Here is a 57250-nt window from a genome sequence, read left to right as displayed (position 1 = left end):
CTGGTACCTCGGTTTGTGAAGGGAGATTCTCCTAGGTAAACGGATTTCTGCCCTATATCGGAATGGGGCCTTGGCCCGACTTGATGCACCCGAGCAACCGGGGCATGAGTTGCCGGCGGCTGCAGATCGGCGCTCTCCCGCAGGTCCTCATCCCACGACACACCAGATCGTGCGTTTCAGCCTCGCGGCGGTCTTTGGCCGCACTGCAGCCGCGGTGGTATCGGCCGCCCGCCATCGTCCCGCACCCGCTGACGGCCCACGCAACCGGCCATCCACCTGCTCGATGCGACCGGATCTGCCGTCGTCTGCCCATCCGACTCGATCAAGGGTGTCGCCCAAATCGGACAGGCCGCCCGGGCCACTGTCGCCGCTACCCGACACTTTCGGGGAGCTTTCTCCCCCCAGTCCGTCATGTGGCACCTGGAAACCCTGGGAAACAGGCGGATCTTGTTTTCTGGTACGACTCGTGCTTGACCTCAGTCACATCAACTCGCTGCTTCAAGGTTGAAGCCGAAAGAGCCAAGAGCGAAACACAAAGCGGCAGGGCATCCGCCCCAATCGCGCGCAGTGAGTTCTAACGGGCCCGGCAGAGCCGTTAGGTAAATCCGAGAACATTATTGCCGCTGGATAAAGTCATCCGCGGCCACTTGGCCAATAACTCGGCTAATAACCCAGACTCCTCTGATAGAAAGGTAAGACCATGATGCGACGCACTGCCTCCCTCGCCATCGGTATGACACTCGCGACACTGTTTGCCGACGCCGGACATACGGCCCCACAGGACATCCTACATCACCACATACACAACTGGAGCCGGAATTATTCGCCCCGTCAGCTTTCCAGCCCGACTTGGGCGCGCGCCGAAAGACATGCGGTGGCTATGGGTTACAGCACGGTAAACCGAGGGCGGGCGGAGGATCCAGCATTCGACCATCTGGGCGTTTCGAAAGACTTTAACGGTGCCTTCTACCCGGTTATATTCGACTTCTCCACCAACCGGCTCCGCTATCGGCCGGAAGCCGAGAATGGTTACGGTGGTAATTTCATACGGCCGGGAGCCACGGTCGGCAATTTCATCTCTATGAGTCGGGCCGACATGGAGCTCTTGTCGGTCTTTGGCTGCAGCCGTCGTGCGGGCAGTGTGGTACTGTCACCTACTGCAACGAGGGCGCAGTTCGAAACTGCCTTTTATGCCTTGGAAAGCGCGCCCGGCGGAATCTGGGCCTTCGCCAACCTGCAGAATCGCTGGGTCGTCGAGCAATTGGCCCAAGGCTACACGAATGCGATCATCAACGGCGACTTCTCGGGCACCACCTTCGACGACATTGCCCGGACCCCGCCCGACAACAGCTGCGCCAACAGGGACGTGCGGCAGGATGGGCGCTATTACAATACCTGGAAGGAAGGCCAGAAAGCGCTGCTCCAGCGGATCACGGCCGCGTTGCACAGCGCGACATCGCCCCTGGGCTATCCCTACTTCGTCGCGGCCAATATGTACCAGATCAATAACAGTAATTCCGGCAACACGTACGGCGCCTGGTATGCGGACCGCAGCCTGCGGCTCGATGCTTACTATCTCGAGCGCGGTACCCAGGGCGGGCATGACCAGCGAGCGAACAGCACGGATCCGGAGACCGGTAGACCGGCGTTTTCGTATCAGGCCAATGGGGCGCCCCGCAACTTCATCCCGGCCGATCGCATTCATGTGAGCACGGCTCACCAGGAATTCCCCCCGTTCAGTGATTTCTTGCGCGAACACCTGGAGGTTGCGGGTATCGCAGGCAGGCAGGGCTCCTGGTTCAGTTATATCGTTGGAATGGGGGTCGATAAGACTTACTCGAATGGGACCTTCGTCTTCAATAACACGCTGCAGCTGCTACGAGCCATACCGAACTTCGACAACCTCGCTGAGGTTCCGCTCACCGCCCGATTCTTCAACGCGGCGTCCCTGACCTACACGAGCCCCAACAGTTATGCCTCACCCAGCGTGGTCTACTCGCGAAACCCGATCAACGGAGAAATGTATGCCGTCTTCCTGAGAACGACGGGTGCGATCACGCTCAGGTCCAACGAATACGTCGCAAGCGCCGTCTACACCAACCCGGTGTTTGATAACACGACGAGCAACGCCATCGGCTGCCTCCGTCGGGGCAGTGGTACGGTTTCGCTGATCTGTTCCTCCCGCGTCGGCCAAGGGATCCGGCTCAAGCTGGCGAGACGCTAAGAGACCTATTCAGACACCGCGCTCCTCAGCGCCGCCTCACGCGGAGCGGCGCTGAGGAGCCATGTCCGGAGTCTACTGCCGCCAAGGCCGTGTTTCGGCTGCTCGGGGGCGGATGATTGGGCTCAAGCCAAGAGGCTGACACAAAGGCCGGCGTCGCTTCCAGGCGTCAGTCTCCGACGCATCCCCTTGTGCACCGCGAAATGCGACCGCGGCAGCGACGGCGCGTCACCTTCCTAAGACCCCCGGACCTGTGGCACAGACACCCATTGTTCGTCCGGTTCCTTTTGCTGTCTAATGGGGCGGGCTGCGCGGGCTCCACAGCGTCGCCGGCGGGCGTCCGTACGCCCCGGCCCGCTCATCCCCTTCATCTCATTCAGGCGCCCATGATGATTACCGGTGGAGCTGAATCACGGAGCGCACGGACCGCGGCCATCATCCGGTTCGTGGATCGCATTATCGGCCGGCACGTGCCGCCGCTACCCATCACAGCGTGCGGCACGTTGGGCTCCGCCAACCAGGAGCACTGGCGGTCGCAGTCAGGTGCTCCGCTTGGGCTGGCACTGCTGTGGGCCGCACTGTCGTTCGATCCGGCAATCGCGGCAGGCGAGACCCGAACGCGTCTGGCGCGCAGCCAGCTGCTTTATGTGCCGATTTATTCGGAGATTGCCTATGGCGATCGGCGGCATACGCTGAACCTGTCGGCAACAGTCACCGTCCGCAACACCGACCGCAGAAATCCGGTAAAAATCACTCGCGTCGACTATTTCGATACGGCTGGGCGATTCGTCCGTTCCTACCTGGACGAACCGCGGTTGCTGGCGCCGATGGCTTCGACCGACTATGTGATCAGCGGCGCAGACCGCTCGGGGGGAACGGCGGCCAGCTTTTTGATTGCCTGGGAAAGTGCGGAGGCCGTATCGTCGCCGCACATCGAGGCCGTCATGATCGGCGCCGCGGCGACAACCGGCATCTCATTCTCCAGCACCGCCGAGATTCTTGAGGAACGCCCCTAAGCGACCAAGGCAACTTTCGCGAGGCGTCATCCTGGCTTATCTTCCCTGTATCGCAGCAAGCCGTGATACGAGCCGTAGCTTCCCCATAGTGACTCGTAACCATTCACCCACCCTCTGCTGGGAAGTGGGAGCGGGCCGGGAGGGCGACATCGTCTGCGGGCGGGAACCCGCAGGCTAGCCTCCAGGGACGGATTCACGGCGTGTCTCGGCTTCCCCGCCCGCTCCCGCGAGGGGGAGGCGTGAACCGTTACTGGTGATCGACAGACATTTTCCGGGAACGGGCGAGCCGCGGCTGACCGGGCCGTTCGCCCCCTTTGCGCAGCGCTGGCCGCCTCCGTTATGATCCCGCGAGCGGTTGGATCCCTCGGAGGACAAGGCCATGCATCATCGCGTGAACGCACTGCTGGCAGGCGTCGGTTTGCTGATCCTGTCCTGCGCGCAGAAGTCGATTGCACCGACGAGTTTCTCCCCGGCCTACAAGTCGATGCTCGACCCGTCGGAAGTTTCGCTCGTCAAAAGCTGCGCGGTGGCCTCGTCGGTCGTCGCGAAGAACGGGCTGCCGGGATCCGTGGTGGGAAAACGGACACTGGAGGGCGGAGCGGTGGCACCGCAGCCGATCAGCCTGACCGGCGACCCGACAGGCTGGGTTCGGTCCGCAGCACGGGAGATATTCCGGCAGGCGGGGGTCCGGACCACCACGGCTGGAGCCCCGGTCGTCACGCTGAGCCTGTATCAGGTCCTCATCAACGAAAACGTGCACGTCAACGCTGGCTACGATGCGCGAGTCGTCATCGACGCCACCGTCGTCGATGGCCGGGGACGCACCTGCTGGTCCGAGCGGAAGACCGGCACCGCGCAGAATTACGGGCATCACGGCAGCGCGGAGGCGTACCGCGAAACCGTCGATCACGCGCTCGACCGCGCGCTGATGTCGGTGGCGACGGATGACGGTTTTCAGGAGGCGCTGTGCACGCGATGCTCGAAGTGACGCCCAGCTGGGCACGGGAAGGGTTCGTGGACACGCGGCGTCTTGAGCGCCGCGGATGCCGTTCGATGCAGCCATAATCCGAGGGCGCTCATGTTCACTGAAGATCATGGTCCCGCTCCCGCCGGACGCCCGGCCGAGGCGGCAGCACCGCATCTGCCGAATTTCGACGTCGCCGTAATCGGCGGAGGACCAGCCGGTTCGGCGGTCGCTACGCGCCTCGCCGACAAAGGCTGGACCGTCGTCCAATTCGAGAAGGACCGCCACCCGCGCTTCCACATAGGGGAGTCGCTGTTGCCGAGAACGCTACCCCTGCTGGAACAGCTGGGCGTGCTCGACGACGTGGCCCGAATCGGTGTCACCAAACACGCCGCCGAGTTCTGGTCGAGCGAACACGGCCGTTTTGTCGAGTTCCCGTTTGCCGAAGCCCTTGACCCGAACCCACCCTACGCCTTCCAGGTCCGGCGCTCGGAATTCGACGAGCTGCTGCTGCGCAACTCGGCCGCGCATGGTGTGGCCGTCAAGGAGGGATGGCGCGTCGAATCGGTCGAGCTGGATGCTCCCGACAGCTGCCGGCTGGTTGCGCGTGATCCATCGGGCCAGGCCACCCAGTGGCAATCCCGCTTTCTCGTCGACGCCACCGGACGCGACACGTTTCTGGCAACCCGTCTGGCCACCAAGACCCGTAACAGACAGCACAACAGCGCGGCGATCTTTGGGCACTTCCGGGGCGCCCAGCGGCGCGAGGGCCGGGCCGAGGGGAACATCAGCATTTACTGGTTCGAGCACGGCTGGTTCTGGATGATCCCGTTGCGCGACGACATCATGAGCGTCGGCGCGGTCTGCTGGCCCTACTACCTGAAAAGCCGACGGGTGCCGGTCGATGAATTCTTCATGGCTACCATCGCCCTGCAACCCCAGGTTCAGGAGCGGCTGGCGAAGGCCGAACTGGTTTCCGACGTGACTGCCACCGGCAATTATTCCTACCAGTCCACCGGTATGTACGGCCGAAACTATCTGATGGTCGGCGACGCCTTTGCCTTCATCGATCCGGTATTTTCGACCGGCGTCCATTTCGCCCTGAGCGGGGCCTTTGCCGGCGCCGACGCGGTGGACGCTGCGCTGCGCGAGCCCTCGCGCGCGGCGGCCCACCTGGCCGCGCATCAGCGCCGTCTGAAAAGAGGCCTGAAGACCTTCTCCTGGTTCATCTACCGGATCACGACACCGGCGATGCGGCATCTGGTCACGAATCCCCGGAACATGTTCCGGATCCGCGATGCCATGGTGTCCCTGCTGGCGGGGGATCTGTTCGGGAAAACCTCGATTCACGCGAGACTGGGTCTCTTCAGGGTCATTTATTACCTCCACGTACTTGCCGCACCCCGCGTCAATCTGGCGGCCTACCGTCAGCGTCGCCGAAACGTGGACGGACCTGAACTCCGCGCGGAATCCACCACCCATGCCGGAGACTCCCGCTAGCCCGCGCCGCAAACCGCTGCTCGTCTCGGCATCGAACGATGCACGCACCTGGCGTCTGCTGGCCGATCGCGATCTGGAACGCCTCGCCGCCGGAGAACGCGATCGCATCCTCGGCGTGTTGCGCTATGCCGATGTTCGAAACCCCGCGGCGCCCGCTCCATGGCCCATCTGCGACGTACCGCTAAGCCCACTGACCCGTGATCCGGCTTGCGTCGTGCTGTTGGGCCGAGCGCCGACCGAAGCCCTCCACATTGGTGACCTCACGTGTCGAAACGACGGCGAGAGCCTGTTCGGCGTTCTGGCCGACCCTACGGCAACGGCGCCAGACATCGGCGCAGCCACTTACCACGCTTATCAGACTCTGCTTCGCGCGTCGGCCGAGCTGGGTTTCCCGCATCTCAGCCGCGTCTGGCATTATCTGCCCGACATCAATGCCGCGCCGAACGGCCTCGAGGTCTATCAGGCGTTCTCGATCGGCCGCAGGGAGGCGCTGGATGCTTGGGGGCGGATCCCCGATGCGGCGCTACCCGCCGCCTGCGCGATCGGCACCCGACACCCGGGGCTGAGGGTCGCCTTCCTGACGACCCGCAGCCCCGGATCGACACTGTCCAACATCCGCCAGGACGAGGCCTATCGCTACCCGCCCGAGTATGGCCCCAGGAGTCCGGCGTTCTCCCGCGCCCGTATGATTACCGACGCTGCCGGCCCATGCCTGCATGTCTCCGGGACCGCCAGCATCCGGGGGCACCGCAGCCTGCACGCAGGACGGCTGGAGCAGCAGGTCCAGGAGACCTTGCGCAACCTCGACGCGCTGCTCCAGCCGCTGGGCCTGAGTTTGCAGGACGCCGGCTCAGGCGCACTTTTGACGGTCTACCTCCGGCACGAGACCGATCTGGCAGCGGCCTCAGCGCTGCTGAGCGGCGCGGTGAGGCCGGATGTCCAGCGGCTGTTCCTGCAGGGCGAGATCTGCCGCCGCTCGCTCCTGGTCGAAATCGAAGGTATCATCGACCTGCTGGCTTGAGCGGTTCGTCCGTGGCGGGATGTCCCGGACCGCATGCCGTAATTTTCGTCTTGCTATGACCTTATGAGTCCTCTCGAACTCGAACTCGCCCGGTTGATCGTTGCGACGCTGGGCCTCGAAGTCGACGCGGAATCGATAGACCCGAAGGCGCCACTGTACGGTGAAGGCCTTGGTCTCGACTCGATCGACATGCTCGAACTTTCGGTCGCCATCAAGAAGTCCTATGGCTTTCAGATCCGATCCGAAGACCCCGAAACCGTGCGCACCTTTGCCTCCTTGCGCAATCTGGCGGAAACGGTGGAGCAACGCCGCATCGCGGCCTGAGGCCCTGCGCGGGAGCCTAGCCCGGCGTTTGCAGCTGTCCGCTGCGTGCTTGATTCCGGCCCCACCCCTGGCATGCCCATGACGGAGTCGTCCCTACCCCTTGCCCTGACCCGGTTCTCCGTGGCTCCGGACCACCCGGCACTTCCCGGTCATTTCCCGGGCGACCCGATCCTGCCCGGGGTAACCCTGCTGGAACGGGTCTTCCAGTTGCTGGAGGAAAGTGAGGGCATGTCTGCACCGATGGGTCTTGCGAACGTGAAGTTTCTGGCGCCGCTGCGGCCTGGGGACAGCTGCTCGATAGAGATCGAAGCGCGTGGACCCGGGCACTATCGCTTCGTATGCCGCGTCGGGTCGCGGGTTGCCGCCCACGGCGACATCACGTCCGCGTCGAGTGTCTGAGCCGGTCGCGGGGGCGGGAATGACACCGATGACCGCACCGCACTGGCTGCGGCAGCGCGAGCGTAGCAACACGTTCTGGATCAACACGATCGTCTGGATCGCACTGCATGTCGGACGCCCGGTCGCCCGCGCGTTGCTGTACCCGATCACGGCCTACTTCCTAGTGTTCTCAGACACTGCGCGCGCCGCATCCCGGCAGTACCTGGCACGCGTCCTGACCCGCCCGCCGCAGACGCGCGATCTGTTCCGGCACTACCACACGTTCGCGCAGACCATCCTCGACCGGCTGTTCGTTTACGCGGGACGCGCGTCCTTGTTCCGCCTTGATGTCCGCGGCTTCGAACTGCTCGAAGGCTTCATCGCGACCGGCCAGCCCTGTCTGTTGGTGGGCGCCCATTACGGCAGTGTCGACCTGCTGCGTACCCTGGCCGTCGTCGACAAGGGGCTGTCGATCCGTGCGCTGATGTATCCCGATAACGCCAGCCGGATCATGAGCCTCTTTCGCCGCATCAATCCGTCGCTGAGCGATGGCATCATCGCGCTGGGCCGGCCCGACACCTTCATCGACGTCGCCGCATTCCTGGAGGCGGGCGGCTGCGTGGCGCTGCTCGGCGACCGCAGCATGCGCGATGAGAAGCGTGTCGCCTGCGAATTTCTTGGCAGTCCGGCCTGGTTTCCGGAAGCGCCGGCGAGACTGGCCCGACTGTTTCGGGTACCTCTGCTGTTATTCGCCTGCACGCACAGCGGCGATGCCGAATATACCGTGCATTTCGAGTTGCTCGCGGACTTCCGCACCGAGCCGTTGCCCGTGAATGCCGAGGTCGTCCAGCAGTACGCCCGGCGCCTCGAGGATTTGTGCCGCGGATCGCCTTACAACTGGTTCAACTTCTATGACTTCTGGGATGGCTAGACCTAGCCGACGCCTGCCTCTGGCCCTGACGTTGCTCAGCGCCGCATCCTGGGCAGCCGACCCCGCTCCACCCCGGACGTGGGATCTCGACGCCCTGCTCGGCACGCTCGCAACTCGCACCGAAGGCACTGCGCGGTTCAGCGAGATCCGTACCCTGAAGATCGTCGCGGCGCCGCTCAGGTCGTCGGGGCGTCTGTCTTTCCGACGACCTGATATCCTCGAGAAGCAGCTATTGGCACCGCGCAAGGAAACGCTGCGGATCGATGGCGACCGACTGACCATAGAGGATGGCTCCGCCGACTCACCGCGCACGGTTCATCTGTCGGATCATCCGCCACTGCTGGCGGCAATCGAGAGCATCCGGGCCCCCCTGACCGGCAATGCCGAAACCCTCAGGCGCCTCTTCATCGCGACGCTCGGTGGGTCGGAGCGGCGCTGGGTACTGACCCTGGTCCCTCGCGACGCCGCTTACGCGGAGATCGTCCGGGTCGTCTATGTGCATGGCAGCGGCCCGCGTATCGAATCGATCCGGATCGAGGAAGCGAACGGTGACCGGTCCGAGATCCGCATCGAACCGGAGCACTGACCCGACAGGCTGAAAGCGCGGGGCCGGCTGCGGGCCGAGACGACCGGCGGGGACAAATGCCCCGGGTTTCGGCATAATCGCCAGCAATGGATGCCCGCGCCAGACCCCGCCCGGCGCAGCCCGACTGGTTTCACAGCGGGCGCGTCGCATTAACCATTCACCCCCCTTGCTTGGCGGCGGGAGTGGGCCGGGAGGGAGACACCGTCTGCGGGAGGGAAACCGCAGTCGAGCCTCCAGGGACGGATTCACGGCGTGTCTCGCCCCCCCGGCCCGCTCCCGCGAGTCGCAGGCGTGAACACTTACGCGTCTCATGACCCCCCTCCGTATCAGCGCCTACTCGCTGGTTTCCGCAATCGGATCCCAGGCCGAAACTACCTTGGCCGCGCTACGTTCGCGGCAGGGAGGTTTGCGTCCCTGCGACTTCCCCGAGATCGAACTGGACACCTGGATCGGTCGCGTCCCCGGCATCGAAGACCGGCCGCTACCGGCCCCGCTGAGCGCCTATGACTGCCGCAACAATCGCCTCGCCGCGATGGCTCTGGAGGGCGACGACTTTTCCGAACACGTCGCCGCGGCCGCCGCGCGCTATGGTCGCGACCGCATCGCCGTGATCGTTGGCACCAGCACATCCGGCATCCTCGAATCGGAATCCGCGTATCGCCGCCGCGACGCGGCCTCGGGGGCGCTGCCGCCGGACTTTCGCTATCGAACGGTGCACAACACCTTCTCCGTCGCTGACTTCACGCGGCGCTGCCTGGGCCTGGACGGGCCCGCGACAGCGATCTCGACCGCCTGTTCGTCCAGCGCCAAGGCGTTCGCGAGCGCCAGCCGCCTGATGGACGCCGGCTTCTGCGACGCGGCCGTGGTCGGCGGCGTCGACTCCCTCTGCGGAACGACGCTGCACGGCTTCCACGCGCTGCAATTGACCTCGGCCAGGCCTTGCCGGCCCGCTGACAGCGGTCGCGACGGGATTTCAATCGGTGAGGCGGCCGGTTTCGTGCTTTTGGAAAAGGCAAGGGGCGCAGGCCAGGGCGTCCAGCTCATCGGATACGGCGAGAGCGCCGATGCCTACCACATGTCATCTCCGCATCCGGAAGGCGCGGGCGCGCGACTGGCCATGAAGGATGCACTGCAGCGGGCGGGAGTGTGTCCCGAGGCGGTCGACCACGTGCTCCTGCACGGTACCGGAACACTGGCCAACGATGCCGCCGAAGACTGCGCCATCGCCTCGTTGTTGGGAGAGCGCGTCGGGTGCAGCTCGATCAAGGGTTGGACTGGCCACACGCTCGGTGCCGCCGGCGTGGTCAATGCAATCATTGCCGCGCTGAGCCTGGATGCCGGCTTGCTGCCGGGCACGCTGCAGACGCAGGAAGTCGACCCTCGTCTGCAATGCCAAATCCTGCTCGACAACCGTGAGTCAGCGGCACGCTACATGCTCTGCAATTCCTTTGGCTTTGGCGGCAGCAACGCCTCGCTGCTGTTCCGCCGATGAGGCTTCAGGTGGCCGGCATCGGCATCAGCGCGCCCGGCCTGACCGACTGGCAGCAAGCCAGCGCGGTGTTGCGCGGCGAACAGCGCTACGTTCCCGCCGAGTACCAGCCAAGTGGTCGCAGCCCGCTCAGCGGCCCGGAGCGACGACGCGCGACCGCCGTGACCCGCCTGGCGCTGGAAGCGGCCATGGAGGCTGCCGGCCCGGACCGCTCGCGGTGGGACATCCCCAGCGTTTTCACGTCCTCGGGCGGCGAGGTCGATGTCTGCGATCTCATCTTCACCCAACTCGCGGAACCCGAGCGCACGGTATCACCGACGCAGTTCCACAACTCGGTCCACAACGCCGCATCCGGCTACTGGAGCATCGCCTCCGGCTCGCACCGGCCGACGACCAGTCTGGCCTGCTACGACGATAGCTTCGCCGCGGGTCTGATCGAGGCGGCCGCGCTGCTGGCCGAAAGCCCGGGCGAGGTGCTGTTGGTGGCGTTCGATCAGCCACCCCCGTTCCCGATCGCGCCCTTTCGGCCCCTATCGTGTCCCTTCGCGGTGGCGCTGCGGCTGGCCTCCGGCAAGGGTCCGGTCTCGCTGAGCATCGGCTTCGACGACTCGGACGGGTGCGGTCCGACCGTGATGTCCGACCGGGTACTCGAGCAGATGCGCGCCGGCAATCCGGCGGCGCGCGCACTGCCCTTGCTCGCGGCCATCGCGCGGCAGGAGCCATCGGCCTTGCTTCATCTGCCCTGTAGCGGACCGGGTGTGCTCCGCGTCGTCGTCTCGTGTGCCCAATGAAGTGCAGTGCGTTCGCGCAGCTGCTGCCGCACGCCGGCCCGATGTGCCTGCTTGACCAAGTCCTCGAATGGGATACCGGGCACATCCGCTGCCGCGCGACCTCGCACCGCGACCCGGCCAACCCGCTGGCCGTAGCGGGTCGCCTGCATGCGGTCTGCGGTGTCGAGTATGCGGCGCAGGCCATCGCGCTGCATGCCGCATTGGGGGCGAGTGTACAGGGCGCTGCTGCGGTACCCGGCTACCTGGGCGGGATCAGGCGACTACAGCTGGCACGCACGCGGCTAGACGATGTCCCGGAGGAGCTGATCATCCAGGCCGAGCGCCAACTCGCCGACCACGGTGGGCTGGTTTACGATTTCTCCATCGCTGCGGCGGGGGCAGCCTTGCTCGATGGCCGCCTGTCCATCCTCTTTCCCAAACGACCGGCACACCATGAATAGCCCGACACGACATGCGCTGGTGACCGGCGCCAGCGGTGCGATCGGCGAGGCGATCTGCCGCGAACTGGCCGCCGCGGGTTGGCATGTCTTCGCCCAGGCTCATCGCAACCGTGCGGCGCTCGACCATCTCATCGATGGCATTCGTGCCGCCGGAGGACGAGCGGACGGACTGCTGTTCGATGTGACGGATGCGGTCCGGACCGCGACGCTGCTGGGTGCGCTCGCGGAGGAAACACCCATCCAGGTGCTGGTCAACAGTGCCGGGATTCACGACGACGCGCCACTGGCAGGGATGACACAGCGGCAGTGGCACGCCGTCGTCGACGTGTCGCTGGACGGGTTTTTCAATGTGACCCAGCCGCTGCTGCTGCCGATGATGGCCACGCGCTGGGGACGCATCATCAGCATCGCCTCGGTCGCCGCCTTGGCCGGCAACCGCGGTCAGGCGAATTACGCGGCCGCAAAAGCGGGCTTGATCGGGGCCAGCAAGTCGCTGTCGCTGGAGGTCGCTTCCCGCGGCATCACCGTCAACGTCGTCGCCCCGGGGATCATCCGTAGCCCGATGACTGAAGGGCTGTTCCCCGCGGAAACGCTCAAGCAGCGCGTGCCGATGGGCCGCGCCGGCGAACCGGAGGAAGTCGCCGGTCTGGTCGGGTTCCTGGCTTCAAACAGGGCGGCCTATATCAGCGGCCAGGTCATTTCGATCAACGGCGGGATGCTCTGAGTCCCTTCAGCGCCGACGGCGACAGGATTCCGCGAGGGCCTCCAGCGCCTCGCGGGATAGCTTCCCGTTCTCCTGCCGCGGCAAGCCCTCGACCAGGAACAAGGGTCGTGGCAGAAATGCGGGATCGAGATGTTGGCGGAGTTCCGCCATCAGTTCCGAGCGGGTTCGTCGCGGCGCGACGGCGAACGCGATCAGCCGTGCGGTCGACGCCGCCTCGTCGCCTGCGGACGATGGCACGAAGAAGGCGCCGTCCTCGACGCCCGGAAGGCCCTGCAGCGTTGCGTTCAGCGCGGTGAGGGAGGCGCGCTTTCCGGCCACGTTGATGTGGTCCGAAAGGCGCCCCAGCCATCGGAATTGGTTGCCGCCGGTCGACTCCAGGCGGTCCTGCAGCGGCACCGGACCCTTCAAGTAGGGGGCGAGCAAACGTAACCCGCCATCGACGCCATCCAGTTCGAGGCCCCGAAACAGCGTCCAACGATCGTCGCGGCTGGTCCGGCGGGTAGCGACCGATCCGGCCTCGGTGAAACCGTAGATCTCCCTCAGCACCCCGCCGAACCGCTCCTCGGCGGTCCGCGCCAGTTCCACCGGCAGGGGCGCGGTGGCCGAGACGATCAGGTCGACCCGCGGCAGCGCGATGCCGGACGCCAGACAGGCTCGCAAGTGAATCGGGGTCGTGACCAGCATGCGCGGGGCCGGCAGCGCCGCCAGGGCCGACTGGACATCGGCCGGGTAAAACGCCGGCCGGTCGGTCAGGACGCACCGGGAGCGCAGCGGCAGCAGGATGGTGGTCTCAAGCCCGTACATGTGCTGCGCGGGCACCGTGGCGACGGTGGCATGGCCCTCCCTCGAAGCGACGCCCAGATGCTCGGCGATCAGATCGACGCTGCGGCGGAAAATGTCCCACGTCTTCTCGTGCGGCTCGGGCTTGCCGGTGCTGCCGGACGTGAAGACCAGGGCGACCGGCCGGCTCCCGTCCAACAGCGGATTCGGCGCCTCGCGAGGCCATCGGACGGGCCGGCCGACGAAGAACGTCACGGCACCGGCATCCGGCGGCGCCTCATCACAGGCTACATAAGCGTCCGGGTACTCGTCGACCAGCGCGCGGACGGCCGCCGCCGTGCGGTTATGCGGCAGCAGGCTGACTTGTCCGCGCAGTAATGCAGCGACGAACATCAACAAAAAATGGTAGCGGTTCGCACAAAGGTTGATGACCCACGAACGCGTCGGCAGACGCTCGGCGAGCGCGACCGCTTCGCCAAGGAAGCGTTCGGCCCCGAGGGTTTCACCATGACAAACCGCAATAGGGCAGTCGAGGCGACTGTCGGGTAGCAGGGCAGACGGCCCTTCGACGAGGCTCATACTGCTTTCAGGATATGACCGTCGAGCCAGACGCGGTCGGCAGGACAGCCCCTTGGCGCGCATTCCGGCTGGCGAAACGCGGTCCGTCAGTTCTCACTTCCAGGTGACCACACGAACAAATCAGGGAAATACCACAGCACGCTGCGGCATTTGCCGCAGCGAGTCGCGGGCAAATCCCCCTTCGACCCGCGCGGACGTTAGGAAATACTTATGGCGCGATAGTTGCTTTGTATGTGCCCGGGGGTCTGGCGCGACGATCGGCCGAATAAAGCTCGGCGCGATCACGGGCGCTGCGGGTCTTTCCGTGGTGAAGGACCGCGTTGCCATGCGGCAGCGGGAATATTCAGACATCAAACGAAAGTAGAGGTATGAACATGAAAAAGATGAACAGCGGACTACGCCACGCGATCACGACTCTGATGGCCGGCTCAGCGCTTGCAGTTGCCTCGGGAGCGGCGATGGCCATCCCCGGGAGCCAGGTGATCGTGGATCTGGGTACTCTGAAAGGCCAGCCGACGGCCATTCAGTTCGAGGGCACTGCGCCGAACTACGCCTGGGACGGCTGGAACGGCCTGACGCCGAATTGCGGCTGGGCCCACAACACCCGTTGGTACACGGTGACGGTACCATACTACGCCACGGTGCAGGTAACGTTGATCTCGGGCGATGAGAGGCTGAAGCCCGCGTTCTCAATGTGGAAGACCAACGGCAGCTTCGTGGGCGCCAATCATCTTTCGCACAAATACAACCAGCTCAGCCTCGAAGGATCGAGCAGCTTTCTGAAGCCACAGACGCCGGGCGGGGATGGCGCGATCGCCTTCGTCGGCTACGCCAATGCCGGCGACCAGCCGTTCATCAACTGTGACGGCCAGACGGTGAAGAAGGGCACCCCGACGCTGTCCTACGTGATGCCGGGCACCGCCGCGTTCTCCAAGACGCTGACCAAAGGACAGTATCTGCTGGCCGTGGGCGGAAGCTGCAACAGCCAGGATTGTGGACCGGCCGGGCCTGCGGGGGTGTTCCCGTTCAAGCTCGACATCCGTAAAGGCCCGATCCTTCCGCTGCCGGCTCCGCCTGCCCCGTAAGACCGAAATTGCCTGATTCAGGGAAGCTAACGACATCAGCCGGGACCTGGGCCGCGGGAAAGCGGAATGCCCAGGTTCCTCCCCGCCTCCCGCCGACGTCGTCGATGACCCGGTTGGGACGCCCGGAGCCCGCCGCTGACCCCAACTTGCGACACCCACCGCCCGTTACGGCAGCCCACGGCAGATCAAGCCCAGGGCGTGTTGCCGTAGTCCTCATGGCACCGCTTTTGGTGCCGACATCGCTTTATCCCCGCTCCCGCAGGGCACGGCGCCCAGTGCCTTGAGCCCGCCAAGGGTGCCTAGCGCGTAAAAAAAGGGGTACTCTTTTGCTGCCCCGGGGTGCCACTTTGCACTGGCTCTCGCAGTCCCGCAGAAACGCATGCGCATCAGTCACTCCGTTCGAACCTTGCCGAAACTGCTGAGATCCGCTTACGAACAGGCCGTGCTGTACGGTGCGCTACTCGTGTTCGGCACCGGCGGACTGATCTACACCGCCATCAGCCCACTGGTTGGCGCGGTCCTGCCGCGCGACCTGGCGAACCGCGTCGGGCAATGGGTCATGATGGCCCTGTTCCGCTTCTTCGTCGGACTGCTGCAGCTGAGCCGGATCGTGCACTGCGATCTGTCCGCACTGGACCGGCTGCGCGGCCAGCCGCTGATCATCGTCGCGAACCACCCGTCACTGCTCGATGCCGTACTGATCGTTTCCCGCCTGCCGCGTGTCGTCTGCATCATGAAGGCGCAAATCCTGGACAACCCATTCCTCGGGGGCGGCGCCCGCCTGGCCGGCTACATTCGCGCAGACCATCCGATGGAGATGATGAAGCGGGCGCGGGAAGCCCTGGCCTCCGGCCGGCAGTTGCTGGTGTTCCCGGAGGGGACAAGAACGAAGACACCGCCGCTCAACGAGTTCAAGGGCAATTTCGCGCTGATGGCGAAGCAGGCTCGGGTGCCGGTGCAGACAGCGTTCATCCGGTCGGACAGCGCCTATCTGTGCCGCGGCTGGCCGCTGTTTCGCAAACCTGAATTCCCGATCCACTATCGCGTCGACCTCGGTATGCAATTTCCCCACGATGACGATTCCGGGCGCCTGCGCACCCGCGTCGAGGACTATATGCGCTCGGTCCTGGAGAACCGATTCGAACGGGCGCGGTCGCCATGACGCCGTCGGCGACGCATGTCGTGGTCATCCCCAGCTTCAACACCGGCGACCTGCTGCTCGACACCGTCCGGCGCGCCCGCGCCGAATGGAGCCCAGTGTGGATCGTCATCGATGGCAGCACCGACGGGAGTGCCCGGCGCCTTGCCGCACAGGCTGCGAATGATCCGGGCGTCCGCGTGCTCGCCCTCCCCGAGAACCGCGGCAAGGGTGCTGCGATCCATCACGCGCTTGGGCTGGCCGCGGCGGAGAGCTATACCCACGTGCTGACGATGGATGCCGACGGGCAGCATCCGGCGTCGAAGATCCGGGAATTCATGGACCGTTCATCAGCCGCGCCGCGGGCGCTCATCGCCGGCGTTCCGGTCTTCGGCGCCGAAGCACCCGCGTTGCGTGTGCGTGGTCGCCGGATCTCGAATGCCTGGGTGCGGCTCGAAACACTCGGCGCCGGCGCGGCGGACTCCCTGTTCGGCTTTCGCGTCTATCCCATTGCGCCGCTGCTCGCGATCATGGACCGGACCGTCTGGATGCGCCGCTTCGATTTCGACCCGGAAGCCGCGGTTCGCCTGAGCTGGGCCGGCGTGCCGACCGTCAACCTTCCGGCACCGGTCCGCTACCTGTCGGCGGCGGAGGGTGGTGTCTCGCATTTCCGTTACGGCCGGGACAATACGCTGCTCACGCTGATGCACATCCGTTTGATGCTGGAATGGCTGGTGCGGTGGCCGATGCTGGTCGCGCGCCGCTTCCTTCGGACGGGATCCTGACCGGCCTACAACCGTCCCGCGCGGGTCCTGGCGCGCATTGACGCCACTGCTGCACAGCTGGCAGGGTTTTTTGGGACAATGACGGGTGTGGTAAACACCCACAAGGCCGCGTAACCGAGCCGGAGGCTCCGCCATGAAAAAGCTGATCGATCGCCCTGAATCCCTGCTCGACGACAGTCTGCGCGGCTTCGCGCTGGCCCATCGGGATCTGGTGGTCCTCAACGATCACCCGCATTTCCTGCGGCGCAAGGTGCCCGGCCGCACTGGCAAGGTCGCGGTGATCTCGGGCGGCGGCTCCGGGCATGAACCGCTACACAGCGGGTTCGTCGGTCTCGGCATGCTCGACGCGGCCTGCCCGGGACAGATTTTCACATCCCCAACGCCCGATCAAATGGTCGCCGCGGCGGACGCGGTCGAATCGGGCGGCGGCGTGCTGTTCGTCGTCAAGAACTACGCCGGCGACATCATGAATTTCGAAATGGCGTCAGAGATGCTCGATTGCCCGTTTGCGACCGTCGTGGTCGACGACGACGTCGCGCTGCCGGCCAATCACAGCACCGGTCGGCGTGGTGTCGCCGGCACGACGATCGTCGAGAAGATCATTGGCGCAGCGGCCGAGGAAGGCGCCGACCTGGCAACCTGCAAGGCACTGGGCGATCGGGTGGTGCAAGCCACCGCGTCCATGGGTGTCGCGTTGACGAGCTGCACGGTACCCGCCCTCGGCAAACCCATGTTCGCGCTGGCCGACTACGAAATGGAACTCGGCGTCGGTATCCATGGCGAGGCCGGCCGCGAGCGCCGTGCGCTCGGCACCGCCTCGGAGATCGTCGCCCTACTCGCCGAGGCCATCCATCACGAACTGCGGCCCGCGGCTGGCCAGACCGCTTTGCTGCACGTCAACGGACTGGGCGCGACCCCCCTGCTGGAACTCTACCTGGTCTACGAACAGGCTTGCCGGTACTGGACCGGGCGCGGCGTGGCGGTCGTTCGCAGTTTGGTGGGCAATTACACCACGTCACTGGACATGGCCGGCTGTTCGATCACGCTGACGATGCTCGATGACGAACTGCTCCGCCTGTGGGATGCGCCCGTCCACACCGCATCGCTCCGTTGGGGCTGCTGACACTGATACGCCTCCACCCCGTGCGACCCGCAAGGCCACCGGCCCACATCGCCTTCAATCCGACCCGAGCCGGCAGGCCTGTCGATGCTTGCACCGCAGCCTAAGCCGCCCGCCCCCGGACATCGGCGGCTCACCCGGCTGGCAGGCCTGAGCTATGGCCTGATCGGCCTGCTGGTCACTGCGGGTTTCTGCGCCTGGAACAGCTGGACCAACCGGACCATCTACCTCGAGGAGTTCGCCGCGAACGCGAAGGAGCGGGCGGAACAGGTCAAGACGCTCTATCTCGTCGAGCTGACCCGACAGCAAGGCGTCGGAGCGCTGTTCGCGGCGTCGGGAACTATCGATGCCGAGGAGTTTCGGAACTTCGTGCGACAGACCGAGGCGGGCACCGCCACCGCCCGCTTGTCGATGTCACTCCTGCAGCGCGTATCGCCGGCGGAGCGCCAGAACTTCGAGCGCGCCTTGCGGAAAGACTACGGCGCAGCCAATACGCATTTCTCCGCGTCGACGGAACCGGCGCGCAGGGCGCAGAATGCCGCACTACCATTCCAGCTGGCTATCCGCTACGTGGAACCGGTACGCACCGAACTGAGCGCGCCGGGCTTGGACCTGTCGAGCGATCCATCTGCCGCCGCGGCCGCTCAGAAAGCGGCAGCCTCGGGCCGAACGACCTTGGCCGACGTACCGCACGAAGCCGGGGGCCATGCGTTCCGATTGCTGACTCCGATCTACCGGAGCGGCCTCCCTCCGGTGACGCCCGACGCCCGCGTCGGCCTGCTCGCCGGGTTCATCTGCGGCACCTATCGCTACCGTGACCTGTTCGAGGCGGTATTCTCGCGATCATCCCACCTGGGCCAGCATGTCTATGTCTTCGATACCGTTCGGGCCGACGCGCGGGCGGTGTACGTTCACGAGTCCAGGAAAGCGAGCGAGGTGCGGGTAGAGCCCCGCCTGCTGCGGGCAGAGCTGGCGCAGTACCCGCATCGGGTCGAGGAGCAGATCACACTGGCGGACCGTTCGATCACGCTGACCTTCGTTCCCATTCGGGCCATGACGCTGTTCGATTTTCTCGACCACCGGGGGAAGATGATCGCACTCGGTGGATTGCTGGTGTCGGGCCTGCTGGCCTTCATGGGGTTTCGCATCGCCACGGCCCGGGCGCAACGCGAGACCTCGGAGGAGCGGCTCCGTCTGGCCGCGACGGTCTTTCACGATGCGCAGGAAGCCATCGTGATCACGGATGCCTCCGGCAACATCATCGACGTCAACGGAACCTTCTCGCAGATCACCGGCTACCCGCGCGAGGAGGTGCTAGGGAAAAATCCCCGGATGCTCAAATCCGGGGTGCATGATGCCGCGTTCTACCGCGAGTTCTGGCAAACCTTGGTCAAAGAGGGCGTCTGGCGCGGGGAAATCTGGAACCGGCACCGCGGTGGCGATCTGGTCGCGGTGCAGGCCACGGTCAGCGCGGTCAGGGACGAAAACGGCCGGATCAGCCATTTCATCGATCTGTTCTCCGATGTCACCGATCGCAAGACCCAGCAGGAACGCATCGAGCACCTCGCCTACTTCGATGCGTTGACGGATCTGCCCAATCGCGCGCTGCTGCTGGACCGTCTCGAGCAGGCGCTGGCCAGGGGGCGACGGGACGACTCGCTGGTCTCGGTCGCCTATCTCGATCTGGATGACTTCAAGCCGGTCAACGACACGCACGGCCACAAAGCCGGGGATCTGCTGTTGTGCGAAGTCGCCCGCCGGCTGAAGGCCTCGGTGCGCGAACACGACACCGTCTGCCGTCTGGGCGGCGACGAGTTCGTGATCATCCTGGCTGGACTGCGGGGGTGGGAGGAGTGCGAGAAGATCCTCTCGCGGACACTGGAAAGCGTATCGCGGCCCTACGCGCTGCCCAATGGGCAAACCGTCCTCGTGTCGGGCAGCATCGGCGTCACACTGAGCCCGCCTGACCGAAGCACCGCGGACATATTGTTGCGTCACGCCGATCAGGCCATGTACATCGCCAAACGGACGGGCCGCAACCGGATGCACCGCTTCGCGGCCCCCACCCCGCCGACGCCGATATCCGCCGCCGGCGGCTCGGGCTAATCGCGTTCAGGGCGACAGCAGAACACCGCAGACCGCGCAGATCATCAATTGGGCGGTCTTGGCGCCGGGATCGAGATGCCCCCGCGCCCGCTCGCCGAGAAACGAGGCCCGGCCTTTCGTTGCCAGCATGTCCCGGGTCGTCTCGAGTCCCGCATCGGCCGCGGCGCAAACCTCGCGCAGCACCTCGTCGATGGGCGCCGACGAGGTGGCTCCCTCTGACAGTACCCGAGACACGGGCACCAGCACATCGAGCATGGTCTTTTCGCCGACATCGGCTTTGCCGCGCGCCTTGACGGCTTCGACGCCGCTGCGAAACGCCTCGGCGACACCGCGGATATCCGGCTCGTGCCCCTGCAGCGACTTGGCCATGCCCAGGAAGAGCGTCGCGTAGAGCGAGCCCGAGGCACCACCGATCGTGCTCATGACCGTCATGCCGATCGTCTTGAACGCGGCGTGCCAGGCACTCCCGGCAAGCTCATCGCACAGCGGAAGCAGGGCTTCGATACCGCGTTGCAGATTGAAGACATGGTCACCGTCACCGATGGCCTGATCGAGCTGGGTGACGTTGTCCCCGTTGGCCCGAATCGCGCCATCGATGGCCCGGATCATCGCCGGGAGCGCTTTCGCCTGATTTTCCATCGACCTACACCCTCGCTGCCGTTGGCCCGCCGACCCCGGACTTCCCGACTCGTGTCCGGCATGAGCGCTCAGGCAATCCGGCGGGGTGGGAACCCCCGCCGTCGCGCGTTCGGACGCTAGTGCACGTCCTTCCAGTATTCCTTCTTGACCCGATACAGCAGATAGGTCAGCAGGACCATGAAACCGAGCACGTACTTGCCCAGCGGGAGGCGCTGCAGCATGGACGGCTCGGACACGTAGACCAGGAAGTTCATCAGGTCGGTCAAGGCTTCGTCGAAATGATCGGGCGACATGGTGCCCGGCTTGACCAGTTCGAGGCGCTCCACGAATTCCATCCCGCCCTCGTGCGAAATCACGGGCTTCTGCAGACCCTGCAACCCACCCAGGACGTTCGGCATCGCGACATTCGGCAGGTAAAGATTGTTGACGCCGGTCGGACGCGAAGGATCGAGGTAGAAGCCTCGCAGATAGCTGTAAATCCAGTCCGCGCCCCGCGCCCGCGCGGCGAGCGACAAATCCGGCGCGGGTGCGCCGAACCACTTCTCGGAGTCCTCCGGCTTCATGGCGCTCTGCAGGGTTTCATGCATCTTGCGCTCGCCGAGAAGGAAGTTCGACTTCATGATCTCGTCGCTGATGTCGTAATCCGCGGCGAGGCGTGAGTAACGAATGTGCTTGAGCGAGTGGCAGCCCTGGCAATAGTTCACGTAGAACTCGGCACCGCGCCGCACGGAATCGCGATCGAACACGTCGATGTCCACGCTCTGAATCGGGGGTAGCCCTTCGCTTGCCCCCACCGTTAGGGATACTGCGGCCAGCGTGACCGCCAGGAGCCTTTTCATGAGTTGCTGTTCCCTAAAAGGTTGCCTAGTGTGACTTCCGAGTTCATCACTCTGGGGTCAGAAGTAGAAGAGGAAATCGAGCAGGACGAAGAAAACGATGAATCCGACGACGACCCGGAGGATCATGCTCTGGAAAATCGCAGAATTCTGAATCGCAGCCAATCCCTGTCGAACGATGTCCCAGTGGCGACCGCGGCGCTTCGCCAGCGGCACGACGGCTTCGCCCAGGCGCATCGGCTCCGGGAAGGTCTTCTCCTTTGCTGAGTACCACGGCATCAGCAGGAAGAAGCCGAAATACATCACCGCGAAGACCCGCGCCAGGATCGTGTTCAGCGGGCTCACCGGTTTCGTCCCGAGCACGCCGAGCCCGAAGAAGGCGAGTACGAAAAGGCCCAGCAGAATGCCGTAGACCGGACTGCGGTAGCGTATCGACTTCACGCGGCAACGATCGAGCCAGGGCAGCAGGAACAGCACGACGATCGATGCCCCCATCGCAACGACGCCGCCGAATTTGCTAGGAACGGCGCGCAGGATGGAATAGAACGGCGTGAAGTACCAGACCGGCGCGATGTGCTCCGGTGTCTTCAGCGGATCGGCCGGCTCGAAGTTCGGGCCTTCCAGGAAGAATCCGCCGCCCTCCGGCAGGTAAAAGACGACCAGCACGAACAGGATGATGAACACCCCGGCGCCGAACAGATCCTTGACTGTGTAGTACGGGTGGAACGGAATGCCGTCCAACGGGATGTCGTCCATCCCCTTCAGCTTCTTGATCTCGACGCCGTCCGGATTATTGGAGCCAGTCGTGTGCAGCGCCGCCAGGTGGAATACCACCAGCGCCAGCAGCATGATCGGAATCGCCACGACGTGCAGCGCGAAAAAACGGTTCAGGGTCGCATCCGCCACCACGTAGTCGCCGCGGATCCAGAGCGCGAGATCCTCGCCGATCACCGGAATCGCACCGAACAGCGAGATGATCACCTGCGCACCCCAGTAGGACATCTGCCCCCAAGGCAGCAGATAGCCCATGAAGGCCTCGGCCATCAACAGCACGAAGATCACCATGCCGAACAGCCAGATCAGTTCGCGCGGCTTCTTGTACGAGCCGTACAACAGCGCGCGGAACATATGCAGGTAAATCACGATGAAGAAGGCCGACGCGCCGGTCGAGTGCATGTAACGCAACAGCCAGCCCCAGCTGATGTCGCGCATGATCATCTCGACCGAGTCGAACGCGAGCGTTGCGTCCGGCTTGTAGGCCATCGCCAGGAAGATGCCGGTCACGAGCTGGTTGACCAGCACCAGAAGCGCCAGCGAACCGAAGAAATAGAAGAAATTGAAATTCTTCGGCGCGTAGTACTTGGCGGCGTGATCGTTCCAGAACTTCGTTACCGGAAGCCGCTCGTCGACCCAGGCCATGAATGCGCTTGCTCGTTCGCTCCACATCACGCGGACTCCTCCTCGTTGGCGCCGCCAATGAACAGCAGGCTCTCAGTCAGGTAGCGATAAGGGGGAATTTCGAGGTTCTTCGGGGCGGGAACGCCCTTGTAGACCCGACCGGCGATGTCGAACAGCGAGCCGTGGCAGGGACAGAAGAAACCACCGAGCCAGTCCGGACCCAGATCTGCCGGCCGTTGGTCGGGCCGATACGTCGGCGAACACCCCAGGTGGGTGCAGACGCCAACCGCGACAAAGATCTCGGGCTTCAGCGAGCGGGCTTCGTTCGCAGCGTACTCGGGCTGCTCGGACTCCTCGGAATCCGGGTCGAGCAGCTTGTCCCGAACCTCTGCCAGCGTCGCCAGGGCTTCGGGCGTGCGCCGCAGGACCCAGACCGGTTTGCCGCGCCACATCACGCGGATCAACTGCCCCGGCTCAAGTCGGCTGATGTCCACCTCGACCGGCGCGCCGGAGGCACGCGCTTTGGCACTGGGCTGCATCGAGGCGATAAACGGCGTGACGGCGAACCCTGCGCCTATGGCTCCTACGACAGCGGCGCTCTGCGTCAGGAAGCGTCGTTTCCTGTTATCGATATCGTCGGTCATGCATCAACTCCGCTGAATTTCACGCCGCTCTCTATGTTGTTTCCCGGGCTCTCGGGCCCGAATTCCGTGACGGATTGTGTTGGAGATTGCCGGATGGGTCAAGGCAGAGAATTCGGGGCAAAAGCCGTGTGACGCAACGGGAGCGGGCATGCGGCACCGGTCCTTTCGGCAGAAGCCGACATTACAGGCGCTTATGCCAAACCACGACCTGCCGACGGGGCAGGAGATCAATCGCCCCGTTATCGTCACACTGAGACCCGCCGAGATGCCTCGCGTTCCGCCGTGTGCAGAGCGGGCGGGCACAGACCCGGCCGCGGCTTGACACTGCCCGGACACTGCCGCAACGTGGGAGCCCGCCGAAGGCCTCGGCGCTTTCCGAACTCGCGAGACCGCAATCCCATGGTAAACCTCAGCCCGGACGAATGGCAGCTACGCCTGGATCTCGCTGCCGCCTTCCATCTCGCGGTCGAGTACGATCTGCACGAGGGCATCGCCAACCACTTCTCGGCCGTCCTGCCGGACGATCGCCACTTCCTGGTCAATCCTTTCGGGCTGCATTTCTCCGAGATCACCGCGTCGAACCTCATCGTCTGCGATTTCGAGGGCCGAGTCGTCCGCGGTGAGGGCGAACCCGCCGCATCCGCTCACCATATTCACGCGCCGATCCACCGCCGCGTGCCTCGCGCCCGTGTACTGATGCACACCCACCAGCCGCATGCGACCGCACTGACGATGCTCCGCGACGGCCGCCTCGAATGGGCGCTGCACACCAGTTGCCGATTCCACGGCCGGGTCGCCTACGACACCGACTACGATGGGGTGGCCCTGAGCGACTCGGTCGGGGAGCGCATGGCCAGTATCCTCGGACAAGCGGAATTGCTGTTTCTCGGCAATCATGGGGTCATGACGGCGGCGCCCTCCGTGGCACAGGCCTGGGACGACCTGTACTTCGTCGAGCGCGCAGCGCAGACGCAACTCCTCGCCATGAGCAGCGGGCAGCCGCTGGCCATCCTCGACCCGGCGTTGATCGAGCAGGTGGCGGCCCAGACACGCTACGAACGCTTCGAACTGGGCTATATCGAACGCCACTTCGCGGCACAGAAGCGGCGCCTGGACGCGGCCGGAGGAGCGTACCGGCGCTGATCGTCCTCGTGCCGGCTGCCTGGCCGTTTCGATAGCGAACAGTGCGGGTGAATTGTCGCCGGCGGTTCGGGTCTAACACATGGCAACGTTCACCTGCCGTTCCCGACCGGAACAGGAGGCTGCCATGTCTCTGCAATCGCTGATCCAATCCGGCACCAAACTCTGGCTCGATTCGATCGACCCGGACCTCGTCGAGCGCAACCGGACGCTCGGAGCGACCGGGGCCACCTCGAACCCCATCATCATCGCCGACATCATCAACACCGGCCGCTTCGATGCGCACATGCGGGCCTTGATCGACGAGCGGATGGACGATGCGGCCATCCTGTGGGAGATGACCGACTACCTGGTCCGCCGCGCGCAGGACGTGTTCCTGCCGGTCTGGGAAGAGACGCACGGCAACGATGGCTATGTCAGTTTCGAACTCGACCCGCTGCTGGAAGACCGGGAACTCGGACCACCTCACGAGCGACGGGTCCGCGAATACGTCGAACTCGGCAAGCACTGGGGGCGCGGTCACGTCAACCGGCTGATCAAGATCCCCGCGACGGCGGCGGGGCTCGATTCACTGGAGGAGCTCGCTGCAGCCGGAATCAACCTTAACGTCACGCTGATTTTCTCGGAGCGGCAGTACCGTATCGCGCGGGATGCGATCTGGCGCGGCGCTCAGCGCCGCGGTGACTTCCGCCATTTCAAGAGCGTCTACAGCATCTTCGTATCGCGGGTCGACGTGTACACGGAGAAACACGTGCCCGAGCTCAGCCCGGCGGCGCAAGGACTGGTGGGTATCGTCAACGTCAAGCGCCTGTGGCGGCTCAATGAGGAATTCTGGCGAGACAAGCAGCTGCCGCTACAGCAGGAAATCGTCTTCGCGAGCACCGGCACCAAGCGCCCGCAGGATCCTCCCGACAAGTACGTGGAGGCGCTGGCCGGCAGCGACATCCAGACCAATCCGCCGGCCACCAACGAGGCCGTCGATAGACTCGGCAAGGCCTACACACGGCTCGTGGATCGGTTGCCGGAGCAGTCGGTTCTGGACGAGATCGACGCCAGGGTCGACGCAGCAAGGCTGGAAGCAGTGCTGATGGACGAGGGCACGGCGAAATTCGCCGAGCCGCACAAGGCGCTGTTGCGGCTGATCGCCCAGAAACATAAGAGCCTCGAAACGGAAGCCGTCTGATCCATTGCCTATCCGGATGCGGGCACGGCACGGCCTAGAGCCGTTCGTCGCCCGCCGCCTGACGATTCCTGGGAGCCCTGGGCGAGACGCCCAGGGCAACGCTTGACAAGGCGCGAGGGGCAGCGCATCGTCCCCCGAAGGCTCTTCCAAGGCATTTGAATTCCCTTATTTTTATGAGCGATAAAGAACTCGTCGCCCGTCACGCCGCGGCACAGGTTGAAGCGGGCATGCTCATCGGGCTGGGCACCGGCTCGACCGCCAATTGTTTCATCGCGGAACTGGCGCGCCGACAGCGCGATGAAGGTCTCTCGGTCATGACCGTCGCCAGTTCGGTGATCAGTGGCATCAAGGCACGGCAACACGGCCTGCCGCTGACGGCCATCGAAAATGTCGGCCGGCTGGACCTGTATGTGGACGGCGCCGATGAAGTCGCCCCGGACCTGACGGTGTTGAAGGGTCGCGGCTCGGATCTGGTGCGGGAGAAACTGTTGGCCCGCGGCAGCGATCGCTTCCTGGTCCTGGTCGACCGCAGCAAGCTGGTCGCCCGAATCGGCGAGCGGTTCCCGATCCCGGTGGAGGTGATGCCGTTTGCCTGGCAACTGGTCAAACAGCGCCTCGAGGCCCTGGGCGGCAGCGGCGATCTGCGGCCCAATGCAGCCGGTGACGGCCTGGCGGTCACGTCGCACGGCAGCCTGGTCCTCGACATGCACTTTGCCCCGGACCTGAACTGCACCGAGCTCGATACGGCCCTGAACGACACACCGGGCGTCGTCGAACATGGCATCTTCCGCGGGCTGACCAGTGCAGTCCTTATTGCGGCCGACGGACAGATCGAGGAGCGGTACCCATAGAATCGCTCCGGCGTCGCGCTCAATCGCGCGGAGTATCGCGGGACAGGGCAGAGTATTTTTCCAGGCGGGCCAGGGCGAGATCGTTGATCGCAGGTGCGGGTTTGCCGGTCAGGAGTTCCAGCGCCTCATCCACGGTCCGCACCGGATACACGCCGAACAGCCCGGCGCGCGCGGCCCGGACCACGTCATCGCGCAATACCAGATTGTCGCGATTGGCCCACGGGATCAGGACCCCCTGAACTCCGTTAAGTGAGCGCGCCGCGCAGAGTTCGAAGAAACCTTCGATTTTCTCATTGACACCGCCGACCGCCTGAACCTCGCCGTACTGGTTGATCGACGCGGTGACGGCAAAAGACTGCCGCAGCGGGATGCCCGTCAGGGCGGAGATCAGCGCACACAACTCCGCGAGCGCGGCCGAATCGCCATCCACGTAGCCGTAGGACTGCTCCAGCGCGAGATTGGCGGAGATCGCCAGCGGAAAGCGCCGCGCATACTTCTGCCCGAGATACCCCGCCAGGATCATGACGCCCTTCGAATGGATGGCCTGGCCCAGCTCTGCTTCACGCTCGATATCGACCACCCCGCGCGCGCCGGGACAGACGGTCGCGCTGACGCGCGCCGGCATTCCGATCCGGGCATCGCCGATCTCGGCCAGTGTCAGTGCGTTGGCCCGACCGACGGCCACACCCTCAGTATCGATCAGCACGATGCCGTCGAGGATATCGCGGAGCAGGTATTCGGCGGCGCGCCCCGCACGCTCGCGCTGTGCCGCCAGGGCGTCATGCACGTGGGCGGCCTCAATCTGGAGGGCGCCTGCGCGGAGACGCATGAAGTCCGCCTCCAGCGCGACCTGGACCATTGGCGCGATATGCGGCGAGAGCCGGCGACGATGCGCGACCACGCGGCTGCTGAAGTCGCACAGGGCCACCATGGCCGGCGCGGTCAGCGGCGGCAGCCCCTGCGCCTCGGTCAAGGTCTTCAGCAGCCTGGCGTAGTTGCAGGTAAAGCCTGTATCACGCGGGAAGTACCCATCGAACTCGGCCAGCACGCGGAACAATTCGGGGAATTCCGCATCCAGCGAACGGAGCTCGTAGTAAAGGTCGTGTGGTCCCAGGAGTGCGATCTTGACCCGTAGCGGCAGCGGGGCGGGGCTCAGCGTCGCAACGGCCGGTCCGCCCTGCTCGGCGGAGGACGATTCGATCCGCAACCAACCGCTTTTGACGGCTCGCTTCAGTGCGGACCACACCGCGGGATCCTCGAGCACCTTCGCTGCCTCGAGTATCAGGAATCCGCCGTTGGCGTGATGGAGGGCGCCCGGGAAGATCAGGTGATGGTCGGCGATCAGCGAGCCCTGCTCGCTGGCGAACTCGATCCGCCCGAACAGATTCGACAGACTCGGATTCGGCTCGTAAATCACTGGCGCGCCACAGTCCGGTGCGTGGCTGACCAGCACGCGGGGCGTGTAACGCCGACGCAGCCAATCCGCGCCGGGGGCTTCGCGGTCCGGCTCGCTCTCGTCGTCCAGGCGGGGCGCCAGCACGCGGCACAGATCCCGCTCGATGGCCTGCAGGTGGCGGGTGACACCGTCGAATGCGCGGTACTTCTCCACGAGCACGCCCAGCGGTGAGCGAATGGCATTGGCCATCGCTTCGGACGCCAACGCGCGCAGCTGCTCGTCGCGCTCCTGGCGCCACCGGGGCAGGTCGACCAGTGCATCGCCCAGTGTGGTCTCGACCTGGCAGGACGCGGCCTGGAACCGCTCGCGCTCGGCAGCCGTGAGGGCGGCATCCTCGATCACGCGACCGTCCCGTAGCGGCGCGAACGACAAGGCCTCGCCATCGCGCAGTACGGCCACCCCGATGGCCTTCGCCCCTGCTGCAACCCGCTCCAGCACGGCGTCACAGCGAAGTTGCAGGGCGCGCATCGCGCGGCTGCGGCGCCGCTGGTAGGCCGGATTGCCGGCGACCGCGGCGAGGTTCGCGGTAACGGCATCGATCAGGCCCTCGATATCGGTTGCCAGCACACTGCCCTGACGCGGGGGCAAGCGGAGCGGAGCCGGCTCGCGCGGCTCGTCGAAACGGTTCAGGTACAGCCAGTCACCCGGAGACGGCTGACCCTGCGCCGCAGCCCTGAGCTGCTGCCGGAGCAGCGACAGCCGTCCCGTCCCCGGCTCGCCCATGACGAACACGTTGTAGCCCTCACCCGGCATCGCGACCGCCAGGCTGATCGCATCGATGGCGCGGCGATGCCCCAACGGACCCTCCCAAGCCTCGAGCTCCGCTGTCGTTGCGAATGGCAGGCGGCGGGTTGCGGCCGGCGGTATCAGATCATCCGGGGGCAGCGGCGATAAGGGCATGAGGCTCCCCGTAGCGGGTTGAGTTAAAAGGACGACGGCAGGGGACGCGGCCCTCGCGGCGACGATACACGTTGCAATCGCAATTGGCTGCCGCCCCTCCGGATTCCCGTCAAGGCGTTCTCGGATACGCTATCGCCGGACCCGGGGCATCGCAAGAACTGGACGCCGGACCCGCCGGCTTGCTACCATTCGCGTCCTAAATTCGGGTTTTCTGGCGCATTTTGAGAGTCGGTCGGTCAACGCTTTCGGTAGGGGAATCCTCAGTCCTGGGCTTCACGTCCGGGCCTTCCCTGTCCTGGTCCGTTTTCCGTTGCCCGGCTCACTCCCTCCTCCACGCGCCGGCTTTCTTCTTCTAAGGCACTGATTCACTCAACCGGGAGACGCGTATGTCGATCAAGGTGGCTATCAATGGGTACGGCCGTATCGGGCGAAACATTCTTCGCGCTCTGTACGAGAACAAGCGCACCAGCGAGATCCAGATCGTCGCGATCAACGATCTGGGCGATGCCAACACCAACGCGCATCTGACCAAGTACGACACCGTACACGGCCGGTTCAGCGGCGAGGTATCGGTCGATGGCGATTACATGATCGTCAACGGCGACCGGATCCGGGTGCTGGCCGAACGTGACCCGGCCAAGTTGCCGTGGGCCGAACTGGGCATCGACGTCGTGCACGAATGCACCGGTATTTTCACGTCGAAGGCAAAGTGCTCCGCGCATATCAGCGCCGGTGCCAAGAAAGTCATCCTGTCGGCGCCGGGCGGCGAAGACGTGGATGCGACCATCGTCTACGGCGTCAACCACGGAACGCTGAAGAGCACCGACACGGTGATCTCGAATGCGTCATGCACGACGAACTGCCTCGCGCCGCTGGTCAAGCCGCTGCACGAGAAGATCGGTCTCGTGAACGGTCTGATGACCACGATTCATTCGTATACCAACGATCAGGTGCTGACCGACGTCTTCCACAAGGATTTGCGCCGCGCCCGTTCGGCGACCATGTCGATGATCCCAACCAAGACCGGTGCAGCCGCTGCGGTCGGCCTGGTGCTGCCGGAGCTGAACGGCAAACTCGACGGCTTCGCGGTCCGCGTGCCGACCATCAACGTTTCGCTGGTCGACTTGTCATTCGTCGCGGCGAAGCCAACGAGCAAGGACGAAGTGAACGGCATCCTGAAGGCCGCGTCGGAAGGCGAACTTAAAGGCGTCCTGGAATACAACGCCCTGCCGCTGGTATCGATGGACTATAACCATTCGACCGCCTCGTCCGTGTTCGATTCCACGCTGACCAAGGTCAGCAAGGACGGCACGCTGGTCAAGGTGCTGTCCTGGTACGACAACGAGTGGGGTTTCTCGAACCGGATGCTCGACACCACCATCGCGCTGATGAAGGCCTGAGAAAGCCGATGATCACCAATACCTCGATGAACTGGATGCGACGCACCAAGATCATTGCGACCCTTGGACCCGCGACTGATGAACCGGCGGCTTTGCGTTCCGTTCTCGAGGCCGGTGTCGACGTAGTTCGCCTGAATTTTTCTCACGGCACACCGGAACAGCATCTGCGCCGGGCCAATCTGGTTAGGCAGTTTGCGGAGGAACTCGGACGCCACATCGGCATTCTGGTCGATCTGCAAGGCCCGAAGATTCGCATCGCCCGATTCAGCGGAGATCGCAAGATCCAGCTCGAACCGGGCGCTCCGTTCGCGATCGACCCGGCCCTGCCCGCCGATGCCGGTGACGATACCCAGGTGGGCTGCTGCTACCAGGAGTTGCCGGCGGATGTCAAAGCCGGCGACAGCCTGTTGTTGAACGACGGCCTGATCGAACTCGAGGTCGAATCCGTCCAGGGCAGCCGAGTGGCCTGCCGGGTCGTGATCGGCGGCGAACTCTCCAATCACAAAGGTATCAACAAGAAGGGCGGCGGCCTTTCCGCCAGCGCCCTGACCGACAAGGACCGCGCCGACATCCTCACCGCGGTCGAGATCGGGGCCGACTATCTCGCCATTTCGTTTCCGCGCACCGCGGATGATGTCCGCGAAGCACGATCCTTGCTGCGCAAGGCCGGCGGCGATGCCGCCATCGTCTCGAAAATCGAGCGCGCCGAGGCCCTGCATCCTGGCGTCATCGAGGAAATCGTCGATGTCTCCGACGCCATCATGGTGGCCCGCGGCGATCTTGGCGTCGAAATCGGCGACGCTCAACTGCCGTGGGTTCAGAAGCAGCTCATCGGCATGGCACGCGCCCGCAATCGCGTCGTGATCACGGCGACGCAGATGATGGAATCGATGATCCAGAATCCGCAGCCGACCCGTGCCGAAGTGTTCGACGTCGCGAATGCCGTGATCGACGGCACCGACGCCGTGATGCTGTCGGCGGAGACCGCCAGCGGGCGCTTTCCGGATCGGGCCGTCGCCGCGATGGACCGGGTATGCCTCGAAGCCGAGAAACACCCGCGCGCCCGGCAGTCGGATCACCGGATCGACGAACATTTCGACCGGATCGACGAAGCGATCGCGATGTCGGCCATGTATGCCGCCAACCATACCAAGGTTTGCGCCATCGGCGCCCTGACCGAGACCGGCTCCACGCCGCTGTGGATGTCGCGCATCAGCTCGGGGATTCCGATCTTCGCATTGACGCCGCACGAACGGACCTGCCGCAAGGTCGCCTTGTTCCGTGGCGTTTACCCCATCTCCTTCCACCACGATACCTCGGATCACGCCGAGCTGAACCGCGCCATCGTCGAGCAGTTGATGGCGCTGGGCGTCGCCAAGCCGGATGATCTGGTCATCCTGACGAAGGGCGACCTAACCGGCGTCAAGGGTGGCACCAACGCCATGAAAATCGCCCGGATCTCGGAAGTGCTGGCCGCTGCCCCGCAGCGTTCCGCGGCCGGCTGACCCGGCACGACGGGACAGGCCCAGGATGCGCGGGGAGTCGCTGACGCAGTTCCTGATCCACGAACAGCGCAAGACACCGGCCGCGAGTGGCGAGTTCACGCTGCTGCTGAACGACATCGCGGCCGCCTGCAAGGCCATTGCCCATGAGGTCAATCGGGGGGCACTGGCCGGCAATCTGGGCTTGGCCGGTTCGAGCAATGTCCAGGGCGAGGCGCAGAAAAAACTCGATCTGATCGCCAATGAACTGTTCCTGCGCTCGCTGGAATGGACCGGCCACTTCGCGGCAATGGCCTCGGAGGAAAATGACGAGATCGTTCCGATTCCTGCGGCGCTACCGCGCGGCAAATATCTCGTCTGCTTCGATCCCCTTGATGGATCGTCCAATATCGATCTGAATCTCTCGGTCGGTACGATCTTCTCGGTGTTGCGCTGCCCGGACCACTGTGAAGCCGCCACTGAAAGCGCCTTCCTGCAACCGGGCACGAAACAGGTCAGCGCCGGTTTCTGCATTTACGGACCGACGACGATCATGGTGCTGACCACCGGGAATGGCGTCAACGGTTTCACGCTCGATCGCGATGTCGGGGAGTTCATACTGACTCACCCGAACATCCGGATTCCCGAGGACACGCGAGAATTCGCGATCAACATGTCGAACCAGCGCTTCTGGGAAGCGCCGGTTCAACGCTACGTGGACGAATGCGTGCGCGGTGAAACCGGCATGCGCGACAAGAATTTCAACATGCGCTGGATCGCCTCGCTGGTAGCCGAGGTTTACCGCATCCTGACGCGTGGCGGAATCTTCCTGTACCCGTCCGACAGCCGCCCCGGGGGACAGTCCGGCCATCTGCGGCTGATGTACGAAGCCAACCCCATGAGCTTCATCGTCGAACAGGCCGGGGGCGCGAGTTCGAACGGGCGCGAGCGCATCATGGAACTGCAGCCCACCGCGATTCATCAGCGCGTCCCGTTGATACTGGGGTCAAAGAACGAGGTCGAACGGGTCGTCGGCTATCACCGTTAAGGGACGCGACATGCGCCTGGGTTCGCGATCCGCGCGTCAACTTGACCGCTGGTGCAACGGACTTCGCCTAGGGAAGTGGGCCCGCAGAAATTCCATCTGGTCCGACAGTACCCGCCGACCCTGCAAATACACGTATTCGGCATGCGTCGGCGCGAAAGGGATTGCCAGCAACTCCATGCCCGCCTGCTCCGGCGTCCTGCCCGCCTTGTGGTTATTGCAGCGCTTGCAGGCCGTAACCACATTGTTCCAATGATCTGTGCCACCGCGGCTGATCGGCCGGACATGGTCCCGCGACAATTCGGAATGGCGGAAGCGCTGCCCGCAGTAGAGGCACAGATAGCCATCCCGCCGAAACAGGGCCGGATTATTCAGTGGGGGGACATAGCCGGAGTTCACCTTGTATCCGGTGTGCGGATGTCCATGGGTTGCGATAATCGAGTTGACCGTTATCACGCTCCGGCACCCGGTGCGCGCGTTGATCCCGCCGCGTAATTGATAAAGCACCGAGCCGCAAGCATACGCAACCTGTTCCAGATGGTAGAGTTTCGCAGCCTCCTGGTAACCGATCCATTCGAGAGGCATCCCCGAACTATCGGTGCGAAGTACCTGGAACTGACAGACCAACATATTCCCTCCGGAAAATCGCAAGGTGTTGAGCTACGGACTCGTCAAGGCTTTGACAACGTCGACAACGAGTTATTCACAAGCGCTGTTGCGCGCTTGTCAAGTCCGCGGGGTTGGCGTATTAAGCAGGCTTCAGTGGCTTCGCGCCAGCTCAAGTGTTTGATTTCTCGTTTTGCCGTTATTGTTGTCGAAATTTTTTACAGTAATAAGAAGGTACATGCGCGACAACGGTTCCCGGCGATTTCTAAACCCCAACTCACAGACTTATCCACAGAATCTGTGGATAACGCCATCCAGCGTCCGGAAACCGGCATGACTGTCAGCATTGCGGGGCGTCGACCCGAACCGGTTAGCCATTGACAACCATCTGGCGCGTGGCGGTCCCCGTCCCGCTCTACCGAATATTCGACTACCTGCCGATTCCCGGGTCACCGACGCCGCAACCGGGCTGCCGCATCAGGGTACCGTTCGGTGTGCAATCCCTTGTCGGGTGTCTGCTCGACATCGTCGACGGCTCGGATGTGGAGCCCGCTCGACTTAGAACCGCGGCCGCAGTCCTCGACGAATCACCGCTGCTTCGTACGGAGGACCTGGGATTGTTGACGTGGGCGGCGCGTTATTACCACCATCCCCTGGGTGAAGTGCTGCTGACCGCCTTCCCGGTCTTACTCCGGAAGGGCCGTTCACCCATGCTCGCATCCCGCAAATACCTCGCGCTCACCGAGACTGGCATAAGATCTCCATTGGATACGCTAAGCCGCGCGCCGCGTCAAGCCCTGCTGTTACGGGCCTTGCAGGAGGCCAATGGCCATCGGCTCGCGGAGTCGGTTCTTGCGGCGGCGTTGCCCGGCTGGCGCCGAGCGGTCCCGGCCCTTATTGCGAAAGGCCTCGCCTCCCACTGCGAACAGACGGACGATGACCGGTGGGCTTCGTCTCCGGACGACGTAAGTAGCCACCACGATCCGAAGCTCAACCCGGCCCAAGTCGCCGCAGTCAATGCCGTTGCGGAAACCTTCGGGCGATCGGCCACCTTCCTCCTCGAGGGCGTGACGGGGAGCGGCAAGACCGAGGTTTATCTGAGTCTCGTGCGACGGGTGATGGCGCGGGGCGAGCAGTGTTTGCTGCTGCTGCCGGAGATCAGCCTGACACCCCAGATCGAACAGCGGTTCGTCAACGGGCTCGGCCGCAGCGTCCCGGTCTTCCATTCCCGCCTGTCCGAACTCGAGCGCCTGCAGTCATGGATCGCGCTGCAGAGCGGCGCCGCACCGATACTGCTCGGCACACGATCCGCGGTGTTCTGTCCGATGCAGCGACCAGGGCTGATCATCGTCGATGAGGAACATGAGGCATCGTACAAGCAGCAGGACGGGTTTCGCTTCTCGGCACGCGACGTCGCGATCAAGCGCGCCCGCGACCTCGGAATTCCGATCGTGCTCGGCTCGGCCACCCCAAGCCTGGAGAGCCTGTGGAACGCGGAGCGGCAGCGCTATTGCCGGTTGCACCTTCCGGAGCGCGCCGGCGGGGCTGCCGCCCCGCCGCTGCGCTTGGTGGATGTGCGGCGACAACGCCTGATCGAAGGTCTCTCGCGCCGCTTGATAGAGGCAATAGAAGGCACGCTGTCCGAAGGGCATCAGGCCTTGCTGTTCATCAATCGGCGGGGCTATGCCCCGACCCTGATCTGCAACGACTGCGGTTGGGTCGCCGAGTGTCGCGCCTGTGACGCCCGACTGGTGATCCACCAGCGGGAAAACCGCCTGCGCTGTCACCACTGCGCCTACGAGCAGGCGGTACCGCGGGGATGTCCATCCTGCGGGGGGCGCGACCTGCGTCCCCTGGGGATGGGCACCGAACGGATCGAGCAGGCTCTGGAGGAACTATTCCCGGCCGCCCGGCTCACGCGGATCGATCGGGACAGCACCGCCACCAGCGGAAGTCTTCAGGAAAAGCTCGCCGACGTGCATTCCGGGGATGTCGACATCCTGATCGGAACGCAGATGCTGGCCAAGGGCCACCATTTCCCTCGCGTCACGTTGGTGGGAATCGTCGATGCCGACTCAATGCTGTTCGCGACTGATTTCCGCGCCAGCGAGCGTATGGCCCAACTCATTGTGCAGGTGGCAGGCCGCGCCGGACGCGCAGAACAACCCGGCACGGTTCTGCTGCAAACACGGAACCCCGAGCATCCGCTGCTGCAGACGCTGATCGACAAGGGATACCCCGGTTTTGCAGCGCTGGCGCTGGAAGACCGCAGAGCGGCGGGCCTGCCACCCTTCGGCCACCTTGCAGTGTGGCGCGCCGAAGCAATCGACGGCGAAGCACCGCAGCGCTTTCTGACGCGTCTGCGGGAGCACGCCCTCGCTTGCTGCGGCGACGGGATCGAGGTGCTCGGCCCGGCGCCTGCGCCGATGCTGCGGCAGTCAGGCCGGCACCGCTATCAACTGTTGCTGCAAAGTCGGGAGCGGCCCGCACTGCACGCAGTGCTCGATCAACTGCAGCCGCAGTTGACCGGCCTGGCGCGCGCGTGCCAAGTGCGCTGGTCGCTGGATGTCGATCCCACCGACTGCTACTGAATGGACCCCCGCGCCTCTACAGTCGAGCGATGATCGCATCGGTCATCGCTGTAGTACCGTCCTTGGATCCCTTCTTCAGATCCGGCGTCAGGGTCTTGCCTTCCTTGATCACCGCCCGGACAGCCTGTTCGATCCGGTCGGCAGCCTCCGGCTCTCCCAGATGCCGCAACATCATCGCACCCGCGATGATCGTCGCGGTCGGGTTGGCGATGCCCAGTTCGGCTATGTCCGGGGCGCTGCCATGCACCGCCTCGAACAGCGCAGCGTCGGTCCCGATGTTCGCGCCAGCCGTCAGGCCCAGGCCTCCCACCAAGCCCGCCGCCAGATCCGACAGAATGTCCCCGAACAGATTCGTCGTCACGATGACGTCGAAGATCTCCGGCTTCATGACGAGTTGCATACAGCAGGCATCCACGATGCGGTCGTCGAACTCGATGTCCGGATAGTCCTTGGCTACCTCGCGCCCGATCTCCAGGAACAGCCCCGAGGAACATTTGAGGATGTTCGCCTTGTGGACGAGCGTTACCTTTTTGCGGCGTGCCTGACGTGCAAAGTCGAACGCGTAACGGATGATCCGTTCCGAGCCTTTGCGGGTGATAACCGCGATGCTCTCTGCCGCGATTTTCTCCTGATCGACCTTGATGAAGTGCTCGATGCCGGCGTAGAGCCCTTCGGTGTTCTCGCGGATCGTGACCAGATCCACATGCGGAAACGGCAGGTCGTCCATGCCCTCGAAGGACAGGGCTGGCCGCACATTGGCGTAGAGATTGAAGGCCTGACGCAAGGTCACGTTGACGCTGCGATACCCGCCGCCGACCGGGGTCGTCAGCGGTCCCTTGAGACACACGCGGTGGCGCCGTATCGACTCCAGCGTTTCATCCGGGAGGGGCGTCGCATGCTTTTCGACCGCCGCCATGCCGGCCAGTTGCGGATCCCAGTCGATCCGGACGCCAGCGGCTTCGATGACCCGAACAGTCGCATCCACGATAGCGGGGCCGATGCCATCGCCGGGTATGAGTGTCACATGATGCATAGGTGCTTTCCAGAATGAACGAGGAGAGTGAGGTATAAAGTGCCGGGGCGTGAGTCGTTCTCGAGTCGCGCTTCCGTCAGGGCGCAGCCGCAAACGCCGCCCAGACCGGTGCATGGTCCGATGGGCGTTCCAGCCTCCGCGGTTCGGTATCGATCGCGCACGACTGAATGCGCTCCTTCAACGCGTCGCTGAGCAGGATCAGATCGATTCGCAAGCCCTGGTTGCGTCGGAAAGCCCCGGTGCGGTAGTCCCACCACGAATAGCTCGCCTCCGGCTGCTCAAACAGACGGAAGGCGTCGGACAGTGGCAGGGCACTCAAGCGGCGGAGGGCTTCGCGCTCCGGCGTGCTGCACAGAATGCGCTCGCGCCATGCCTCCGGATCGTAGACATCGGAATCTTCCGGCGCGATGTTGAAGTCGCCGACGACCGCCAGTGACGGACAGCGAGACAACTCGTGCTCCAGGAACGACCGCATCTTCATCAGCCAGTCCAGCTTGTACGCATATTTCTCGGAACCGACCTCGCTACCGTTCGGTACATAGAGATTCACGATGCGCACACCGTCGACGGTCACGGCCAGAACACGCCGCTGGGGATCCTCGGCGAGTTGAGGAGGGTCCGTCACGCAGTCGAGCGCGGGACTGCGACTGAGCACCGCCACGCCGTTATAGGTACGCTGACCGCTGAAGACCGCGCGATAACCGATATCCTCAAACGCCGCTACTGGGAACTCCGGGTCCGTGACCTTCGTTTCCTGCAAGGCCAACGCGTCGGGTTGATGCCGTTCCAGCCACGCGAGGACATGCGGCAAGCGCACGCGCAGCGAGTTTACGTTCCAGGTCGCAATCTTCACGTTCGCCGCTGTGCTCCGATCAGCGCCGTGTCTGCACTAAATTGGAACAAGTCCCCGCCATCGCACCAGCCACATTCAGAGATCGAGATCGATGCGCAGGGACAAATCCACGGCACGAACATTCTTGGTCAACGCACCGACCGAAAGGTAGTCGACGCCCGTTTCAGCCAATGGCCGGATGGTCTCCAGCGACAGATTGCCCGAGACTTCCAGCGCCGCTCTGCCCGCCGTACGCTGCACGGCTTGGCGGATCCGGTCAATTTCAAAATTATCCAGCAATATCCGTTCCACACCTACCGCGAGCGCCTGATCAAGCTCATCCAGCGTTTCGACCTCGATTTCCACGGTCAGGTCCGGAGCGACCTCCCGAGCCGCCCGCACGGCCAGCGCAATCGAGCCGCAAGCCAGGATATGGTTTTCCTTGATCAAAATGGCGTCGAACAGGCCGAGCCGGTGATTGTGGCAACCGCCACAGCGCACCGCATACTTCTGCGCCAGCCGCAGTCCGGGGACGGTCTTGCGGGTATCGAGGACCTTGACACCGGTACCGGCCACGGCACGCGCGTAGGAACGCGCCAGCGTGGCGGTGCCACTCAGGGTCTGCAACAGGTTCAACGCGGTGCGCTCGCCGGTCAGCAAGGCCCGCGCACTACCGGACAGGCGACACAACACCCGATCCGCGGCGAGCTCGTCGCCGTCCTCGGCCTGCCACACCAGCGAGACCTCGGGATCCAAGTGCCGAAATACCGCATCGAACCAGGGACGGCCGCAGAGAACCATCGCCTCGCGGGTGGTCAGGGTCGCCGACGCGGTTGCCGTCGCCGGCACGATCAATGCGGTCACGTCGCCCGTGCCCACGTCTTCGGCCAGTAGCGAGGCGATTTGCCCGGGATCGACGGCGAGGGGTTCGATTCGGGTATTCACGGTAGCGTAACGCCTCGTCAGCGCGCTTTGAACGAAGCGTTGAACCGTTCGCGCAACCGCTCCACACGGCGACCATTGACACCGAAGTCCCAATAGCCGACGCGCGATGCGGAGCGCACTGCGATCATTTTGGTGGCCGGCAGCAATTGGAACTCGACATCGTCGACGAAGCGAAACACCCGGCTGGTCGCCTCCAGGCGCAGATAGCGATCAACTGAACTGTCCTCGACCACCGCCATGCCCTGCTCCCGCTGCGCAGCCTGCTTCAGCTTGGCCCAGGCGGCATCCGGGTCACCCTCGAAGGAAAAAGCCCGGACATACTGGCTGTCTGACCGACTGCTGCTCGACACACAATTCGGTGTCGGCGGACAAGCCTGGATGCGACCCGTTTCAGCGGCAACCACCGCGACCGAGGCGAGGCCGAGTCCCAGTGCCAAGACCACCCACGGCAGGTGAGGCGGAGGGCAAAACCCGCCCGTCGATAGCCGCAAGCCCCCGCCACGCCGTGCCTTCACCGCGTCACTCCGTTGGCGCAGTCATCATCGGTGCGAAGGTCTTGGCGATGTCGGTCGAGACCTTGCGATCCACCTGCGCCAGAGGAATCAGCCCGTTTTTCACGACAAGGTAACCCTTGTCGCCAAAAGCGCGCTCGCTGGTGAACTCCTGAATGAAACGCGCCAAGCCCGGGATATAGTCCAGATGCGACTTCTTGACGTAGATGTACAGCTCGCCGGAGAGAGGATACAGCTCGGACGTGATCGTATCCGATTTAGGCGCCACGCCGTCGATTTCGAGGGCTGACAGCTTGTCCTTGTTGCGCAGATAGAGGCTGTACGATACCAGTCCGAGCGCATGGTCGTTGCCTACCAGCTCGCGCACGACCAGGTCGTCATTCACCGTCACCTGGATGTAGGCCTGATCCGTGCGGACGTCCTGGCAGGCCTTTTTGTAGTCCTGGGTCATCGTGGCGCGCTGTGCCGACAGCCAGGGAAAACCGTCGCATCCCGGTTCCAGCACCATATCCTGAAAGATCTCGCGAAAGCCGGAATTCGCGGGGGGACCGATGACCTCGATCTTGCGGTCCGGCAGCGCTGCGTTGATCTGCTTCCACGTTTTGCTGGTATTCAAACGCAGTTTCCGGTCGGTGCTCGGGATCATCCGACTCAGCGCGTTGTACAAGTCACGCCGCGTCAGATTCATCGCGGGGCTCTTCGCCGACTGGGCAAAAACCATTGCGTCGCGGCCAATCGCGATTTCCACGATCTCGTTGACGCCGTTGTTGCGACACTGCTCGTATTCCCGCTTGGTCATGCGGCGAACCGCATTGACGATATCCACCGAGTCCTCGTTGTTGCTCTCACAGAACAACTGAATGCCACCCTTGGTTCCTGTGGACTCGAGCCAGGGGGATTTCAACCCGGCAACCGCCTTCTTCGCGCCCTTCTTGCCCACCCTTTCGGTGCCGCCCTGGCCCAGTTGCTCCGCGACCGCCTTGGAAAAAGGCGCCACGGTGGAGGAACCCACGATGTGGATATAGTCGCGAGCCATGGCGCCTTGAGTGCACAGAGCCAGTGCCGCGCCGAGCGCAGCCGCGATCTTCAGTATTCCGGCGTTGTTCATTACGTCCTCTAGTCAGTCTGAATTCAGTCGCTGCACGAAGCCAGTCAGGCGAAGTAGTCGCCGAGGCCTCCCGGCAGGAATGCAAACACAAGTCCCCACAAAAGACAAACCCGCCAAGCGGCGGGTTTGCCCGGGCCCTTCCGTGGGCCTGAGTCTGTCCTGACCCCTCAGGCGTTATTCGCCCATCCAGACCAGTTCCACGCGACGGTTAACCGAACGCTCTTCCTCGGTGCGATCCGGCGATACCTTCGGGTACATCTCGCCGTAGCCCTTCGGATACAGGTTGTTCGGCACGCCCTTCATCTTCAGGTAGTCGACCACCGAGGCCGCGCGACGCTGCGACAGCTTCATGTTGTACTGGTCGGTGCCCTCGGTGCTGGTGTGGCCCTGCACTTCGATGTCCTTGGTCTCGCCCGAGGCGATCAGACCGGTCGACACTTCGTCCAGGATGCCCTTCGCCGTCTCGGTCAGCTCGGCCGAGTCGTAATGGAAGTTCACACCGCGCAACTCGATGCGGACCAAGCAGCCGTACTCGTCGACCTTGGCGCCCTTCATCGTGCCCGGGCACTTGTCGTCGCAGTCGTTGACGCCGTCACCGTCGGAATCCTTCGTCGAGCAGTCGTCAACCGCCGCCGGCGCTGCCGCCGCCACCGGCATCGGCTTCTCGCCCAGCGGAATCACGAAACCGGCGTTCACGACCAGGTCGTTGAAGACGTCGTTACCGAAGGTACGGCCGTTGCCCGTCAACGGGTTCGTTACAGTCCGGCTGTTCGCCGTCTGCAATTGGTAGCGCACATCAGCGCGCAGCAGGAAGTTGTCGGCCAGTTCCACCGTCGCACCCAGACCCGTCTGGAACAGGAACTGGGAAGACTGGTTGCCATACCCATGAGCCGAACGCCAGCTTTCGTTCACGCCGCCAACGGCCGCCACCCAGTACGGGGAGAACACATCGCGATCGAAGAAGAACAGCGCGTCGACCGTACCGCCCGTCAGATCAGTTTGGCCACCGACATCTTGGATGTTGTTCGAATAGTTCATCCACAGGCCACGGACTTCGAGGTTCAACCATTCGTTGATCATCTTGCCGATGCCCATGCCACCGCCCCAGCCGCCGAAGGCCTTGCGGTCACCGCCGGGCTGCATGAACGTGCCGAACGGCGACAAATACCAGCGATCGTCGACGCAGCGCGAATCGGCCGACGGAACGGAGGTACCGTCCGGGCAGGTGTAGGTCGAGGTCATCGCCGCTGCCGCCGTATCGGCTTCCGCCGGGGCTGCTTCGGTCGCGGTCGCCATAGGATCAGCCACCGCCGGATCAGTGGCCGCCGTCATCGTGGTGTCGGGCGCAGCCGCTTCGGTGCCGCTTCCCATCGCCATCGTATCCTGTCCGTACTCCGCGGCCTGAACCCCGGAGGCGGCTAGACCTATTAGCGCAAATGCGCACAGATTCTTCTTAATCATTACCGTCTCCTTCCACCAAAAAACAACAACAAGGACGAATTGAGCAACACCATACTATTCTCGGGGCAGCGAGAAATCAAGTGGGCTCCACACCCTTTTTTTTCGTTGTCAACGAAATTTCATCATCAGGCCAAGGGATACCGGTCGTGGGGTTCAAGCTCGGATGGGCTCTGCTGAGCCTGGATCCTCGCCGGTGGCCGCGTCGTCCGGAGCGTCGCAAGCGTCCGACGAGGACCGTACCGCTTCATGACCGGGCAGGGCAACGATACGTTTACCTGGAAAGCAACAAATGAAGCGGCTTCCCTTCCCTACAACACTCTCGACCTGCAAGGCCGCCTCATGCCGGTTCAGCACGTGCTTTGCGATCGCCAAGCCGAGCCCACTGCCATTCCGGCTACGACCGCCGGACACTTCGACGCGATAGAATCGTTCGGTCAAGCGGGGCAGGTGTTCCGGCGCGATGCCTGGTCCGGTATCGCTGACTTCGAGTCGGGCACCGTGCTGATCGCCCCTCCAGATCACGGTGACGGCACCGTCCTCGGGCGTGTATTTCATGGCATTGATGACGAGGTTCGAGAACGCGCTGCGCAGCTCGTTGGCATCGCCCAGCACACCCCAGGCAGGATCGATATCAGTCGACAGCTTGGGATTGAACCCGAATAGAACTTCGGCTTCCTGACAGATTCCGACCAGCAGTTCGGCTACATCGATCGGCTCCGGTGTGGCCCGCTGGGTACCCGACTGGAGCCGCGTCAAGGCGAGGAGGCTCTCGATCAGCTCGTGCATCCGGTTGGTCTGCTCCTCGACGCGGCGGAAGATCATCCGTTCACGTTCGGGCAGTGCCGAATCGGAGTCGCACAACGCTTCGATGTAGCCGCGCATCACGGTGATGGGCGTACGCAACTCGTGCGAGACATTGGCGATGAAATCGCTGCGGACCCTTTCGGCGAGCTTGAGCTCGGTCACGTCACGAGCGACCAGCAGACGGAAGTCCTCATCGCCATAGGGCACGACTCGAACTTCCAGCTCACGGGTATCATCGATGGGTGACGGTATGGCGATGGTCCCGCCGGCGTTCTCGTCGCTCAGGTAGCTGACGAAGCGGGTGTTACGCACGAGATTGCCGATTTGCTGGCCGACATCGGGGCGTCGCAACCCCAGGAACTGACTGGCGGAATCGTTGAACCAGTCGATCTCATTGCGCGGCCCGAGCACGACGGTCGCATCGGGCAGCGCAGCCGTCGCCGTGCGGAAACGGTCGAGCATCCGTAGTAACTGTTTCTTGCGGCGCTTGTTCCGGCGGCGGACTCGAAATACGAGATAGAAGACTTCCTCCCAGATGCCATCCGCCTGGGGCAAGTCACCGCTCTTGCCGCCGCGCAACCAGTGCAGCAGACGGTTGATAAAGAAAAGGTGCCGGAACAGATAAATCAGTGCGCAGACACTCGTCGCGAAAAACCAGTTCCCGCTGAGCCTAACCAGGAAGGCCAGGGCCAGGACGAGCAGAACAACCCAGAATAGCTCGGCCCGCCAGGCAGAAGACATAGGCCGATCAGTAAGCCGCCGAGAACCGGTAGCCGAAACCGCGGACCGTCTGAATCATCTCCTCGCGTTGATGCTCGGCAAGGATCTTCCTCAGCCGACGGATGTGGACGTCGACGGTCCGCTCCTCGATATACGTGCTGCGACCCCAGACTTGGTCGAGCAGCTGATTGCGGCTGTAAACCTTGTCGGGGTGCGTCAGGAAAAACTCGAGCAAGCGATATTCGGTTGGGCTCAGGTTGACGGCAGCCTGTTCGATGGCGACTCGATGTTCATCGGTATCGATCACGATACCGCCGACATCGATGCGTCCGGATTTCCCGATCCGGCCGCTGCGCCGAAGCACCGCCTTGATTCGCGCGACCAGTTCACGGGTGGAAAACGGCTTCGTGACGTAATCGTCAGCACCGACCTCGAAGCCCCGCACCCGGTCTTCCTCCTCGCCGCGGGCCGTCAACAGAATCACCGGTATGTCACCGAAGCTTTCGTCCTTCTTGAGTCGCCGGGCCCATTCAACGCCGCTGAGACCCGGCAGCATCCAGTCGAGCAGGATCAGGTCGGGCGTCTGTTCCAGCATCAGCGCCAGACCCTGATGCGCATCCGGCGCCGCCCGCACGGCAAAGTCCGACTGCTCCAGTACCATCACCAGCATTTCACGAATGGCGTCATCGTCTTCAACCACCAGCACGTTGATTTCGGACATCCTCAAAAGCTCCGGATCTACGAAAAAGCCCCGATCGTAAGTGCTGCATATTAAGGATCGATGACAGCGCAGACCCCGAAGGTCGGCGGCGACCGCGTTCCGCAACGGACGCCGCCACTCATCAGGCCGCCTTGCTCAGCGTGAACTCGTCTCCCGACACGCCGACCGAGATTACATCACCGTCGGCGAAGTTCCCAGCGAGAATGGCCAGCGCAATCGGATTTTCCAGTTTCTGCTGGATGGCTCGCTTCAGCGGCCGAGCACCGTAAACGGGGTCGAAGCCCGCCGCGCCGAGCTGTTCGAGCGCCGCGTCGGTGACGGCCAAACCGAAGCCCTTGCCCTCCAGACGCTTCCGCAAATGATCCACCTGGATCGCGGCGATCGCCCGGATCTGCTCCTTCGCGAGCGGATGAAACACGACGACTTCGTCGACGCGATTGATGAATTCGGGCCGGAAATACTGTGTCACGATTTCCATGACCTCGGCCTTCATCTGCGCGTAGTTCGCCTCTCCGGCCAGTTCCTGGATGCGCGACGAACCCAGATTCGAGGTCATCACGATCACGGTGTTCCGAAAATCCACCGTCCGCCCATGGCCATCGGTCAGCCGCCCGTCGTCCAGCACCTGCAACAGTACATTGAACACATCCGGATGCGCCTTCTCGACCTCATCGAGGAGGATCACCGAGTACGGCTTGCGGCGCACCAGTTCGGTCAGGTAACCACCTTCCTCATAGCCGACGTAACCCGGAGGCGCCCCGATCAACCGAGCCACCGAGTGCTTCTCCATGAACTCCGACATGTCGATGCGGACCATCGCGTCCTCGGTGTCGAACAGGAAGGCCGCCAGGGCTTTGCACAACTCGGTCTTGCCGACGCCGGTCGGGCCGAGGAACAGGAACGAGCCGCTCGGACGGTTCGGATCGGCCAGTCCGGCGCGCGCCCGGCGGATCGCATCGCTGACCGCCTTGATCGCCTCGTTCTGTCCGACGACGCGCCGGGCCAGATTGGCTTCCATCGTCAGCAGTTTCTCGCGCTCGCCCTCCAGCATCTTCGCCACCGGAATGCCGGTCCATTTCGACACGACTTCGGCGATCTCCTCGTCGGTGACCTTGTCGCGCAGCAGCCGGTTGTCCGCGTGTTCGGCCTTCTCGGCCCGTTCCAGCTCGGCCTGCAAAGCCGGAATCTGCCCGTACTGCAGTTCCGACATCTTGGCGAGATCGCCGGAGCGGCGGGCCGTTTCCAGGTCGAGCCTGACCTTTTCGAGCTTTTCCTTGATCGAGGCAGTCCCCTGCAGCGCCGCCTTCTCCGCGGTCCACACTTCTTCGAGGTCGGCGAACTCCTTCTCGGCCTCGGCGATGTTCTCCTCCAGAGCCTCACGGCGCTTGCGCGACGCTTCGTCGTGCTCCTTTTTCAGGGCTTCGCGCTCGATCTTCAGCTGGATCAGGCGGCGTTCGAGGCGATCCATCTCCTCGGGCTTCGAATCGATCTCCATCCGGATCCGGCTGGCCGCCTCGTCGATCAGGTCGATGGCCTTGTCGGGCAAGTTACGGTCCGTGATATAGCGATGCGACAGCAGGGCTGCCGCGACGATGGCCGGATCGGTGATCGTCACGCCATGGTGAACCTCATAGCGTTCCTTCAAGCCGCGCAGGATCGCCACCGAGTCCTCGACCGACGGCTCATCGACCAGCACCTTCTGGAAACGGCGCTCCAGTGCCGCGTCCTTTTCGATGTATTTCCGGTACTCGTCCAGCGTCGTCGCCCCGATGCAATGGAGCTCACCGCGCGCCAGGGCCGGCTTCAGCATGTTGCCGGCATCGATCGCACCCTCAGCCTTGCCTGCGCCGACCATCGTGTGCAACTCGTCGATGAACAGGATGATCTTGCCTTCCTGTTTGGCGACATCGTTCAGCACCGCCTTCATGCGTTCCTCGAACTCACCGCGGAATTTCGCGCCTGCGATCAAGGCAGCCATATCCAGTGCCAGCAGTCGCTTGCCCTTGACGCCTTCCGGCACCTCGCCATTCACGATGCGCTGGGCGAGACCTTCGACGATGGCCGTCTTGCCGACACCGGGCTCACCGATCAGCACCGGATTGTTCTTGGTGCGCCGCTGCAGTACCTGGATCGTGCGTCGAATCTCGTCGTCGCGCCCGATCACCGGATCGAGCTTGCCGGACTCGGCACGCTCGGTCAGATCGATGGTGTACTTCTTCAGCGCCTGTCGCTGTTCCTCGACGTTCGGATCGTCGGCCTTCTGTCCGCCTCGCACCGCTTCGATAGCCATCTCGAGCGGACCACGCTCAACGCGGTTCTTGCGCAACAGCTCACCGAGCTGGCCGCGGTCGTCCAGACAGGCGAGCAGGAACACCTCGCTGCTGATGTAGCTGTCGCCACGCTTCTGAGCGAGCTTGTCCGACAGATTCAACAGCTTGGCCAGATCGCTGGAGACCTGCACGTCTCCGCCCACGCCCTGGACGCTGGGCATGCGCTCCAGCGCGGCGCCGAGCGCACTGCGCAACTGGTTGACGTTGACACCGGCCTGGGCCAGCAGCGGCTTGACCGTGCCACCCTCCTGGTCGATCAGCGCGATGACCACGTGCAGCGGCTCAATGAATTGATGATCGTTGCCCAGCGCAAGACTTTGCGCATCAGCCAGGGCTGTCTGAAATTTGCTGGTCAGCTTGTCCATTCTCATGGTGGGAATCTCTTGATTGGCGAAAACACAATGCTTTCAGTTCTGAGGCTGGTGCCGATGCTTTTCAAGCAGCGCCGACCGAGGCGGGCTTCGATCCGTAAAGGAAACTGTGTAACATCGCAAAGCTCAGGGTTGCCTAGGGAGTAACCATTCACCCTGCTGCCTTGTTGGGTAGTGGGAGCGGGCCGGGAGGGCGAGACCGGCTGCGGGCGGGAACCCGCAGCCGAGCCTCCAGGGACGGATTCACGGCGTGTCTCGCCTTCCCGTACCGCTCCCGCGAGGGGGCGTGAACGGTTACGCCTAGGGAAAGGGTGGGCGCAACTTTCGAGTTTGCAACGGTCTAACGCAGGCCGGATTACAAAAACGCTGCCCGTCATCGGAGATCTTTCATTTCATCTGTCGAGGAAAAAGCATGCAGAACAAGTTCAACAAGTCGCCGCTCGCAAGCGTGCTGGGCACCGCAATCGTCACGTCCCTGACGACGGCCGCCGTCGCCGAGGAGCGCGATCCGTTTGCCCTCAAGGATCTGTCGTCGGGCTACCTGCTGCAGGTCGCAGAGGAAACGAAAGCCAAGGAAATGACCTGCGGCGAAGGCAAGTGTGGTGCCCAGATGATGAAGGCGCCCGAAATGAAGTGCGGAGCCGGGATGCAGGAGATGATGAAGCAGCAGGAAGCGCAGCAGAAGAAGGCGATGGAAGGCAAGTGCGCCGGCATGGCCCCGGCGACAGCAGCCCCCGAAACGAAGACTAACTGATCCGTCAGTCGGCCGATTGCGGCGCCGCCTTAGGCGCCGCGAACCGCATTCTGCCGGTGCGGCATCAAGGCGTCGCTTGACGCACCCCCTCTTCCCTCCGAACGTCCCCATCCAGCGCCGCCACGCGCAGCATCACGCCGTCGGCTCCGATAATGCGGATCCGTGCCCCGGCCGGCGCATCCGACCCGCGTATGCGCCACATCGAGTCGTCGATCCGGATCTTCCCCTCGCCATTGACGATGGGCTCCGGCAGCACGCACACGCGACCCACGAGCTGGGCGGCACGCCGGTTCAACAGCGGTCTGTCCGATTCGATCGGATGCCGCGTCAGCAGCTTTCGGGCCAGCACGATACTCGCGACCGACAGTACCGAGAAGGTAAGCAGCTGCGACTCCCAGGACAGGTCCGGCCAGGCCCACAGCAGGGCGCCGGTCAGCAGCGCCGCCTCGGCCATCCACAGAAAATACATGCCGGGCGACAGCAACTCCACGACGAGCAGCAGCGCACCGGCTGCCCACCAGTGCCAGAAGACGATCGGGAGCGTCATCGGGACGACTCCGTCTTCTTGAAAGCGGCTTGAGTCAGCTCGGCGAGCCCGCCAACCGCACCGATGGCCGCGCTCGCCTCCAGTGGCATGAGGATGACCTTGCTGTTGTCGGCGGCTGCAAGCTTGCCAAGCGCGTCGATGTACTTCTGTGCGACGAAGTAGTTGACCGCCTGCAGATCGCCCTTCGCAATCGCCTCGGAAACGGCGAGCGTTGCTCGCGCTTCGGCCTCTGCCGCCCGCTCACGCGCCTCCGCATCACGAAACGCGGCCTCCTTGCGACCCTCCGCTTCCAGCACGGCCGCCTGCTTCAGGCCTTCCGCCCGGAGAATCTCGGCCTGTCGGTGACCTTCGGCTTCCAGTACCGCGGCTCGCTTGTCCCGCTCGGCCTTCATTTGGCGGGCCATGGAATCCACCAGATCCTGCGGTGGTGAGATGTCCTTGATTTCGATCCGCGTGACCTTGACGCCCCAAGGCGTGGTTGCGTCATCGACAACGGTCAGCAGGCGCATGTTGATCTCATCGCGCTTGGACAACAGTTCGTCCAGATCCATCGAGCCCATCACGGTCCGGATGTTGGTCATCGTCAACTGCATGATGGCCAGCGGGAGGTTGGTGACTTCGTACGCAGCGCGAGCCGCGTCGACGACCTGATAGAACACGACGCCGTCGACCCGGATCATCGCATTGTCCTTGGTGATGACCTCCTGCGAGGGCACATCGAACACCTGTTCCATCATGTTCATCTTCGCACCGATCTGGTCGATGACCGGCACGATGATGTTCAGGCCCGGTGGCAAGGTCGTGGTGTACTTGCCAAAGCGCTGGACGGTGTATTCCTGGCCTTGCGGCACGAACTTGACGCCGAGCACGACGATGGCGACGGCCAACGCCAGCAGGACGAGTACGAATAGCGTGAAGCCGCTCATGACGATGATCTCCGGGCAGTGGCGATGTCAACCTCGCGCATTATCCGCGGGTAGCGCGGCCTCGTCATAGTAAGAATTCTTTCTGAAAGGTTCGTGGTTGCTGTTACCGCGCCCGTTTTCTTGGGATAAGGTGCTTTTCTCGATCTGAGTCAAGACGATGAACGACCCGCTACCTTGGGGACAAGCAGCCCGTCCGATGTGGGACGACTGTGGATAAGTCGGATGCCGTTGCGGAGGTGTGATTCATCGACAATTTATCCCCGTATCCTAGGGGCGCTTTTCAACAGGTTTTCGGGAGCGCAGCGCGATGTTTGAATTGGCGGAACTGAAGAACCGTGTCTCGAAGGCGGCCTACGTCGATGCGCTGCCGGATCTCCGAAGCCGCTTGCTTGAACTGCAGCTCCAGGTGGAGGCCGCCGGCATACCGGTCATCGTGTTGCTGGCCGGTGTCGATGCCGCCGGCAAGGGTGACCTGGTCCATGTGCTGAATGAGTGGCTGGATCCGCGCTACATGCGGACCACGGCCTACGGCGAACCTTCGGATGAGGAACGGGAACGCCCCGCGCATTGGCGCTACTGGCTGGCCTTGCCGGAACGCGGTCGTATCGGCCTGCACATCGTCGGCTGGTATGGTCCGCCGATGGCCGACCGCCTGTACGAGCGGATCGGCAACGCCGCCCTCGATGCCGAACTGACGCGGATCAATCGCTTCGAGAAGGCGTTGATCGAGGACGGTGCGCTGGTCGTCAAGTTCTGGCTGCACCTCAGCAAGAAGCAGCAACGTCGCCGCATCGAAAAGCTGGAAGAGAACCCGGAAACGCGCTGGCGCGTGACCGAGGTCGATCGCAAGCACCTGAAGCTCTACGACCGCTTCATCGCAGTCGCCGAGCGAACGCTGCGGGAAACCAGCACGCCCGACGCGCCATGGCTGATCCTGAACGGTTACGACGCGCAGTACCGGCGCCTGACGGTGGCGCGCCACCTGATCGACCGGCTCGCGAGCCGGCTATCTGCCCACGCTGCCGCGCCGGCGCTGCCGACCGCGGCACCGCGGCCTGCTACCGAGACCAGCCTGCTCGGCTCGCTCGATTTGTCGCAGCGCCTGGAACGCGAAACCTACCAGCAGGAGAAGGCGCGGCTGCAAGGTCTGATCAGCCAGCTGACACGGCGGCTGAGGGCCGAAAAGCGCTCCAGCATCGTGGTCTTCGAGGGCTGGGATGCGGCCGGCAAAGGGGGCGTGATCCGGCGGATCACTCCGGCCCTGGACGCCCGGAACTACCGGGTGATCCCCATTGCGGCGCCTACCGACGAGGAAAAGAGCCATCATTACCTCTGGCGCTTCTGGCGGCACCTGCCACGGGCTGGAAAGGTCACGATCTACGACCGCAGCTGGTACGGGCGGGTGCTGGTCGAGCGGGTCGAAGGTTTTGCGACGGCTCAGGAGTGGATGCGCGCCTACACCGAGATCAACGATTTCGAGGAAGACCTGACCGATCGCGGCATCGTGTTGCTGAAGTTCTGGCTGCACATCAGCAAGGAAGAGCAGCACCGGCGTTTCGAGGAGCGCAAGCTGACGGCCTACAAGCGCTTCAAGATCACCGAGGAGGATTATCGGAATCGCGAAAAGTGGGGCGAGTACGAGGCGGCGGTCGACGAAATGGTCACGCGGACCAGTACCGAGTTCGCGCCGTGGCACCTGATTCCGGCGAACGACAAGTACCACGCCCGGATCGAGGTGCTGCGTCTGATCTGCGCGGCCTACGAGAAGGCGCTGAAGTGAGCGGGCAGCCCTCCCGACGACTCGCCCGATCAAGCCGTTTCCGCTATGATTCATCGCCTTAGCTAAGATTCCAACCAAAGCGATCCCATGCTTTACGCAACCCACTACGACGTCATCGTGATCGGCGGCGGCCACGCCGGCACCGAGGCCGCGCTGGCGGCGGCTCGTACCGGTGCCCGTACGCTGCTGCTTACGCAGAACATCGAGACCCTCGGCCAGATGAGCTGCAACCCGGCGATCGGCGGTATCGGCAAGGGTCATCTGGTGCGCGAGATCGATGCGCTGGGCGGCTGGATGGCGCAGGCGGCAGATCGCGCCGGGATCCAGTTCCGCACCTTGAACGCCAGCAAGGGGCCGGCGGTGCGCGCGACACGGGCCCAGGCCGACCGCGCCTTGTACCGGGCGACGGTGCGGCAGCGGCTGGAGCGCCAGGAGAACCTCGACCTGTTCCAGCAGCAGGCGGCCGATCTGATCCTCGAAGGCGACCGCGTCGCGGGCGTGGTCACGCAGATGGGCCTGCGCTTCGCGGCGCGCGCGGTCGTGTTGACCGCCGGCACCTTTCTGGCCGGCCGTATCCACATCGGGGAAAGCAACTACGAAGGCGGCCGCGCCGGCGACTCGCCGTCGAACTCGCTGGCGCAGCGATTGCGCGAACTGCAACTGCCGGTCGGGCGCCTGAAGACCGGCACGCCGCCCCGCATCGACCGGCGCAGCGTGGATTTCTCGGTCATGCAGGAACAGCCCGGCGACGAGCCGGTGCCGGTATTTTCTTTTATCGGCTCGCGGGCTGACCACCCACGTCAGGTGCCGTGCTACATCACCCGCACCAATGGCCGCACACACGAACTGATCCGGTCCGGTCTCGATCGCTCACCGATGTATACCGGTGTCATCGAGGGCGTGGGCCCGCGCTACTGTCCGTCGATCGAGGACAAGGTCGTCCGCTTCGCGGATCGCGACTCGCACCAGATCTTCGTCGAGCCCGAAGGCCTGGACGCGTTGGAACTGTATCCGAACGGCATTTCGACCAGCCTGCCGTTCGACGTGCAGTTCGAATTCGTCCGCTCGATCCGCGGCTTCGAGCAGGCCCACATCACACGCCCGGGCTATGCGATCGAATACGACTTTTTCGATCCGCGCGCGCTGCGCCCCTCGTTGGAGACGCAGGCCCTCTCCGGACTGTTCTTCGCCGGCCAGATCAACGGCACGACGGGCTACGAAGAAGCCGCGGCTCAGGGTCTGATCGCCGGTCTGAACGCCGCACGGCAGACCCGCGGTCAGGAACCCTGGTGCCCGACGCGGGATCAGGCCTACATCGGCGTGATGATCGACGACCTGATCTCGCGCGGCACCGCCGAGCCCTACCGCATGTTCACGAGCCGGGCCGAATACCGGCTGCTGCTGCGCGAGGACAATGCCGACCTGCGGCTGACCGAGCAGGGTCGCGCGCTGGGGCTCGTCGACGACGCACGGTGGGCGCTATTCGAAAGCAAGCGCGAGCAGATCGAGCGGCTGCAGCAGCGGGTCGACAGCGAACGGGTTCGCTACACGCTGCCCGAGTTCCAGCCTTCGGTCGAACCGGGCGGGGCGGCGGCCACGCAGGACAGCTTGCTGCGGGATTTGCTGAAGCGTTCGGATGTCACGGTCGCGCAACTGGAACAGCAGTTTCCGGAGGTCTTCAGGCCGTTCGACACCGCCGTCAAGGATCAGGTTGAGATCGCGGCGAAGTACGCCGGCTATATCGACCGGCAGCACACCGAGATCGAGCGCACGCGGCGCTACGAGCATTGGCGCGTGCCGGCTGGCTTCGATTACCGCAATGTGGTCGGACTGTCGAACGAGGTGCGCGAGAAACTGCACCAGCGCCAGCCAGCCACGGTCGGTCAGGCCTCGCGGATCCCCGGCATGACGCCGGCTGCCGTGACGCTGTTGATCGTGCATATCCGCAAGCTGAGCGCGTGACCGGCGACCCGCTCGCCGCGTTGCTCGAGTCCGGAGCGCGGGAACTCGGGCTGGACCCCACCCCGCGACAGATCGACCAGTTGCTGCAATTTCTGGCGCTGCTGCGCCGCTGGGGCAAGGTCTATAACCTGACTTCCATCGACCGACCCGAGGACATCGTCCGCCTGCATCTGTTGGACAGCCTTAGCCTGTGGCCGCACCTGCGCGGTACGCGCGTCCTGGATGTCGGAACTGGCGCTGGCCTGCCGGGCATTCCGCTGGCCGTGCTGTTTCCCGAGCGGCAGTTCGTCCTGCTCGACCGTACCGCCAAGAAAGTGCGCTTCGTGCTGCAGGCCGCAATCGCGCTGGGCCTGCGCAATGTCACCGGCGAACATTCCCGGATCGAGGATTACGCGCCGCGCGAACCTTTCGATGTCATTGTCGCCCGTGCCTATGCGTCGCTGACCGATATCTGGTCGCAGACAGCCCGTCTGCTCGCGACCGATGGCGCGATACTCGCCATGAAGGGCCGAGCCCGCGAGATCGAACAGGAAACCCTCCCCGCGGCGCGGCTCGAAACGGTCGCACTGGTCGTTCCGGGACTGGATGCCGAGCGGCATCTAGTGGTAATGACGGAATCGGACGCATCGCGGCCCGCTTAGCCGGACGGGCCGAGCGACGCCGCGCACCCCGTCTGCGACGAACCCCAAACAACCTTGTGGAGCGAGAGATGGAAACCGGAAAGCCTTTCGACGCGGGAACCCTGGCCGTCATGGCCATCGCGCTGGTCCTGTTCATGGCCGCCCTGTTCGCGAAGGGCTTCACGCACGATTTGCTGTTGGAAGCGGGCGTGTTCCTGGTTTCGGTGAAACTGATGCTGATGACCTACCACAACGGCCTCGCGACGGAGCGCATGCAGCAGAAGCTGGACGAGATCCATGCTGCGCTCAAGAGCGGACAAGGAAGGCCCTGACGCGGGGCGCCGGGAAGTGCATACCCGGCCCCGCCGCCCCCAGGGGCAACGGCTTGATGATCGGCTGATCGGTTCTAGGGCCGTGACGGCCCGCGTCGCGCTTTCCCGCTCGTGGATTGCCGCGTCGGTTCGAAAAAGGCTGCTTCGCCGCTACAGGCGGACGGCGGTATCGGATCCGTCATCCTTGCAATCCGACGCTGCGGCGAAGCGCGAAAGGTAAAGAGACCTCCTTGTCTTCGGCTCCCAAAGGTTTGGCGGATAGCCGGACTATTTCTTTTTCGCCGCCTCGATCTGCTTTTCGACCTGCTGCGCAGTCTCGGCATAGGCGCTGGCCGGGATCGCTTCGTTGTGGGTACTCTTGAAGATGACGACCAGTGCTATGACGAGCGCAATGCCGCCGCCGATGTAAAGCCAGAAGTTGTCTTTGCCCGTTGCTTCTTCCACGGTCTACCTCCACTTCGTTTGCTGTCGATATCTGGTGCCGCCGGTGGGCGGGTGTCATCCGGCTCTACGCCGGACGCTGCGGCACGATAGGGGGCAAAGGTGAAGGTCGTTTGAAGGAATCGCGTCGGATCCGTTAACGTCGATCAGGTTCGATCCGCGGAGAGCATAGGCCACAAGAGGGCCCTGGCAACGCAAGCAGGCTAAAGTCATGGCAACATGGTGGCGTGATGACCGAATCAGACCACATATGACGCCTTTCCATACCCCCTTGTGGGCGTCCGCGCCACCGGCCGGCCACAGCCTCCGGCTTTCGGAAAGCGCGCCATGACGCCGCCACTCCAGGGCTGGTTGGACGGCTTCACGGCGGCGCTGCACGCGCCGCTGTTCGATCTCGGTACGGAGCCGGTAAGCCTGGCCTGGCTGCTGGAAACGGCCCTGCTGTTAGGTCTGGTGGCACTGATCACACACGGTATCAAGCGCCTGCTGAAGAACCGCCTGTTGCGGCGTTTCGGCATCGGCGAGGCCAACCGGGAAGTGATCGCCGCGCTGGTCGGGTTCGTCGTCGCCCTGACCGGCACCGTGCTCGTCCTTCAGGCGAAGGGTCTGAACCTGGCGAATCTGGCGATGCTCGCGGGCGGCCTCGGCATCGGTGTGGGGCTTGGCCTGCAGGAGCTGACGAAGAACCTGGCCAGCGGCGCCACCCTGCTCGGGGAGCGCAAACTCAAGGTCGGCGACCTGATCGAGTTCGACGGCAAGACGGGCCTCATCCAGGAAATCTCGATCCGTGCCACGGTGATTCGCACCTTTCGGGGTTCGGAACTGATCGTCCCCAATAGCGAGCTGACCAACCACTCGGTCGAGAACTGGAGCTACAGCAACCGGCATGGCCGCATCGACATTCCCGTGCAGGTCGAATTCGGAACCGATCCGGTCCTCGTCACCGAACTGCTGCTGCAATCGGCGTTTGCCGAGGAGGCCGTTCTGCGCGAGCCGGCACCAAGGGTCATTTTTCGCCAGCTCGGCGAGTACGGTCTCGAATTTCTGCTGTGGGTCTGGGTCGACCGGATCGATCGCAGCCTCGGCATCCAGAGTTCGCTGAACTTCATCATCGAGTACCACTTCCGCTTGCACGGTGTCCGCGTGCCGCAACGCCAGAGCGACGGACTAGTCCGAGTTCCGGACGCGCCAGAGCCCGAATCGAGCGGTGCGCCGGCCGTACCGACGCCGCGGACGCTCCGTACTCGGTTGTTGGTTCTTCCTTATTTCCAGGATTTCGACGAGCTGCAGATCCGCGGTCTGATCGAAATGGGCCAGCGCCGGGAGCTGGATTCGGGGCAGATCCTGGTCAATCAGGGCGATCGCGAGCATGCCTTCTGCATTGTGTTGTGCGGTGCGATCGACGCCTTCTACGAGAACCGCAAGATCAGCCGCCGGGTGTTCACCTTCCGCGAGGGGGAGTTCTTCGGCGAGCTGCCGCTGCTGTTGAACATGCCATATCCGACGACGCTCCGTGCCGTCGAAAGGACGTCGCTGTTCGTGATCCCGCCCGAGAGCTTTCTTTATCTGCTGGAGCGGTACCCGAGCCTGAAACAGGTGGTTCTGGACGAAATGGACAAGCGGCGGGAGCAGGTTCAGCTCTGCCGCGAATCGCTGCGCGCGCTCGGTGTGCTGGACGATGACCGCGCCGCCAACCCGGTCACTTGGCTGCGGGAGCGGCTCGGAAAATTTTTCTCGATAAACGTGCAGTCTGGTGCGTAACCCACAACGCTCGGACCTCCCTGAGCCGGCTGGCTGCCGGCCAACAGAGGGGGAAGTATCGAGAGCTAGAGAGGGTTGGCTTGCTTTGTTGGCATCAACCCACTCTCGCCCAGCTCCCTAATGTGGCTAGCCTTCGCTGCCTTCACGTGTCGTAGGTAAGGCCCCGCAGCGTGTAGCCTTGGCAAAATTCGTCAGGCTGTCCTTCATGGGGGCGGATGCGGCATGCACCTCGCATGGCTGTGTGGAGGCGTCGCAGTTTCCGCACCGCCTGCTCGGGTCAGCCAGTGCGACAGGGATTACCCGCCAGGGCATGCACGCCAGCGAAGCGAATAGCTCGCGTACGCCTTGTATTCGGGCCGCTTACGCCCCAGGAAGCCTCGGGCGGCCGGATTAGCGCTATTGCTCGCGCGATACGACGGGTTCAACACCAGATTGCGTTCAGGAGCGCACGGCGACCAAAGCCATTCGTCGTCCGGCAACGTAGTCATACGTTTGTAATTGGAGCCGGGGCGCGGGCCGACGAGGACAGTCTGCAAGCGAGCGGTCTCCGAGCCGCCGGAAAAGTACGTGCCGGTCGAGACTGTTCCTGTGACAGCGTAGCCCAGTTGGGCATATCCCTGGTACTCGGCAGCCACGACGCTGTAGGACCATCCGGCGGGATAATCGAGATCAACGATCACGGAGCAATTCTTCCGCGATTGCGTGATCGGGGAACCGCCGCCCACGGCGACGTTGATCGCTCTGGACAACAATGCGAGGTTCACGTATCCGCCATCCCTGGTTACTTGTGCACGCACGCTGCCGGAACCAACCAGGCAGCCAGTTCCAGCGTATTGGATCGACCTGATCGAAACCGAGCCCGGAGCCGGGCTGGCTTGGATGTTGGAACACAGTGTAGCTCCAGCAGGCAGTAGCGCAGCAGAGAGTAGAGTGGACATTCTCCAGTTCCGTCGGGTGTTCATTGAAATACACTCCATCGGGTTTAAAAGGGTGAAGTCGGGAAGCTCTCTTCAGAGCTGTTGAGACCGTGCCGGCCTTCGATAAAATAACAAGGTTAACCGAAAACGATATTTCATTGGGCGTTTCATCCCTGTGTCGCGGGAAGACAAAAATATAATTAATAGGAGCGTCCTTAGGGCAAA

General features: G+C 63.8%; 51 protein-coding genes. 31 read left to right on the top strand and 20 right to left on the bottom strand.

Going from position 1 to position 57250, the window contains the following annotated elements; genetic code table 11:
* Window positions 1–700 precede the first annotated feature (700 nt).
* The 13 genes from ACW73L_RS09160 to fabG all read left to right on the top strand — a co-directional run bounded on the left by ACW73L_RS09160 (window position 701) and on the right by fabG (window position 12385).
* A complete protein-coding gene (locus tag ACW73L_RS09160) occupies window positions 701–2224 on the top strand; it encodes a hypothetical protein (RefSeq protein WP_498921548.1) in 1524 nt (507 codons plus the stop codon).
* Between the two features lie 386 nt (window positions 2225–2610).
* Window positions 2611–3237: a DUF3124 domain-containing protein gene (locus tag ACW73L_RS09155; protein ID WP_498921546.1), complete on the top strand. Its 627-nt coding sequence runs from the start codon at window positions 2611–2613 to the stop codon at window positions 3235–3237.
* Window positions 3238–3616: 379 nt separating this feature from the next.
* Window positions 3617–4225 carry a hypothetical protein gene (locus ACW73L_RS09150; RefSeq protein ID WP_498921545.1) on the top strand — a complete coding sequence of 203 codons (609 nt, stop codon included), beginning with the start codon at window positions 3617–3619 and terminating at the stop codon, window positions 4223–4225.
* Between the two features lie 90 nt (window positions 4226–4315).
* Entirely contained in the window at window positions 4316–5701 is a 1386-nt protein-coding gene (locus ACW73L_RS09145) for an NAD(P)/FAD-dependent oxidoreductase (protein ID WP_498921543.1), read from the top strand.
* Window positions 5682–6722, top strand: coding sequence for a chorismate transformation FkbO/Hyg5 family protein (locus ACW73L_RS09140; RefSeq protein ID WP_498921541.1), 1041 nt, complete (start codon window positions 5682–5684; stop codon window positions 6720–6722). The genes ACW73L_RS09145 and ACW73L_RS09140 overlap by 20 nt, the downstream gene beginning before the upstream one ends.
* Window positions 6723–6785: 63 nt before the next feature.
* Window positions 6786–7046 carry a phosphopantetheine-binding protein gene (locus tag ACW73L_RS09135; protein ID WP_498921539.1) on the top strand — a complete coding sequence of 87 codons (261 nt, stop codon included), beginning with the start codon at window positions 6786–6788 and terminating at the stop codon, window positions 7044–7046.
* 78 nt (window positions 7047–7124) lie between these two features.
* Window positions 7125–7445, top strand: coding sequence for an ApeI family dehydratase (locus ACW73L_RS09130; protein WP_165370286.1), 321 nt, complete (start codon window positions 7125–7127; stop codon window positions 7443–7445).
* Window positions 7446–7473: 28 nt separating this feature from the next.
* Window positions 7474–8355, top strand: a complete 882-nt coding sequence (locus ACW73L_RS09125) for a lysophospholipid acyltransferase family protein (protein WP_498921538.1) — start codon at window positions 7474–7476, stop codon at window positions 8353–8355.
* The gene (locus ACW73L_RS09120) at window positions 8348–8941 is read left to right on the top strand and encodes a LolA family protein (RefSeq protein ID WP_498921536.1); all 594 of its coding nucleotides are present in this window, start codon (window positions 8348–8350) and stop codon (window positions 8939–8941) included. The genes ACW73L_RS09125 and ACW73L_RS09120 overlap by 8 nt, the downstream gene beginning before the upstream one ends.
* Before the next feature lie 310 nt (window positions 8942–9251).
* Window positions 9252–10433, top strand: coding sequence for a beta-ketoacyl-[acyl-carrier-protein] synthase family protein (locus tag ACW73L_RS09115; protein ID WP_498921535.1), 1182 nt, complete (start codon window positions 9252–9254; stop codon window positions 10431–10433).
* Complete coding sequence (locus ACW73L_RS09110) at window positions 10430–11221, top strand: beta-ketoacyl synthase chain length factor (RefSeq protein WP_498921533.1); 792 nt, start codon at window positions 10430–10432, stop codon at window positions 11219–11221. The genes ACW73L_RS09115 and ACW73L_RS09110 overlap by 4 nt, the downstream gene beginning before the upstream one ends.
* Window positions 11218–11661, top strand: a complete 444-nt coding sequence (locus tag ACW73L_RS09105) for a hotdog family protein (RefSeq protein ID WP_498921531.1) — start codon at window positions 11218–11220, stop codon at window positions 11659–11661. Before ACW73L_RS09110 ends, ACW73L_RS09105 begins: the two co-directional genes overlap by 4 nt.
* Window positions 11654–12385, top strand: a complete 732-nt coding sequence (gene fabG / locus ACW73L_RS09100; RefSeq protein WP_498921530.1) for a 3-oxoacyl-ACP reductase FabG — start codon at window positions 11654–11656, stop codon at window positions 12383–12385. Before ACW73L_RS09105 ends, fabG begins: the two co-directional genes overlap by 8 nt.
* Before the next feature lie 6 nt (window positions 12386–12391).
* Here fabG and ACW73L_RS09095 read toward each other — a convergent pair whose 3' ends face one another.
* Window positions 12392–13744: an AMP-binding protein gene (locus ACW73L_RS09095; protein ID WP_498921528.1), complete on the bottom strand. Its 1353-nt coding sequence runs from the start codon at window positions 13742–13744 to the stop codon at window positions 12392–12394.
* A 368-nt stretch (window positions 13745–14112) separates the two neighbouring features.
* Between ACW73L_RS09095 and ACW73L_RS09090 the strand changes: the two genes are divergently transcribed.
* From ACW73L_RS09090 to ACW73L_RS09070, 5 genes are all read left to right on the top strand, one after another.
* A complete protein-coding gene (locus ACW73L_RS09090) occupies window positions 14113–14829 on the top strand; it encodes a hypothetical protein (RefSeq protein ID WP_498921527.1) in 717 nt (238 codons plus the stop codon).
* Window positions 14830–15208: 379 nt separating this feature from the next.
* Window positions 15209–15991, top strand: coding sequence for a lysophospholipid acyltransferase family protein (locus tag ACW73L_RS09085; protein WP_498921526.1), 783 nt, complete (start codon window positions 15209–15211; stop codon window positions 15989–15991).
* A complete protein-coding gene (locus tag ACW73L_RS09080; protein ID WP_498921525.1) occupies window positions 15988–16752 on the top strand; it encodes a glycosyltransferase family 2 protein in 765 nt (254 codons plus the stop codon). The genes ACW73L_RS09085 and ACW73L_RS09080 overlap by 4 nt, the downstream gene beginning before the upstream one ends.
* 133 nt (window positions 16753–16885) lie before the next feature.
* Window positions 16886–17875: a dihydroxyacetone kinase subunit DhaK gene (dhaK, locus tag ACW73L_RS09075; RefSeq protein ID WP_498921523.1), complete on the top strand. Its 990-nt coding sequence runs from the start codon at window positions 16886–16888 to the stop codon at window positions 17873–17875.
* Between the two features lie 84 nt (window positions 17876–17959).
* Window positions 17960–19978, top strand: a complete 2019-nt coding sequence (locus ACW73L_RS09070; protein WP_498921521.1) for a sensor domain-containing diguanylate cyclase — start codon at window positions 17960–17962, stop codon at window positions 19976–19978.
* 6 nt (window positions 19979–19984) lie between these two features.
* Here ACW73L_RS09070 and dhaL read toward each other — a convergent pair whose 3' ends face one another.
* The 4 genes from dhaL to petA form a co-directional block, all read right to left on the bottom strand.
* On the bottom strand, window positions 19985–20617 hold the full coding sequence (gene dhaL / locus ACW73L_RS09065; RefSeq protein ID WP_498921519.1) for a dihydroxyacetone kinase subunit DhaL: 633 nt from the start codon (window positions 20615–20617) through the stop codon (window positions 19985–19987).
* Between the two features lie 116 nt (window positions 20618–20733).
* Window positions 20734–21456, bottom strand: coding sequence for a cytochrome c1 (locus ACW73L_RS09060; protein WP_498921517.1), 723 nt, complete (start codon window positions 21454–21456; stop codon window positions 20734–20736).
* 57 nt (window positions 21457–21513) lie between these two features.
* Window positions 21514–22899: a cytochrome b gene (locus ACW73L_RS09055; protein ID WP_498921572.1), complete on the bottom strand. Its 1386-nt coding sequence runs from the start codon at window positions 22897–22899 to the stop codon at window positions 21514–21516.
* The gene (gene petA, locus ACW73L_RS09050; protein ID WP_498921516.1) at window positions 22899–23495 is read right to left on the bottom strand and encodes a ubiquinol-cytochrome c reductase iron-sulfur subunit; all 597 of its coding nucleotides are present in this window, start codon (window positions 23493–23495) and stop codon (window positions 22899–22901) included. The genes ACW73L_RS09055 and petA overlap by 1 nt, the downstream gene beginning before the upstream one ends.
* Before the next feature lie 399 nt (window positions 23496–23894).
* On the opposite strand from petA, the gene ACW73L_RS09045 reads away from it, so the two are divergent.
* The 3 genes from ACW73L_RS09045 (at window position 23895) to rpiA (ending at window position 26669) form a co-directional block, all read left to right on the top strand.
* Window positions 23895–24638 carry an aldolase gene (locus tag ACW73L_RS09045; RefSeq protein ID WP_498921515.1) on the top strand — a complete coding sequence of 248 codons (744 nt, stop codon included), beginning with the start codon at window positions 23895–23897 and terminating at the stop codon, window positions 24636–24638.
* Between the two features lie 124 nt (window positions 24639–24762).
* A complete protein-coding gene (locus ACW73L_RS09040; protein WP_498921513.1) occupies window positions 24763–25818 on the top strand; it encodes a transaldolase family protein in 1056 nt (351 codons plus the stop codon).
* Window positions 25819–25991: 173 nt separating this feature from the next.
* Window positions 25992–26669, top strand: a complete 678-nt coding sequence (gene rpiA, locus ACW73L_RS09035; RefSeq protein ID WP_498921511.1) for a ribose-5-phosphate isomerase RpiA — start codon at window positions 25992–25994, stop codon at window positions 26667–26669.
* Window positions 26670–26688: 19 nt separating this feature from the next.
* Here rpiA and ACW73L_RS09030 read toward each other — a convergent pair whose 3' ends face one another.
* On the bottom strand, window positions 26689–29025 hold the full coding sequence (locus ACW73L_RS09030; RefSeq protein ID WP_498921509.1) for a Lon protease family protein: 2337 nt from the start codon (window positions 29023–29025) through the stop codon (window positions 26689–26691).
* 386 nt (window positions 29026–29411) lie between these two features.
* Here ACW73L_RS09030 and gap point away from each other — a divergent pair, with 386 nt between their 5' ends.
* The 3 genes from gap to ACW73L_RS09015 are packed head-to-tail and all read left to right on the top strand — an operon-like array spanning window position 29412 to window position 32954.
* Entirely contained in the window at window positions 29412–30425 is a 1014-nt protein-coding gene (gap, locus tag ACW73L_RS09025) for a type I glyceraldehyde-3-phosphate dehydrogenase (protein ID WP_129884929.1), read from the top strand.
* An 8-nt stretch (window positions 30426–30433) separates the two neighbouring features.
* Window positions 30434–31930: a pyruvate kinase gene (gene pyk, locus ACW73L_RS09020; protein WP_498921507.1), complete on the top strand. Its 1497-nt coding sequence runs from the start codon at window positions 30434–30436 to the stop codon at window positions 31928–31930.
* Window positions 31931–31955: 25 nt separating this feature from the next.
* Complete coding sequence (locus ACW73L_RS09015; RefSeq protein ID WP_498921505.1) at window positions 31956–32954, top strand: class 1 fructose-bisphosphatase; 999 nt, start codon at window positions 31956–31958, stop codon at window positions 32952–32954.
* Window positions 32955–32990: 36 nt separating this feature from the next.
* On the opposite strand, the gene ACW73L_RS09010 is transcribed toward ACW73L_RS09015, so the two are convergent.
* Window positions 32991–33536, bottom strand: a complete 546-nt coding sequence (locus ACW73L_RS09010; protein ID WP_498921503.1) for an HNH endonuclease — start codon at window positions 33534–33536, stop codon at window positions 32991–32993.
* A 398-nt stretch (window positions 33537–33934) separates the two neighbouring features.
* Here ACW73L_RS09010 and ACW73L_RS09005 point away from each other — a divergent pair, with 398 nt between their 5' ends.
* Window positions 33935–36148 carry a primosomal protein N' gene (locus tag ACW73L_RS09005; RefSeq protein ID WP_498921501.1) on the top strand — a complete coding sequence of 738 codons (2214 nt, stop codon included), beginning with the start codon at window positions 33935–33937 and terminating at the stop codon, window positions 36146–36148.
* A gap of 16 nt (window positions 36149–36164) precedes the next feature.
* Here the strand turns inward: ACW73L_RS09005 and ACW73L_RS09000 are convergent, their stop codons facing one another.
* The 9 genes from ACW73L_RS09000 to clpB all read right to left on the bottom strand — a co-directional run bounded on the left by ACW73L_RS09000 (window position 36165) and on the right by clpB (window position 46985).
* A complete protein-coding gene (locus tag ACW73L_RS09000) occupies window positions 36165–37181 on the bottom strand; it encodes an isocitrate/isopropylmalate dehydrogenase family protein (RefSeq protein ID WP_498921498.1) in 1017 nt (338 codons plus the stop codon).
* Window positions 37182–37257: 76 nt separating this feature from the next.
* Window positions 37258–38034: an exodeoxyribonuclease III gene (gene xth / locus ACW73L_RS08995; RefSeq protein WP_498921496.1), complete on the bottom strand. Its 777-nt coding sequence runs from the start codon at window positions 38032–38034 to the stop codon at window positions 37258–37260.
* Window positions 38035–38109: 75 nt separating this feature from the next.
* On the bottom strand, window positions 38110–38958 hold the full coding sequence (gene nadC / locus ACW73L_RS08990) for a carboxylating nicotinate-nucleotide diphosphorylase (protein WP_498921494.1): 849 nt from the start codon (window positions 38956–38958) through the stop codon (window positions 38110–38112).
* A gap of 17 nt (window positions 38959–38975) precedes the next feature.
* The gene (locus ACW73L_RS08985; RefSeq protein ID WP_498921492.1) at window positions 38976–39473 is read right to left on the bottom strand and encodes a DUF1499 domain-containing protein; all 498 of its coding nucleotides are present in this window, start codon (window positions 39471–39473) and stop codon (window positions 38976–38978) included.
* Between the two features lie 4 nt (window positions 39474–39477).
* Window positions 39478–40578, bottom strand: coding sequence for a substrate-binding domain-containing protein (locus ACW73L_RS08980; RefSeq protein ID WP_498921490.1), 1101 nt, complete (start codon window positions 40576–40578; stop codon window positions 39478–39480).
* 174 nt (window positions 40579–40752) lie between these two features.
* Window positions 40753–42039 carry an OmpA family protein gene (locus ACW73L_RS08975; protein ID WP_498921488.1) on the bottom strand — a complete coding sequence of 429 codons (1287 nt, stop codon included), beginning with the start codon at window positions 42037–42039 and terminating at the stop codon, window positions 40753–40755.
* A 153-nt stretch (window positions 42040–42192) separates the two neighbouring features.
* On the bottom strand, window positions 42193–43584 hold the full coding sequence (gene phoR / locus ACW73L_RS08970) for a phosphate regulon sensor histidine kinase PhoR (RefSeq protein WP_498921486.1): 1392 nt from the start codon (window positions 43582–43584) through the stop codon (window positions 42193–42195).
* A gap of 7 nt (window positions 43585–43591) precedes the next feature.
* Window positions 43592–44284 (bottom strand): phosphate regulon transcriptional regulator PhoB, encoded by a 693-nt coding sequence (gene phoB, locus ACW73L_RS08965; protein WP_498921484.1) that lies wholly within the window; start codon window positions 44282–44284, stop codon window positions 43592–43594.
* A gap of 121 nt (window positions 44285–44405) precedes the next feature.
* The gene (gene clpB / locus ACW73L_RS08960; RefSeq protein WP_498921482.1) at window positions 44406–46985 is read right to left on the bottom strand and encodes an ATP-dependent chaperone ClpB; all 2580 of its coding nucleotides are present in this window, start codon (window positions 46983–46985) and stop codon (window positions 44406–44408) included.
* Between the two features lie 412 nt (window positions 46986–47397).
* On the opposite strand from clpB, the gene ACW73L_RS08955 reads away from it, so the two are divergent.
* The gene (locus ACW73L_RS08955; RefSeq protein WP_498921480.1) at window positions 47398–47739 is read left to right on the top strand and encodes an HvfA family oxazolone/thioamide-modified RiPP metallophore; all 342 of its coding nucleotides are present in this window, start codon (window positions 47398–47400) and stop codon (window positions 47737–47739) included.
* A gap of 64 nt (window positions 47740–47803) precedes the next feature.
* Here the strand turns inward: ACW73L_RS08955 and ACW73L_RS08950 are convergent, their stop codons facing one another.
* Both ACW73L_RS08950 and ACW73L_RS08945 read right to left on the bottom strand, forming a co-directional pair.
* On the bottom strand, window positions 47804–48286 hold the full coding sequence (locus ACW73L_RS08950; RefSeq protein WP_498921478.1) for an NfeD family protein: 483 nt from the start codon (window positions 48284–48286) through the stop codon (window positions 47804–47806).
* Window positions 48283–49212, bottom strand: a complete 930-nt coding sequence (locus ACW73L_RS08945) for an SPFH domain-containing protein (RefSeq protein ID WP_498921476.1) — start codon at window positions 49210–49212, stop codon at window positions 48283–48285. The genes ACW73L_RS08950 and ACW73L_RS08945 overlap by 4 nt, the downstream gene beginning before the upstream one ends.
* Window positions 49213–49519: 307 nt before the next feature.
* Here ACW73L_RS08945 and pap point away from each other — a divergent pair, with 307 nt between their 5' ends.
* The 4 genes from pap (at window position 49520) to ACW73L_RS08925 (ending at window position 53906) form a co-directional block, all read left to right on the top strand.
* A complete protein-coding gene (gene pap / locus ACW73L_RS08940; protein WP_498921474.1) occupies window positions 49520–50992 on the top strand; it encodes a polyphosphate:AMP phosphotransferase in 1473 nt (490 codons plus the stop codon).
* A gap of 87 nt (window positions 50993–51079) precedes the next feature.
* Window positions 51080–52954, top strand: coding sequence for a tRNA uridine-5-carboxymethylaminomethyl(34) synthesis enzyme MnmG (gene mnmG, locus ACW73L_RS08935; protein WP_498921472.1), 1875 nt, complete (start codon window positions 51080–51082; stop codon window positions 52952–52954).
* Complete coding sequence (rsmG, locus tag ACW73L_RS08930; RefSeq protein WP_498921470.1) at window positions 52951–53595, top strand: 16S rRNA (guanine(527)-N(7))-methyltransferase RsmG; 645 nt, start codon at window positions 52951–52953, stop codon at window positions 53593–53595. Before mnmG ends, rsmG begins: the two co-directional genes overlap by 4 nt.
* Window positions 53596–53663: 68 nt before the next feature.
* Window positions 53664–53906 (top strand): hypothetical protein, encoded by a 243-nt coding sequence (locus tag ACW73L_RS08925; protein ID WP_498921468.1) that lies wholly within the window; start codon window positions 53664–53666, stop codon window positions 53904–53906.
* Window positions 53907–54173: 267 nt separating this feature from the next.
* Here the strand turns inward: ACW73L_RS08925 and ACW73L_RS08920 are convergent, their stop codons facing one another.
* Complete coding sequence (locus tag ACW73L_RS08920) at window positions 54174–54350, bottom strand: hypothetical protein (RefSeq protein ID WP_498921466.1); 177 nt, start codon at window positions 54348–54350, stop codon at window positions 54174–54176.
* A 324-nt stretch (window positions 54351–54674) separates the two neighbouring features.
* Between ACW73L_RS08920 and ACW73L_RS08915 the strand changes: the two genes are divergently transcribed.
* Entirely contained in the window at window positions 54675–56108 is a 1434-nt protein-coding gene (locus ACW73L_RS08915) for a mechanosensitive ion channel domain-containing protein (protein WP_498921464.1), read from the top strand.
* A 296-nt stretch (window positions 56109–56404) separates the two neighbouring features.
* Here the strand turns inward: ACW73L_RS08915 and ACW73L_RS08910 are convergent, their stop codons facing one another.
* Entirely contained in the window at window positions 56405–57046 is a 642-nt protein-coding gene (locus tag ACW73L_RS08910) for a DUF4360 domain-containing protein (protein ID WP_498921462.1), read from the bottom strand.
* Between the last annotated feature and the right edge of the window lie 204 nt (window positions 57047–57250).

This window comes from Methylolobus aquaticus (genome assembly GCF_054172105.1).
Note: the sequence above shows the minus strand (reverse complement) of the source record. Positions and strands in the feature narration are given on the sequence as shown.

What these genes read in the sequence shown, in the direction of transcription:
- ACW73L_RS08915 (WP_498921464.1), top strand. Translation starts at nt 54,675, where the DNA reads ATGACGCCGCCACTCCAGGGCTGGTTGGACGGCTTCACGGCGGCGCTG.
- ACW73L_RS09080 (WP_498921525.1), top strand. Translation starts at nt 15,988, where the DNA reads ATGACGCCGTCGGCGACGCATGTCGTGGTCATCCCCAGCTTCAACACC.
- ACW73L_RS09040 (WP_498921513.1), top strand. Translation starts at nt 24,763, where the DNA reads ATGTCTCTGCAATCGCTGATCCAATCCGGCACCAAACTCTGGCTCGAT.
- ACW73L_RS09140 (WP_498921541.1), top strand. Translation starts at nt 5,682, where the DNA reads ATGCCGGAGACTCCCGCTAGCCCGCGCCGCAAACCGCTGCTCGTCTCG.
- ACW73L_RS09070 (WP_498921521.1), top strand. Translation starts at nt 17,960, where the DNA reads ATGCTTGCACCGCAGCCTAAGCCGCCCGCCCCCGGACATCGGCGGCTC.
- ACW73L_RS09095 (WP_498921528.1), bottom strand. Translation starts at nt 13,744, where the DNA reads ATGAGCCTCGTCGAAGGGCCGTCTGCCCTGCTACCCGACAGTCGCCTC.
- ACW73L_RS09105 (WP_498921531.1), top strand. Translation starts at nt 11,218, where the DNA reads ATGAAGTGCAGTGCGTTCGCGCAGCTGCTGCCGCACGCCGGCCCGATG.
- ACW73L_RS09155 (WP_498921546.1), top strand. Translation starts at nt 2,611, where the DNA reads ATGATTACCGGTGGAGCTGAATCACGGAGCGCACGGACCGCGGCCATC.
- ACW73L_RS09150 (WP_498921545.1), top strand. Translation starts at nt 3,617, where the DNA reads ATGCATCATCGCGTGAACGCACTGCTGGCAGGCGTCGGTTTGCTGATC.
- phoR (WP_498921486.1), bottom strand. Translation starts at nt 43,584, where the DNA reads ATGTCTTCTGCCTGGCGGGCCGAGCTATTCTGGGTTGTTCTGCTCGTC.
- ACW73L_RS08945 (WP_498921476.1), bottom strand. Translation starts at nt 49,212, where the DNA reads ATGAGCGGCTTCACGCTATTCGTACTCGTCCTGCTGGCGTTGGCCGTC.
- ACW73L_RS09160 (WP_498921548.1), top strand. Translation starts at nt 701, where the DNA reads ATGATGCGACGCACTGCCTCCCTCGCCATCGGTATGACACTCGCGACA.
- ACW73L_RS08910 (WP_498921462.1), bottom strand. Translation starts at nt 57,046, where the DNA reads ATGTCCACTCTACTCTCTGCTGCGCTACTGCCTGCTGGAGCTACACTG.
- ACW73L_RS09055 (WP_498921572.1), bottom strand. Translation starts at nt 22,899, where the DNA reads ATGTGGAGCGAACGAGCAAGCGCATTCATGGCCTGGGTCGACGAGCGG.
- ACW73L_RS09125 (WP_498921538.1), top strand. Translation starts at nt 7,474, where the DNA reads ATGACCGCACCGCACTGGCTGCGGCAGCGCGAGCGTAGCAACACGTTC.
- ACW73L_RS08980 (WP_498921490.1), bottom strand. Translation starts at nt 40,578, where the DNA reads ATGAACAACGCCGGAATACTGAAGATCGCGGCTGCGCTCGGCGCGGCA.
- ACW73L_RS09060 (WP_498921517.1), bottom strand. Translation starts at nt 21,456, where the DNA reads ATGAAAAGGCTCCTGGCGGTCACGCTGGCCGCAGTATCCCTAACGGTG.
- ACW73L_RS09045 (WP_498921515.1), top strand. Translation starts at nt 23,895, where the DNA reads ATGGTAAACCTCAGCCCGGACGAATGGCAGCTACGCCTGGATCTCGCT.
- ACW73L_RS09000 (WP_498921498.1), bottom strand. Translation starts at nt 37,181, where the DNA reads ATGCATCATGTGACACTCATACCCGGCGATGGCATCGGCCCCGCTATC.
- ACW73L_RS09015 (WP_498921505.1), top strand. Translation starts at nt 31,956, where the DNA reads ATGCGCGGGGAGTCGCTGACGCAGTTCCTGATCCACGAACAGCGCAAG.
- ACW73L_RS09110 (WP_498921533.1), top strand. Translation starts at nt 10,430, where the DNA reads ATGAGGCTTCAGGTGGCCGGCATCGGCATCAGCGCGCCCGGCCTGACC.
- dhaK (WP_498921523.1), top strand. Translation starts at nt 16,886, where the DNA reads ATGAAAAAGCTGATCGATCGCCCTGAATCCCTGCTCGACGACAGTCTG.
- ACW73L_RS09010 (WP_498921503.1), bottom strand. Translation starts at nt 33,536, where the DNA reads ATGCCTCTCGAATGGATCGGTTACCAGGAGGCTGCGAAACTCTACCAT.
- petA (WP_498921516.1), bottom strand. Translation starts at nt 23,495, where the DNA reads ATGACCGACGATATCGATAACAGGAAACGACGCTTCCTGACGCAGAGC.
- ACW73L_RS08955 (WP_498921480.1), top strand. Translation starts at nt 47,398, where the DNA reads ATGCAGAACAAGTTCAACAAGTCGCCGCTCGCAAGCGTGCTGGGCACC.
- pyk (WP_498921507.1), top strand. Translation starts at nt 30,434, where the DNA reads ATGATCACCAATACCTCGATGAACTGGATGCGACGCACCAAGATCATT.
- ACW73L_RS09145 (WP_498921543.1), top strand. Translation starts at nt 4,316, where the DNA reads ATGTTCACTGAAGATCATGGTCCCGCTCCCGCCGGACGCCCGGCCGAG.
- ACW73L_RS09135 (WP_498921539.1), top strand. Translation starts at nt 6,786, where the DNA reads ATGAGTCCTCTCGAACTCGAACTCGCCCGGTTGATCGTTGCGACGCTG.
- ACW73L_RS09120 (WP_498921536.1), top strand. Translation starts at nt 8,348, where the DNA reads ATGGCTAGACCTAGCCGACGCCTGCCTCTGGCCCTGACGTTGCTCAGC.
- ACW73L_RS08950 (WP_498921478.1), bottom strand. Translation starts at nt 48,286, where the DNA reads ATGACGCTCCCGATCGTCTTCTGGCACTGGTGGGCAGCCGGTGCGCTG.
- rpiA (WP_498921511.1), top strand. Translation starts at nt 25,992, where the DNA reads ATGAGCGATAAAGAACTCGTCGCCCGTCACGCCGCGGCACAGGTTGAA.
- mnmG (WP_498921472.1), top strand. Translation starts at nt 51,080, where the DNA reads ATGCTTTACGCAACCCACTACGACGTCATCGTGATCGGCGGCGGCCAC.
- phoB (WP_498921484.1), bottom strand. Translation starts at nt 44,284, where the DNA reads ATGTCCGAAATCAACGTGCTGGTGGTTGAAGACGATGACGCCATTCGT.
- pap (WP_498921474.1), top strand. Translation starts at nt 49,520, where the DNA reads ATGTTTGAATTGGCGGAACTGAAGAACCGTGTCTCGAAGGCGGCCTAC.
- ACW73L_RS08975 (WP_498921488.1), bottom strand. Translation starts at nt 42,039, where the DNA reads ATGATTAAGAAGAATCTGTGCGCATTTGCGCTAATAGGTCTAGCCGCC.
- ACW73L_RS09130 (WP_165370286.1), top strand. Translation starts at nt 7,125, where the DNA reads ATGACGGAGTCGTCCCTACCCCTTGCCCTGACCCGGTTCTCCGTGGCT.
- ACW73L_RS08925 (WP_498921468.1), top strand. Translation starts at nt 53,664, where the DNA reads ATGGAAACCGGAAAGCCTTTCGACGCGGGAACCCTGGCCGTCATGGCC.
- ACW73L_RS09030 (WP_498921509.1), bottom strand. Translation starts at nt 29,025, where the DNA reads ATGCCCTTATCGCCGCTGCCCCCGGATGATCTGATACCGCCGGCCGCA.
- gap (WP_129884929.1), top strand. Translation starts at nt 29,412, where the DNA reads ATGTCGATCAAGGTGGCTATCAATGGGTACGGCCGTATCGGGCGAAAC.
- fabG (WP_498921530.1), top strand. Translation starts at nt 11,654, where the DNA reads ATGAATAGCCCGACACGACATGCGCTGGTGACCGGCGCCAGCGGTGCG.
- clpB (WP_498921482.1), bottom strand. Translation starts at nt 46,985, where the DNA reads ATGAGAATGGACAAGCTGACCAGCAAATTTCAGACAGCCCTGGCTGAT.
- ACW73L_RS09085 (WP_498921526.1), top strand. Translation starts at nt 15,209, where the DNA reads ATGCGCATCAGTCACTCCGTTCGAACCTTGCCGAAACTGCTGAGATCC.
- ACW73L_RS09090 (WP_498921527.1), top strand. Translation starts at nt 14,113, where the DNA reads ATGAACATGAAAAAGATGAACAGCGGACTACGCCACGCGATCACGACT.
- ACW73L_RS09115 (WP_498921535.1), top strand. Translation starts at nt 9,252, where the DNA reads ATGACCCCCCTCCGTATCAGCGCCTACTCGCTGGTTTCCGCAATCGGA.
- dhaL (WP_498921519.1), bottom strand. Translation starts at nt 20,617, where the DNA reads ATGGAAAATCAGGCGAAAGCGCTCCCGGCGATGATCCGGGCCATCGAT.